Origin of the sequence: Rhizorhabdus argentea, from assembly GCF_037861105.1 — a bacterium.
GTDB classification, from domain to species: Bacteria; Pseudomonadota; Alphaproteobacteria; order Sphingomonadales; family Sphingomonadaceae; genus Rhizorhabdus; species Rhizorhabdus argentea.
Map to the genome: position 1 here is coordinate 170491 of NZ_JBANFK010000006.1, position 55736 is coordinate 226226.

The window sequence follows — 55736 nt, forward strand, 5'->3', positions numbered from 1 at the left end:
AGCCGCCGCGAATTCTTCCAAAGGTGCGCGCGCTTGTCCTGCGCATGCATCAGCTTGCGGATCGAAGCAGCCGCTGTCGCGACCACGGACGGCGGCAGCGAGGCGGTGAACACATAGGGCCGGCAGACGAGGCGCAGCACTTCGAACTTCGGATGATTGGACACGCAGAAGCCGCCGACGGTGCCGACCGATTTCGAGAAGGTTCCAACGACGAAATCGATGTCGTCGGAGACGCCAGCTTCCTCGAACACGCCGCGGCCATGTTCGCCGAAAAAGCCCATACCGTGCGCTTCGTCGCACAGGATCATCGCGCCATGCTTCTTGGAAACCGCGACCATCTCCTTGAGCGGAGCGATGTCGCCCATCATCGAATAGACGCCTTCGAGCACCACGAGCTTGCCGGCCTCGGGCGGAAGCCGGCCGAGCCGCTTGTCGAGATCCTCGACCGAATTATGGCGGAAGCGAACCACTTCGGCCTTGCCCAGGGCGCAGCCGTCATAGATCGACGCATGGCTGTCGGCATCGAGGATGATGTAGTCGCCCTTGCCTGCGAGCGTCGAGATCATGCCGAGATTGGCCTGGTAGCCGGTCGAAAACACGATCGCGTGCTCGGTCCCGTAGAATTCCTTGAGCGCTTCCTCGCACTCCTTGTGGGTCTGGTAGGTGCCGTTCAGGACGCGGCTGCCCGTGGTTCCCGATCCGAAGGCGTCGAGCGCGGCCTTGCCGGCCGCGATCACGTCGGCATCGAAGGTCATGCCCATATAGTTGTAGGTGCCGAGCAGGATCGTACGCTTGCCGTTGATCATCGCCTCGGTGGGCGACAGCACCTTGTCCATCACGATGCCGTAGGGATCGCGCACGCCGGTATCGAGCAGCGCCTCGCGCTCCGCGATCAGCGGATCGAATTTCGAAAAAAGATCGCTCACCGCTGCTCAGCCCTGTAATTTGGCGACGGCGTCGACAAGCTGGCCGACTGTCTCGATCTCGGCCTGCATGTTCATCGTGATGGTGATGTCGAACTCGTCCTCGACCGCAGCGACGAAGTCCATCACCGTGAGGCTGTCCCATTCCAGATCGCTGGCGAAGCTGGTGCCGTCGGCAAGGTCGACGCCCTTCTTGTTGAAAGGCTCGATCTGTTCGGCCACGCGGGTGAAGATATCGTCTCTATCGCTCATGATGCGTCCTTAAAGTCGTTGTGCCGCGCATGACAAGCGATTGCGGCGGCTTCACGGCAGCGGCTTGGCGGCGATCCGATAGCATGTCATGAATATGACAGGGAAAAGGGGATGCCATGCCAGCAGACGAGACGAGAGCACCGCCGCGGGGCCAGTTCGCACCCGATGCCGTCCATCTCCTGCGTACCGCCCAGCAAATCCAGTACCAGCTCAGCCAGATGGCCGACCAGAAGGCCAGTCTGCTGATGGGTGCTACCTTCGTGATCTTCACCATCACGGTCGGCCAGATCAAATCCGGCGGCGGCGCGCCGACCGCACTGCTGATCCTCGGCGCGACAGCCTTCCTCTCGGCATTGCTCGCGGTGATGGCGGTGTTGCCCTCGACCAGCGTTCCCCCGCAGGCGCATGGCCCATCGAACATGCTGTTCTTCGGATCTTTCACCCAGATGCCCGAGGAGGATTTCGTCCAGCTCGTGCTCAACACGGTCACCGACAGCGACGCCGTTTATGCGGCCTTCGCGCATGACATCTACCAGAATGGCCGAGTGCTCGCGCGCAAGAAGTACCGGCTGATCGGCTATGCCTATAAGGTGATGGTGGTGGGGCTGGTGCTCAGTTTCATCAGCTTCGTGCTGCACTTCGCTGCCGGCATCGGCTGAGGGTCGACGTCAAAGCCAGCCCGCCGCCCGATACCAGTCCGCGGTCGCCTTGAGCCCTTGCTCGGGTCCGACCGCCGGCTCCCACACCGCTGCGGGTGGCCGCTTCTGCGCGACCCAGTCGGGATGACAGAAATAGCGCACCCGATCGGGCGTCAGCTTGGCGCGATCACCCAGCCGCAGCCGCTCGGCGGTTGCGGCAAGACGCAGCACGAAGCGCGGCACAGCTACCGAAACGACCCGAGATCGGCCAACGGCGCGGCCGAGCAGCGCTCCGAACTCGCGATGGCTATAGCCCTCGATCCGGCCGTCGTCCGGCTCATAGATCTGCCTGATCGCCTCGCTACGCTGGAGCAAGTCGACCAGCAGCCTGGCGAGATCGCCGGCCTCAATCAGCGACAGCCGTCCCGCCGGCGGCAGCGGCACCACGCCTTTGCGCTTGGCGATGCGGAACAGCTCGAGCATTTCGCGATCGCCGGCGCCATAGATGGCCGGCGGCCGCACGATCGTCCAGTCGAGCGGCGACTGGAGCAGGAGCGCTTCCGAGGCCGCCTTCGACCAGCCATAATCGGAAAGATCGGGCTCGCGCGCCGACAGCGACGATATATGGATGAAGCGCTTGATCCCGGCCGCCTCCGTCGCAGTCAACAGCGAGGCGGTGCCGGTGACATTGGCGGCAATGAAACCCGCGAGCGCGGGCGCGTTGATCGCGCCGGCGATGTGGATCACCGCATCGGCGCCATCGACCAGTGCGGCGAGGCTCTGATAATCGTCGAGCGTTCCCGGCACCCAATCGACATTCGGGCGAGGCAGCTGCGCGCTACGGGCCAGCGCCTTTATCCTATGGCCTTGGGCCGCGGCCTCACGCAGCACATGTCCACCGAGGAAGCCCGTCCCGCCGGTGATCGCCAGAATCACAGCACCACCATATGGTCGCGGTGGACCAATGCCGAGCGCGGCACATAACCAAGGATCGCCTCGAGCGTATCGCTGCGCCGCCCGACGATCCTGGCGGCGTCGGCGGCATCATATTCGACGAGGCCCCGCGCCACCGCATGGCCATCGGGGCCGACGATATCGACGACATCGCCGCGCGCAAACCGTCCATCGACCGAGATCGCCCCGGCGGCTAGCAGGCTGCGGCCCTCGGTCAATGCCCTGGCGGCGCCGGCATCGATCACCACCCTCCCCTTTGCAGTGAGCCGCCCCGCCAGCCACGCCTTCCGCGCGTTGCCGGCCTTTTCGCCGACGAACACGGTGCCATGGCCATCGGCGTCGAACGCCGCGAGGGGATGCTCGCGCTTGCCCGAAATGATCGCGAGATGGGTTCCCGAACGCTGGGCGATCCGCGCCGCCTCCAGCTTCGAGATCATGCCGCCGGATCCCATGCCCGACGCCGATCCGCCATCGGCCATCGCCTTGATGCGGGCGTCGATGCGGCGGACCTCGGGCACCAGCCGCGCGGCCGGATCGCGCTGGGGATTGGCGGTATAGAGCCCATCGATGTCCGAGAGGAGAATAACCCCCTGCGCATCCGCCGCCTGACCGATTCGAGCGGCGAGCCGATCATTGTCGCCGAAACGAATCTCCTCGGTGGCGACCGAATCATTCTCGTTGATGACCGGCACGACACCGAGGCTCAGCAGCCGGTCGAGCGTCGAGGCGGCGTTGAGGTAGCGACGGCGATCCTCGAGATCGTCGAGCGTCACCAGCATCTGTGCGGCCACAAGGCGCTGCTGGTGGAGGAGTTCGGCCCAGCAATGCGACAAGGCGATCTGCCCCGTCGCAGCAGCAGCCTGCGCATCTTCCAGACTGGCGCGCCCGCCCTTTGCAAGTCCCAGCCGCCGCGCGCCGAGCGCGATCGCACCCGACGAAACGACGGCGATCTTCTGGCCCGCCTGGTGCCGCGCGGCGATGTCGGCGACGACGCCGGCAAGCCAGTCCCGCCGCACCCGACCCTCGGGATCGACGAGCAGCGCCGAGCCGATCTTTACGATCAGGCGCGGGCAATTGGCCGGACTGAAGCGGACGGACATGCGGCTAAAGCGCTATCAGATAGGCGACCAAGGCTCCGCCCCCTCGTCGTCATTCGCCGCGACCTTCTCCGGCATCGGCCCCAATATCTCGATGATCCGATCGAGCACCGGCTCGAGCCCCTCGCCGGTGGCGCCCGACAGACGCATCACCTCGACCCCGCTCTTCTTGGCGAGCTTCTTCGCCAGCTTGTCGGCCAGTTTGGCATCGATCGCGTCGATCTTGTTGAGCGCGACGATCTGCGGCTTGTCGGCCAGGCCTGCGCCATAAGCGTCGAGTTCCCCTTGGACGATCTCATAGGCATCGGCAGGATCCTCGCCGCTCGCATCGACCAGATGGAGCAACACCCGACAGCGCTCGATATGGCCGAGGAAGCGGTCGCCGATGCCGGCGCCTTCGGCCGCGCCTTCGATCAGGCCGGGGATGTCCGCGACTACGAACTCGCGGCCCTTGTGGCTGGCGACGCCCAGCTGCGGGCGGACCGTCGTGAACGGATAGTCGCCCACCTTCGCCTTCGCGTTGGACACCGCGTTGATGAAGGTCGACTTGCCGGCATTGGGCAGGCCGACCAGGCCGCAATCGGCGAGCAGCTTGAGCCGCAGCCACACCCACATCTCCTCGGCGGGCCAGCCGGTGCCATGCTGCCGCGGAGCCCGATTGGTCGAGGTCTTGTAGCTGGCGTTGCCGCGCCCGCCGTCGCCACCGCGCAGGAACACCTCGCGCTGGCCGGGGACGGTGAAATCGGCGAGCACCTCATCCTTGTCCTCCGACAGAACCTGGGTGCCGACGGGCACGCGGATGACGAGATCGTCGCCGCCTGCGCCCGTGCGGTTCGAGCCCGCCCCGCCCTTGCCGCGCGGCGCCCGGAAATGCTGGGTATAGCGGAAGTCGATCAACGTGTTGAGGCCTGGCACGGCTTCGAAGATGATGTCGCCGCCCTTGCCGCCATTGCCGCCATCGGGACCGCCATATTCGACGAATTTCTCACGTCGAAAGCTGACCGCCCCCGGCCCGCCAGCGCCCGAGCGTATGAATATCTTGGCTTGATCCAGAAAATGCATCGCGCGCCTTTATACGAATTGGCGGCGAAAAGAACCCTTACCAGCCGCGCATGATCCGCAACTGGTGCGCCAGGTTCGCCCGCGTCGTCTCGCGCGGCACTTCGAGCGCGGCGGCGATGGGCGCACCGATCATGCCGTCGCCCAGCGCCGCCAGCACCAGCATCTGGGTGATCTGGCGGACGGGAGCGCCGCGATATTCACCGAGTTCCTCGACGAGATTATGGACGGCGTCGAGGATCGGCGCCAGACCGTCGTGCTCGCCGGTCAGTATCATCCACGACATCAGCGCGGCCACGCCCTGCTTTTCGAAGGCGTCGAAGGTGATGTCGACAAGTTCGCGGATGTCACCTTCGGTCTGCCGCTGGCGTAACACCAACTCCCCGATCTCGCCGGTTATTCGGCCGATCATCATCTCGGCCATCGCTCGGCGCAGATCGCCGGCCGAGCCGAAGTGGTGGAGAATATTGGCATGGGTACGGTTGATCCGCTTGGCGACCGCCATCAACGTCACCGCCTGGGGACCCTCGTCGATCAGGATGGTGCGTGCTGCCTCAAGCGAAAGTCGGCGCATCTCGTCGGTTGACAGACGCGAACGTAAATGCGGCATGCAAAGCTTCTCACCGTGACAGCGGAGGGACTAACCGGAATCCTGCCGGCCGAAGTCCTGCGGGAACGACGGGAGCAGCGCTTCCGCCCCATCGGCGGGGCGCATAGCACCGAGCGCCCGCCGGGCCGCGCAGGATTTTCTGTCACCGTTACAAGCCGGGCTTGGCGTCATGTGTTACTCCCAAATGGGACACACGACCGGCCGATCGTGCCGCTCAGGCCGCCATCGCCTCCTCGCGATCATATCCGACGCCTGCCGTTGGACGCTCCCGTCCGACCGCGCCGGCAGTGCGAAGATAATCGACACAGGTTTTCGCCGAATCGCGGGCGCGGCAGGGCGCCATGCTGCACGCCTCGCTGGGCATGAAGCCGAGCTTGCGAAGCACCCGCGCGGCAGCGGGATTGTCGACGAAGTGGCTGGCGACCAGGCGCGGCAGGCGCAACCCCTTGTCGGCAAGCTCGACGACCGCCCGGCCCGCCTCGGTGGCGAAGCCGAGGCCCCAATAGGATCGCGCAATCCAGTAACCGAGCGCCGCGCCGACATCGCGCTGCTCCAGCCCGATGCCGCCGACGAGGCGCGGCGCACCATGGGTACGTGCGAAGATCAGGAAATTCGGCAGACATCCGTGATCGGCCTGAAGATAAGCCTCGGCATCTTCGATCCGATAGGGCCAGGGTGCGTGAACGAGCTTGCTGACCACGGCCAAATCGCCGATCGCAGCCGCCAGCGCGGGCGCATCTTCCTTCCAGCCAGGACGCAGCAACAGCCGCTGAGTACGAGCGAACATTGGTAATCTCCCTCTCCGCCGCCCCGAAAACGCCATTGAACCCAAAAGGTTACAGGGCCGCGACACTATGTTGAGGGAGACACGAAAAAGGGAGCCGGTGCTACCGTCTCCCCTCGCGATCCGGCTTGCCGGACCATCGGGTCGCCCTCTGGGCGACCCGGATATGGGCTCGCCCGTTACTCGGCCGCTGCGGCCATTGCATCGACGCTCACATATTTGCGGCCAAGCTTGCCGCTGTGGAATTCGACGCGTCCCTCGGTGAGGGCAAACAGCGTGTGATCCTTGCCCATGCCGACATTGCGGCCCGGATAGACCTTGGTGCCGCGCTGGCGGATGATGATGTTGCCGCCGATCACGACTTCGCCACCGAACTTCTTGACGCCGAGGCGACGGCCGGCTGAATCGCGACCGTTGCGCGAAGAGCCGCCTGCTTTCTTATGTGCCATCTCAAACTACTCCGTTGGCTCTTCGATCAGGCTTCAGCTGCCACAGGCGCATCGGCCTTGGCTTTGGCCGGAGCCTTCTTTGCCTTGGCTTCGCCACCGATCGACAGGATCTTGAGGATCGTGTGACGCTGACGGTGGCCGTTGCGGCGGCGATAATTGTGACGACGGCGCTTCTTGAAGACGATGACCTTATCGCCCTTAGCCTGCGCGATGATCTCGGCCGATACGATCATGCCGGCGACGTCCTGAAGCTCGGCACCTTCGCCGGCGAGCAGCACGTCGCCCAGCGACACCGTCGAACCTGCATCGCCGTCGATCTTCTCGACGACGATTTTGTCTCCTGCGGCAACGCGATACTGCTTGCCGCCCGTGCGCACGATAGCGAACATGGCCCTCATCACTTCTTCAAATCAGTTAGCGCAAACGCAATGGCACACGGCCATTAACCCCCGCGCGGGAAACAGGCCCGCTAAAGACAGTGCCCGCGAATGTCAACCGGGAAGGGTCGCGATCCGAACGGGCACAACGCCGCTTATACAGGGGAAATGCGCGCCGGTCGAACCGAAACAGAGGCGAAAGCCGTTTGGTCCCGATCGAATATTCCATAGGGCGGAATCAGCAGCGCTACGGGGGCCGCGATCGATTCGACCATCAAGCTGGATGGTAGCGGCTCGGTCAGCCGCGCAGTCGCAGACCTGACGTAAAGAGCACCGCTTCAGAGCGCCCCTAGTGCCGGTGCTCCCGCCGCAGGCGGTAGCGCCCGTCGGCATAGCTGTCGAACAGTCCGGCGATGGCGGGGTGGTCGATCATCTCGTCGCTGTCGTCGCGGACCAGGTTCTGCTGGCTGACATAGGCGATGTAGTTGCTGTCGCTGTTCTCGGCGAACAAATGATAGAAGGGCTGTTCCTTCGACGGACGGATATCCTCGGGAATCGCCTCATACCATTCCTCGCTGTTGGCGAAGACCGGGTCGACGTCGAAGATCACGCCGCGGAACTCGAACAGGCGGTGCCGCACGACATCGCCGATCGCAAAGCGGGCATGCGCCACCGATGGCGTACTGATCCCCTGGCGCGGAGCGCCGATGGCGGCGGGAATGGACATGTTTTTTGCAATCACCAACCTAATGTAGGGAAGTCTCACACACTTGCAAGCAGGCGCTTGGCAAGCACCAATCCTTCCGCTAATGCCCCGCCCCTATCGACTGGCGAGCGGCCCCACGGCCCCTTGCTTGCTCCTCTGCGGAGAGGTGCCGGAGTGGTCGATCGGGGCGGTCTCGAAAACCGTTGTGCCCGCAAGGGTACCGTGGGTTCGAATCCCACCCTCTCCGCCATTTTCGCTGTTCGCGCCCCTGAGCCGCAGGCACCCACCCTATTACGCCGGCTGACTATGTCGCTGATCGGCAGTGGTCGTAAATCCCGCCAGGCGCCCTGCAATCAAGCGTTCGGCATCCCCGACGATCGTGGTCACCAGATCGGCGACGGAGGGGATGTCGTGGATGAGGCCCTGCACCATTCCGGCAGTCCAGATGCCATGCTCGGGATCCCCGTTGATCAGCCCTTCGCGCCCACGCGCGCCCTTGACCAGATGCGAGATCGCCTCGAAGGGATTGCCCTCGCGTTCGATGCGGACCGCCTCCAGAGCGACGCCGTTCTTCGCGACGCGGGCCGTGTTGCGATAGCTGCGGAACAGCAGTTCGGTTGCCCGCTCGTCGTTGCTTACGATTGCCTGCTTGATGTTGTCGTGGATCGGCGCTTCCTTGGTGGCGCAGAACCGCGTCCCCATGTTGATGCCGTCGGCCCCGAGTGCAAGGGCGGCGACGAGACCGCGGCCGTCGGCGAATCCGCCCGACGCCAGCATGGGAATCTTGACCTTGTCGGCCGCCGCAGGGATCAGGATCAGCCCCGGAACATCGTCCTCACCGGGATGGCCGGCACATTCGAAGCCATCGATCGACACCGCGTCGACGCCCATGCGCTCGGCTGACAGCGCATAGCGCACTGCCGTACATTTATGGATCACTTTGATGCCATGTGCCCTGAAGGCGTCGACATGTTCCTGGGGCTTGTAGCCTGCGGTTTCGACCGCCTTGATTCCGCTCTCGATGATCGCGCGGCGATACTCGTCATAAGGGGGCGGATTTATCGATGGCAGGATAGTCAGATTCACCCCGAACGGCTTGTCGGTCATGTCGCGCGTTCGGGCAATCTCGCGCACCAGCGCCTCCGGTGTAGGCTGGGTCAGCGCCGTCAGAAAACCGAGTGCCCCGGCGTTCGCAACCGCGGAAACGAGTTCCGCCGTGCCGACCCATTGCATGCCGCCTTGCGCAATAGGATGCTCGACTCCGAACATCTCCGTAAACCGCGTCTTCATCATCGTCGCCACTCTTTCAAAAGCAGGCAGCACCCCGCCCGATCGTCCGACGACAGGGGGCTTCCGCGATTGCACCGGCGCCGTGCGGGCATACCAGGTCCTCAATGCGGAGATAAAAACCCTGGCTGTGCAATCAATGAGGTCGTCGGAATGAAAGGTCCAGCAGTGAAACTCGTCGCCGGCAGCTTCGACAGCCCGCGATCAGCCGAGGCTTAGGTTCTTCCCAGGCCGCCGGATCGAGCGGCCGCCGATGGTGCGCTCACCACCCCTGTCCGAACGGCGCGAATGCCGATGCCGTGCAGCGCAAGCTCTTGATCCGCCAGCCATCGGCTGTCCGGACGAACTCGTCCTCGTAAAAAGCGGTCGTCCACATCGAGCCGACTTCGCGCTTATTGAAGATGACCGCGGCATGCCACCGGCCTTTGCCGCTGTCGCCGCTCACTTCAATGTGGGGGTTGCCGAGCAGATGATAGGAATAGGGATAAAGCGTGTCATCATTGTACCGTTCCGTGATCGCGGCCGAGCCGATCAACGGCGGGGCACCGGTCGCGACGATGTGAAAGACCGCATCTTCGGTGAAAAGTGCGCCCATCTGCGGACCGTTATGCAGCTTGTCCGCGCTGCTGTCGGCCAGTTCGGTGTAGCGCGTCTTGAGGCGCGTGATCTCCTGGATGTCCTCCATGCGCTGCAGTCGGTCTTCGATGGTCATTAATCTCTCCTCCTTCGGGTGGACCCTGTCGTTACCCCAACCACGGACTGAGGGCCCCACCGGCTTGCACGATGCCGGGTGTGATCGATAGCCTACAGCGCGGTCAACCCATCCGCAAAGCCGCCACCCAGCTTGGTGTCGCGCAGTCACGGGTGAGGTTGCATGGCATTTTCCCTGTTCGACCGACACCAACCATCTCGACATATCTAGAGCATGGCTGAAGGCGGGTCGCTGAAGCATCGGGTCGAGCAGGTCTGACAAGGACCGGAAGATACTCACATGGGTAATTGCTGGCGCCTGGCGAATCACCTACTCGCAAGCTCTGAGCTGCCAAAGCAGCCAAAAGGAGAGATGATGCTAGACGACATGGACCGAGCCTACTTCTCGCAGAAGTTGAGGCATGCAACAGAGAAAGCCCAAGGGGCTCAGGATGAGAATACGGCTCGATCCTACAATGCATTGGCTGCCGAATATGAGCGCAGGTTGAAGGAATTGCCGGAGTCGAAATTCGCGTAACACGGCAAGATCGTCATTATGCGTTTGCCGGGGGGTTGTTACTTAACAGACCCCCCGTTGGCGTGGTCCGGTAATGCTTGCACGCAGTCTGCGGGAGCTGCACTCCGATCAGGTTCAGGCGCAAGCGCCTAACGCCCATCTTCCGCCGGAACTCATCCGGGTTGGCGCACCCGAAGCATCGGCACACTCGGGCCAGCCGTCATCAATATCAGAAAAATCGACGGCGCGGGTGGTGGAGCTGAGGGGAATCGAACCCCTGACCTCTGCAGTGCGATTGCAGCGCTCTCCCATCTGAGCTACAGCCCCGCACGCCGGGCGCCTCCTCTACCCGCAGCGCGGTCGCGATGCAACAGCACATGAGGGTACAGAGCCATCTCTCCTAGAGGTCAGCTGGTGCGGACACTGCGCTCGACGTCAACCGCAGCTTGCTCTTGATGCGCTGCAGCATCGGGCCCACAAGAGCGACATGGCCGATGCCGAAACCGTGAAGCGCGCCGCGACCGGCATGCCGCTGCCCGATGTGGTGGCGCTGGTGCTGCAGGGCGGCGGCGCCCTGGGCGCGTTCCAGGTCGGCGTATTCGAAGCGCTCGATTCGGCCCAGATCGAAATCGACTGGGTTGCGGGGATTTCGATCGGGGCGGTCAACGCGGCGATCATCGCGGGCAATCCCCCTGGCAGGCGGCTCGAGCGGCTGCATGCCTTCTGGGACCGGATCACCGGCGCGCTGCCGGCGCTGGGGATCCTCGACGGCGATTTTGGCCGCGAGGCGCTGCACCAGACGGCGGCGGCGATGGTGGCCATGTTCGGCGTGCCCGGCTTTTTCCGGCCGCGATGGCTGCCGCCGCTGCTGGCGCCACCGGGTTCGATCGAAGCGCTGAGTTTCTACGACAGCGCGCCGCTTGCCGCGACGCTCGACGAACTGGTCGACTGGGACCTTCTCAATGACGGACCGATGCGCCTTTCGGTCGGCGCGGTGGAGGTCGAGAGCGGCAATTTCCACTACTTCGACAACCGCTGCGAGCGCATCGACGCCCGCCACATCATGGCCTCGGGCGCGCTGCCGCCGGGTCTTCCGCCGGTCGAGATCGATGGCAAGCTCTGGTGGGACGGCGGCCTGGTATCGAACACGCCGCTCAGCCATATCGTCGATCATCAGCACGCCGACATGCTCATATTTCAGGTGGACCTGTTCTCCGCACAGGATGAACCACCCAGGACGATGCTCGACGTTCTGGCACGCGAAAAAGAGATTCGCTTTTCCAGCCGCACCCGCCAGATCTCGAACCAGCTCATCCGCGCCCGCCGTGAGAATCAGCGGGTTGCGAAGCTGCTCGACAAGTTACCCGCCGACATGGCCGACGACCCGGACGTGGTCGCGCTGCGGGCGGCGACGCGAGAGTCGAGCCTCAGCCTCGTCCAGCTCATCTACCGCGCCAACGCCTGGGAAGGCGGATCGCGCGACTATGAGTTCTCGCAACGCACGATGCGGGATCACATCGCCGCAGGCCGTGCTGCGATTGCCGAGACGATGACCAAGTCGGGCCTGATCGCCCGCAACATCTATGACGGCAAGACGGCCGCGTTCGATCTCATCTGACAATCAACTCGACGGAGAAAGACCCATGTTCCTGAAGGGCAAGACTGCGCTGATCACGGGTTCCACCTCGGGAATCGGCCTCGCTTACGCCAAGGCGATCGCGGGCGAAGGCGCGAATGTCGTTATCAACGGCTTCGGCGATGCGGCTGCCATCGAGGAGGAGCGCAAGGGGCTGGAGGTGCTGAGCGGCGCGCGCGCGCTCTACAGCGGGCATGATCTGTCGAAGACCGATCAGATCGAGGCGATGATGGCCGAGGCCGCCGCCGCGTTCGGCGGGGTGGACATCCTGATCAACAACGCCGGCGTCCAGCATGTCGCGCCGATCGAGGATTTTCCGGTCGACAAATGGGACCTGATCATCGCGCTGAACCTGACCAGCGCCTTCCACACCACGCGGCTCGCGCTGCCGTGGATGAAATCCAAGAAGTGGGGCCGGATCATCCAGACCGCCTCGGCCCATTCGCTCACCGCTTCCCCGTTCAAGTCGGCCTATGTCACCGCCAAGCACGGGCTTGCCGGCCTGACCAAGACGATCGCACTCGAGGCGGCGACCTTCGGCGTTACCGCCAACTGCATCAGCCCCGGCTATGTCTGGACGCCGCTGGTCGAAAAGCAGATCCCCGACACGATGAAGGCGCGCGGCATGACCAGGGAGCAGGTGATGAACGACGTCCTCCTCGCCGGCCAGCCCACCAAGCAGTTCGTCACGGTCGAGCAGGTCGCGGCGATGGCGCTCTATCTGTGTCGTGACGAAGCGGCGTCGATCACGGGAGCCAACATGTCGATCGATGGCGGCTGGACCGCGCAATAGGAAGCTAGACTAACTGCGGAATTCCGCGGCGCTTGCCAAGCGCGGCGGGCCGGGGCAGGCTGCGTTTCTTTGAGCGAGAGGAGACGATCGCTTGTTGCGTTCGAGAGTCGCCCCGGTGCTGTCCGTGTTGCTGATGCTGGCGGGCTGCGGCGGCAAATCGCTCGAGACCAAGGCGCCCAAGCCGCACCCCAATGACTGGCATGCGATTGTGACGCCGGCCGATCGGGAGCGGCTGGCGCGATGGCGCTCCGCCTGGATCACCGGTCTCGAAAAGGCGACAGCCGCGGGCAGAGGCGCGCAGATCGCGGCGCAGGGCGCGCTGCTCAAACCCGATTTCGCGCTCGACGATCCGGTGGCGCCCCCCGGCGATTATAACTGCCGCGTCGTCAAGATGGGGGCACAGACGGAAGGCATGCTCGATTTCGTCGCCTATCCGCCATTCACCTGCCGGATAACGGCCGAGGATGGACGGATCCATCTCGCCAAGATCGACGGCTCGCAGCGTCCTGTCGGCGACATCTTCCCCGACGAAGGCGCGCGGATGATCTTCCTCGGCGCAATGACGCTGGGCGACGAGGCACGGCCGTTGCCCTACGGCCGCGATGCCGAACGCGACATGGCGGGCATCGTCGAGCGAGTCGGCCCGCGGCGCTGGAGGATCGCCTTCCCCTATCCTCGCTGGGAGTCGACGATCGACATCCTCGAACTCACCCCGAAGGGATAGCATGAAAGCGGTATTGCCCCTCCTCGCGCTGGCCGCCTCGCTTGCGGCAGCACCGGGTCGCGCCGATCCGCTCAGCCAGGCGGTGGCGGCGGATCTGCCGAGCCTGATCGCCATCTATCGCGATCTCCATGTCCATCCCGAGCTGAGCTTCAAGGAAGGGCGCAGTGCCGGGATCATGGCTGCCGAAGCGAAGAAGGCCGGTTTCACGGTCACGAGCGGCGTTGGCGGCACCGGCGTCGTCGCGGTGATGAAGAACGGCCCGGGACCGGTTCTGCTGCTGCGCGCGGACATGGACGCCCTGCCCGTCACCGAACAGACCGGCCTCCCCTATGCCAGCCAGACCACGGGAGTGATGCACGCGTGCGGCCACGATACCCACATGACCAGTTGGATCGGCATTGCCCGGCGTATGGCCGCGATGAAGGATCGCTGGTCGGGCACGCTGGTGATGATCGGCCAGCCAGCGGAGGAGATCGGCTCCGGCGCGCGCGCCATGCTCAAGGACGGGCTCTATAGCCGCTTTCCCAAGCCGGGCACGGTGATCGCCTTCCATGACTCGGCGTCGCTGCCGGCAGGGACGATCGGCTATGTCGATGGCTATGTCATGGCGAACGTTGACTCGGTCGACGTGCTGGTGAGGGGGGTCGGCGGACATGGCGGTTATCCGCATCTCGCAAAGGACCCGATCGTCACCGCGGCGCGGATCGTGACGACGCTGCAGACATTGATCTCGCGGGAGACCGATCCGCTCGAGTCGGGCGTGGTCACCGTCGGCAGCTTCCAGGCCGGCACCAAGCACAACATCATACCGCCCGAAGCCAAGCTCCAGATCACCGTGCGATCCTATAAGCCGGAGGTGCGCCAGCACCTGCTCGACGGCATAGCCCGCATCGCCAGGGGCGAGGCCATCGCCGCCGGCATGGCCGACGACCAGCTTCCGGTCGTCACGCTGCAGGACCAGCGTACGCAGGCCACGTTCAACACTCATGAGATCACCACCAGGATGGCCGAGATATTCACCGCGCGTTTCGGCAAGGATCGGGTGCAGCCGGTGCGCGCCCAGATGGGCGGCGAGGACTTCAGCGAGTTCTACCTGGCGGACACCTCGATACAGTCGATGCTGTTCTGGGTGGGCGGCGTGCGCAAGGACAAGTGGGAAGCCGCGGGCGGCGACATCAGCAGGCTACCGTCGATTCACAGCCCGTTCTGGGCCCCCGACGCCGAAGCGGTGATCTCGACCGCCGTCGAGGCGATGACCACCGCCGCGCTGACGGTGCTGGCGAAGACTTGACGCCGCCGCTCCCGCTATTGTGGAAACCTGCCGCGGGTCATGCCTGCAGCGTTTGGGCGATCATCGAGGCAAGCTGCTCGATCCGGTAAGGCTTGGATATCACCGGCGCGTCTGCGAAACCGCTGCCGGGGGGAAGTCCGTCATAGCCCGTGGCGAAGATGAAGCGCTTCCCATTGTCACGGAGGCGCTGAGCGACCGGCAGGCTGTTCTCGTCACGCAGGTTGAGATCGAGCAGCGCAATGTCGAACTCGGTGTCGTCGGCGCGCGCCAGCGCTTCGGCAACGGTTCCCGCCACCGCGGCGGTCTTGCAGCCGACTTCGTCAAGCATGTCTTCCGCCGTCATGGCGATGATCGTATCATCTTCCACGATCAGGACCCGTGTGCCCGTGGGGGGGTGGCTCACATGCATATCCTCGTCAACGTCCCCGATGGTCCCTGATGGCGCAGAATTGCGGTGGGCGCAATTGCGCGTTCGTGCGGAGCGGCGCTGCGCGAATTACCGGCATATCCGGTAAGACAAGACGCCCGCCAGGCCAGGCCTGACGGGCGTTTTCTCTTCCTCCCCAGGAAAAGAACGGATCTGGCTTACAAGCGTCGGCGGCCGGTACTGCCATCATGAATTCGCTTCCCCTTCATCTAAGGCGGAAATTTGAAGCCATGCCAGCAGCTGAAACCGTATTTTCATGTCCACATGTCTCGCAATTTGGCAATGTGCGTGTAACATTGTAAACATCTTACGGATTGGGCGGGGCGTTGCCATGGCTAAACAAGGGATATTGGCGGGTCCGCGCATCAAGCGGCTGCGCCGGGACCAGGGGCTTACCCAGCAGGGCATGGCCGAGATGCTGGGCATTTCCGACAGCTATCTCGCCCTGATCGAGGGCAATAGGCGGCCGCTTACCGCCGGCCTGATCGTCCGCCTTGCGGAGCTGTTCGACTTCGACATCCGCAGCTTGAGTCAGGAGGAGCCGGGCGGCGGCTCCGCCGCGATGCGACGCCGGCTGTCGGACCCGTTGTTTGCCGACCTGTCGATCGACCGCACCGAGCTGGAGGCTTGGATCGACAATGCTCCTGCCGCCGCCGAAGCCTTTGCCCGACTGTTCGACCGCTGGCGCGAAGGCGGCGGCGGGGAGCAGCAGGGCCCAGGGCCGGTCGGCGCGGTGCGGCGTGAGATCGAGCGGTGGCGCAACCATTTCGCCGATCTCGACGCCCATGCGGAGGCGCTGGCCGACGAACTGCGCATCGGCGCAGGCGACCTCTACGGCGCCATTGCCGAGCGGCTGCGGGTCAAGCATCAGCTCACCATTCGCATATTGCCGTTCGACGTGATGCCCGACCGGCTGCGCCGGCTCGACCTGCATGCCCGGCAGCTACAGCTCTCCGAACTGCTCGATCCTGCCGCGCGCAGCTTCCAGGCCGCGTTCCAGCTCGCCCAGATCGAGGCGAAGGCGGAGATCGAGGCGCTGGTGGTCGGTGCCGCCTTCGGCGACCGGCCGGCCGAACGGCTCTATCGGCGGCATGTCAGCGCCTATTTCGCCGCCGCGCTGATGATGCCCTACGGCCGCTTTCTGCGGGCTTGCGAAACCACCGGCTATGATATCCAGCTGCTGCAGCGGCGCTTCGGCGCAGGCTATGAGCAGGTCGCCCACCGCCTGACGACGCTGCAGCGCGTCGGCGCGCGCGGGCTACCCTTCTTCATGCTGCGGATCGACCGCGCCGGCCAGCTATCCAAGGGCTATGCTGGCGCCAGCGGATCGTCGCTGATCGACGCGGTCCACCGCTGTCCGCTCTGGGCAATCCATCATGCCTTCGACCAGCCCGGCCGGCTGATCCGCCAGATCGCCGAACTTGAGGACGGCTCGCGCTGGTTCACGATCGCACGCAGCGTGCGCCATCACGGCGGCGCCGCCGATGTTCCGGCCGCGGAGCATGTCGTCGCCCTGGGTTTGGGCGCCGAGCATGCAAATGCCCTGGCCCTCGCCCGCGGAATAGATTTGTCGGGCCCGGCGGAGCGGATCGGGCTCGGCTGCACCCACTGCCAGCGCGTCGAATGTGTCCAGCGTGCCGCGCCGCCGATCGGCCGCACGCTCACCATCAACGAGCGCGAACGCGGAATCACGCCCTTCTCCTTCATCGCAGATTAGGCTTCGGCTAGAACGGCGTGTCGAGCGTCTCATGGCCCCTGGCCTTGAGTTCTTCCACGATGCGCTTGACGTCCTGGCTCGATCCGCGCGGCAGGATCATCACCGCATCGCGGGTCGCAACGACGATGAGATCCTCGACACCGACCATCGTCACCACCGGTCCTTCGCTGCGGACCAGGCAATCGCGGCTGTCGATCGTCACGACGTCGCCGTGGACGACATTGCCCTGCTCGTCGCCCAGGCCGAGCGCATGCAACGCGTCCCAGCTGCCGACATCCGACCAGCCCATTTCGACCGGCACCACCGCAACCTGCTCGGCCTTCTCCATCACCGCATAGTCGATCGATTCGGACGCACAGCCCAGAAAGGCGTCGCGCGCGGGTGAGATGAACACGCCGTCTCGTGCCGCACCGGCAAGCGAAGCCCCGACCGCATCGACCATCGCCGGTTGATATTGCCGAAGCGCTGCCAGATAGGCATCGGCCCGGAACAGGAAGATGCCGCCATTCCAGCTATAATCGCCCTCCGCCAGATAGGTGGTCGCACGGGCCAGGTCGGGCTTCTCGACGAAGGCAGAGACCTTGTGCACTCCGGGTGCAACCGGTGCGCCGCGACGGATATAGCCATAGCCGGTTTCCGGCTTGTCCGGCGTGATGCCGAAGGTGACGAGCCAGCCCTGCTGGACCAGCGGCATCGCCGCATCGATTGCGGCATGGAAGGCGGGCACGTCATCGATCACATGGTCGCTGGGCATTACCAGCAGCGCTGCATCGGGCGCAGCCTCCAGCGCGGCAAGCGCGATCGCCGGCGCGGTGTTGCGGCCGGCGGGCTCTAGGATGATCGCGGACGGCATGCAGTCGTGCATCTGCGCGGCGATCTCCTCGCCGTGGAGCGTGTTCGTGACGACGATCGTCTTGCCGAAGCGGCCCGCATCGGGACACCGCGCCACGGTCATCTGCAGCATGGTGCGGTCGCCGGTCAGGGCGAGCAGCTGTTTCGGTTTCCGGGAGCGTGATAGCGGCCACAACCGCGTACCCGAGCCACCCGAGAGGATAACCGGTGTTATTAAGGTGGTAGAAATGACGGGCTCCATGGTCCAGAAGGATAATGCCGTTATCGGATGAGTAATATACGGGCGGCAAGGGGGTTTCATGTTCGGGGGTATGAAACCGGTTGTGGTGCGGCGTCGGCGATGATCAGGCTATTCAAACATTACATAGCCTATCCCGTACTGGTGCTATGTTTCGTCGATCTTGCGGTCCTGCTGCTAGTGGCAGAGGCGGGGTGGGTGCTCCGGTTGCGCCAGATCGGTATCGATCCGGGCCCGTTTGCGAACCATATTCCGCAATTGCTGACCTTCGCCTTCTCGGTACAGGCGGCGATGATCGGCGTGGGCGTCTATGCGGCGGACTCGCTGCAGACCTTCCGCTTCGCCGCAGCGCGGCTGCTGGTCGCGATATCGCTCGGCGTGATCCTGATTTCGGTGCTCCACTTCATCGCCCCAGGCATGACGCTGTGGCGCTCCAATTCGGTCTACGCGATGGTGCTGGCGGTCGTCCTGCTGCTGGCGGTCCGCGTCCTGCTCGGCGGCTTCGTCAGCGGCGACATGTTCAAGCGCCGCGTACTTCTGCTCGGCGCGGGCCGGAACGCCAAGCGGCTCGCCGATATGGAACGACGCGCTGGCGCGGCCTTCGTGATCGTCGGCTGCGTGGACATGAAGGACGCACCGGCCCAGATCGAAGCCGCCATCTCGCGCACCGACATCGAGAGCCTGGCCGACCTGGTCGAGAAGACCGCGGCCAACGAAGTCGTCCTCGCCCTGGACGAACGCCGCAATACCGTGCCGGTCGATGCGTTGCTGCGACTGAAGACCACGGGCGTCCATGTCACCGACATAGCCGACTTTCTCGAGCGCGAAACCGGTCGCATCGACCTCGACACGGTGCGGCCGTCCTGGCTCATTTTCTCCGATGGTTTTTCGTCGGGGCGGCAACTGTCGCTGATCCTCAAGCGCGGCTTCGATCTTGCGGTGAGCGCGCTGCTGCTCGCGATTACCGCGCCGGTCATCCTGGCGACGGCGATGCTGATCAAGCTGGATAGCCCGGGGCCGGCCTTCTACCGGCAGAGCCGGGTCGGGCGCTATGGCGAAATCTTCGAGATATTGAAGCTGCGCTCGATGCGGCAGGATGCAGAGAGCGGCGGTTCCGCCATCTGGGCGCAGAAGGGCGACGCGCGGGTCACCAGGATCGGCCGTATCATCCGGCTGATCCGCGTCGACGAGCTGCCGCAGATGTGGACGGTGCTGAAGGGCGACATGAGTTTCGTCGGCCCCCGCCCCGAACGTCCGGAGTTCGTCGCGGAGCTGGAAAAGCAGATCCCCTTCTATGCCGAGCGGCACATGATCAAGCCGGGCATCACCGGCTGGGCCCAGATCAACTATCCCTATGGCGCCAACCTCGACGATGCCCGGCACAAGCTCGAATATGACCTTTATTACACGAAGAACTACAGTCCGTTCCTAGACGTGCTGATCATACTTCAGACGCTGCGCGTGCTGCTCTGGGCCGAAGGGGCTCGATAGCCGAATGGCACGGGGACTCGAAGCCGCCATGCTGGCCAACCAGGTCGAGCTTGCTCCCGTCTATACCACTGCCCTGCCCGAGCCGATCATCCAGGCCGCAACGATGTGGAGCCACGCGCTGGCGGCGTTCATGTTCGCGGCCCTGGTCGGCTGGCTGGCGACTGTCAGGACGGGCGGACCGCGCCGGATCGCGCTGACCCTGGCCTGTGGGCTGACGGCCCTCTGGTGTGCGCTGGTTGCCACCAGTGGTGCGGGCGGCGTGGCGTCGAGCGTGGCCAAGAGCCTGGCCGATGCAGCCTGGGTCGGTTTCCTGTTCGCGCTCCAGCCGACGCTGGGCGCGGGCAAGCGGCGACCGGCGATCCTTGCGCTCTACATGCTACTCGCCTCGCTGATCCTGGCGGCGGTGGTGATCAAGCTGTTGCCGCTGCTATTCTCCGGCAGCCCGCGAATTCAGGAAGGGCTCTTCCTGTCGGGGCAGGCGATGCGCATCGCAATCGCCATCGGCGCGTTGTGCCTGCTGCACAATCTCTACACTGCGGCATCGCCGGAGGCGCGGTGGGGGCTGGGCTCGCCGATGCTGGCGCTCGCCGTGATGTGGGCCTTCGACCTCAACCTGGCGACCGTAGCCTATCTGATCGACAGCTGGCCCAAGGGGCTGTTCGCGCTGCGCGGCCTCATGATGGTGCTGATCGCGCCGTTGCTGGTGACGGTCAGCCGACTCGCCACCCTCAATCGCATGCGGACTTCGCGTAGCGCCGGCTTCCAGACCATGACCTTGGTGGTCAGCGGCGGCTATCTGGCCGCGATGGTGCTGTTCGCGCGGCTGCTTGCCGTGGGCGGGCATATCGAGCGGCTGCCCCAGCTCACCATTGCATTTGCATTCTCGGCCTTTGCGCTGTCGCTATTCCCCTCCACCCGGTTTCGCGAGCGGTTCAAGAAGGAGGTGGCCCGCCACCTTTTCCAGCACCGCTATGACTATCGCCTGGAATGGCGCCGCTTTACGGAAACCATCGGCCAACCCGGCGAGGCGGCGCCTGCACTGGCGGAACGAACGGTCAAGGCGATCGCCGATATCTTCGACTGTCCCGGCGGCTTGTTGATGTTGCGGAGTCACGATGGCGGGCTGGAAACGTCAGCGCGATGGAACTGGCAGTCGCTCGATGCACCGCAGGTGGCGGCCGGCGCGGACCTCGCCGCGCATCTCGAAGCCGAGGGCGAGGTGATCGAGCTCGAACAGATGCGCTCCGGGGAAACCGCGGTCGCGCTCCCGCTGGTGCCCGAGTGGATGGTGGCGGAGGAGCAGGGCTGGACGCTGGTACCGCTGATCCATTTCGACCGCTTGGTCGGCGCGGCCCTGCTCGAGCGCCCGCTCGAACCGCGGCTGCTGGACGACGAGGACCATGATCTGCTGAGGGTGGCGGGGCGGCAGGTTGCGAGCTATCTAGCCGAGGCCCGCGGACAGGAGGCGCTTTCCGATGCCCGGCGTTTCGACGAATTCAACCGGCGCTTTGCGTTCATCATGCATGATATCAAGAACCTGGTGAGCCAGCTGAGCCTGCTCGCGCGCAATGCCGAGCGCCATGCCGACAAGCCGGAATTCCGGGCCGACATGATCGACACACTGAAGAACTCGGTCGGCAAGATGAACGATCTGCTTGCGCGGCTGTCGCAGCACCACCGGCCGCAACCAGACGAACCGGCACCCTGGTCGCTGCGCGAACTGGCCGAGGAGCTGCTGCGCGAGCGCACCAACGCTTATCCCGTGCGGATCAGCGCACGCGACGAGGTGATGGCGGTGGTCGATCCGGATCGCTTCGAGCAGGCGCTCAGCCATCTTCTCCAGAATGCGATCGACGCGAGCCTGGGGGGTGAGCCGATCGACCTGATCATCGCGCGGCGCGGGCTGGAGGCAATAGTCGAGGTCATCGATCGCGGCTGCGGTATGTCGGCGGAGTTCATCCGGTCGCGGCTGTTCCACCCCTTTTCGTCGACCAAGCAGGACGGCTTCGGCATCGGCGCCTTCGAGGCGCGCTCCATCATTGCCGGCATGGGCGGACGGCTTGAGGTGCAAAGCCGCGAGGGCCAGGGCAGCCGTTTCACCATCGTCCTCCCGCTGGCGGCGCTGTTCGGCGGCAAGATCGGTGCGACGGCATGAGCACCGGCGCAAAGCCCCACCTGCTGATCGTCGAGGACGATGAAGGCCTGCAGAAGCAACTGCGCTGGGCCTATGAGGATTATGACGTGATCTCGGCCACCAGCCGGGCGGCGGCAATCGAAGCGTTACGCCATTATGAGCCGGCGGTGGTGACTCTTGATCTCGGCCTGCCGCCCGACCCCAACGGCACTACCGAAGGCTTCGCGACGCTCGACGCGATCCTTGCGCTCAAACCCGATACCAAGGTGATCGTCGCTTCCGGCCATGGCGCACGCGAAGGCGCGCTGCGCGCCGTGGCCGCCGGGGCTTATGATTATTATCATAAGCCGGTCGATATCGACGAACTCGGCCTTATCGTCGCGCGCGCCTTCCAGCTGCATGAGCTCGAGCAGGAAAATGCCCGGCTACAGGCGCAGGGCGACGGCGCGGCTCTGGACGGCGGCCTGATCACCAACGACCCGGCGATGCTGAAAGTCGCCCGAACGATCGAGCGAGTCGCGACCAGCGATGTCTCGGTCATGCTGCTCGGTGCAAGCGGCACCGGCAAGGAAGTGCTGGCGCGAGGCCTGCATCGCGCCAGCAAGCGCCGCGAAGGCAGTTTCGTCGCGATCAACTGCGCTGCCATCCCCGAAAACCTGCTCGAAGCCGAGCTGTTCGGCTACGAAAAGGGCGCCTTCACCGGCGCGATCAAGACCACTGAGGGCAAGATCGAGCAGGCGCAGGGCGGCACCCTGTTCCTCGACGAGGTCGGCGACATCCCGCTGCCGCTCCAGGTGAAGCTGCTGCGCTTCCTGCAAGAGCGGGTGATCGAGCGGATCGGCAGCCGCAAGACGATTCCCGTCGACACGCGGATCGTCTGCGCGACCCATCAGAATCTCGACGCGATGATCGCCGAGACGCGCTTCCGCGAGGATCTCTATTATCGGCTTGCCGAGATCGTGGTGCGGATCCCTTCGCTCGCCGAGCGCCCCGGCGACGCGCTGCTGATCGCACGCGTGCTGGTCAAGAAGCTCGCGCGCGACATGGGTTCGCCGGTTCGCGGCTTCGCACCCGATGCGCTGGCGGCGATCGACGGCTGGCTCTGGCCGGGCAATGTCCGCGAGTTGGAGAACAAGCTAAAGCGCGCGGTGATCATGGCCGACGGCAAGCTGATCACCGCCGAGGATCTCGACCTGCTGCCCGAGCGGGAGGATGGGGGCTTCCTGAACCTGAAGGCGGTTCGCGAGGTCGCCGACCGCACCGCGATCACGCGCGCTCTGGCGCGGAGCGAGGGTAACATCTCAAGTGCCGCGAAGATGTTGGGAATCAGCCGGCCGACTCTCTACGATCTGCTCAAGCAATATGGGATCGAGGCGTAACCCTTCCTATCGATCAGGCGGGTGCGGCTCGCGGCGTCACCGCGAGGCCGGGGTCTCGTTCGTCGGGGACGGAGTTGAGGTCGCGAACCTCTTTCGAGATCCCGGCCTCCGCCGGATGACGGAATGAGGTGAGTGGGGAACGTCGCAAAACCTGCCGCGGGGTGGCATGACGAGGAGTGTTGGATTATCCACCCGCGATGACCGACCCCACCCTCACCCGCATCGCCGACGCGCTCGATCGAATTGCGCCACTGCCCGCACCGCATGCCGATCCCGCCGCCCATGCCGCCTATGTATGGCGCGACGGCGGCCTTGCAGCGGCGCGCGCCTTCGCGCCGCTGCCGCTCGACCTGCTGACCGGCATCGACGCGCAGAAGTCGGCACTGGTTGACAATGCACGGCGGCTTGCCAGGGGCGCGGCGGCGCATGACGTGCTGCTCTGGGGTGCGCGCGGATCCGGCAAGTCGGCGCTCGTCAAATCCGCGGTCGCAGCCCTGCGCACCGAGGGGCACGATATCGCGCTCATCGAAGTGGCAGGCGAGAAGGTCGAGATGCTGCCCCGCCTGTTCGCGACGATCGCCGACGTGCCGCGCGCCTTTATCCTGTTCCTGGACGACCTCGGCTTCGACGATGCGGCCGGCGGCCAAGGGCCACGGCTGCTGCGCTCGATGCTCGAAGGTGGCGCCGAGGCGCGACCGGGCAACGCCAGGCTCCATGTCACCGCGAATCGCCGCCATATCGTCTCGCGCGATCTGAAGGAGCAGGACAGCCCGATCAATCCGCGGGACGTGATCGACGACAAGCTCGCGCTCGCGGACCGCTTCGGCCTGTCGCTCGGCTTCCATGTCTGCGACCAGGACACCTATGTCGCGATGGTGGCCGGCTATGCCGCCCGCTTCGGGCTGGACTTCCAGCCGCTCGATGCGATCGCCTGGGCGACGCAGCGGGGGAGCCGCTCGGGCCGGGTCGCATGGCAATATGTGGTGGAACTCGCGGGGCGGGCTGGAAAGACGGTTTAGCCGATGTCTCTCCTTCGCTCCAGAACACCGTCATCCCGGACCTGATCCGGGATCCCGCTGCCTTTGCCCGGCGATCAAACGATCGACGAAGAAAAGAAGCGAGATCCCGGATCAGGTCCGGGATGACGAAAATTCCAACGATCAAGTCTAAATGCCATAGCCCAACCCTCCAGGGAGGGTCTTATGCCGTCAGCTTGCCGCCGGCAGTCGCACCCGCACCAGTAGCCCGCCGAGATCCTCGCTCTCCTCGAGGCCAATCGTCCCGCCATAGATGCCGATCACGTCCCGGACGATAGCGAGGCCGAGGCCGGTGCCGGGCTTGCCGGTGTCCAGCCGCGCGCCGCGTTCGAACAGCTTGCCGCGCTCGGCGGGCGGGATGCCGGGGCCGTCATCCTCGATCAGGATCTCGACGAAGTCGATCTTGCGCGACACCGCGACGTTGGAGATTTCGCGGACCACGGTAACGAAGACGCGGCCCTGGCCATATTTGGCGGCATTCTCGATAAGGTTGCCCAGGATTTCGTCGAGATCCTGCCGCTCGACATGCACCACAGCCTTCTGGTCACCGATCATGTCGACCGTGACATGGCGATGCATCCGCGCCATCGCGCGCTCGACCGCCTTCAGCGATGGCCACACCTCGGCGCGGGCCTGCGCATTGGCGCGACGGCCTACCGCGCGGGCCCGCGCAAGATGGTGGTCGACCTGGCGGCGCATATCGGCGGTGGTCCGCACCACCGTCTCCACCAGTTCGGCGCTGCCGGCGGTCGCCTCGTTCATCAGCACGGTCAGCGGCGTCTTGAGCGCATGGGCGAGGTTGCCGGCATGGCGGCGCGCCTCCTCCGCCTGCCGCTCGTTATGCGCAAGCAGCTCGTTCAGCTCCTCAACCAAGGGGCGAACCTCGTTGGGAAGCTTGGCGTCGATCCGGGCGCTGGCACCCGAACCGACCGCCGCCACTGCCCGGCGCAGGCTGCGCAGTGGCCACAGGCCATAGGTCGCCTGCAGCGCCGCCAGGATGATCAGTCCGAGCCCGAGAATCGCGAAGGAGCGCACCAGTGTCCGCCTGAGCACCGTAATCTGGTCGTTGAGGCTGGCGCGACTGGCGGCGACCTGGAAGCGCCATTCGGTCGATGAGCCGGGAAGCCGCACCTCGCGGTCCAGCACGCGCAGCGGCTCGCCGTCAAACTCGTCGCTGTCGGCGACGTGAAGCTGCTGACCGGCGTGATCGCGCTGCTGGAGCAGGGCGCGATCCCAGAGCGACCTCGAGCGGAAGGGTTCATGGGCAGGGCCGGACACCTGCCAGTATAGGCCGGAATAGGGTTCCAGAAAGCGCTGGTCGCCCAGCGGGCGGTTGAACCGGACCTCGCCATCGGGGCCGATCTCGGCCGATGCGATCATCGCATTGAGGACATATTCGAGCTGGGCATCGAAATTGCGCGTAATCGCCTCGCTCAGCACCCGATCGAGCGCGAAGCCGCCGGCGAGCAGCAGCACGCTGATCCACAGCGCGGCAATCGAAATCATCCGCCCGGTCAGCGAGCCGGTCGAGTGGGTCTCGTTATGGCGCCGCCTGAAGAACCAGCTGCGCGCCGTGGCGAGCTGGCGTCTAAGCGTCATGGCCAGGCTTATGCCGGGTCATCCAGCGAATAGCCCAGGCCGCGGATCGTGGTTATAACATCCTGGCCGAGCTTCTTGCGGATGCGGGTGACGAACACCTCGATAGTGTTCGAATCGCGATCGAAATCCTGGTCGTAGATATGCTCGATCAGTTCGGTGCGGCTGACCACCTTGCCCTTGTGATGGAGCAGATAGCTGAGCAGCTTATATTCCTGCGCCGTCAGCTTCACCGGCTCGCCTGCCAGCGTTACCTTGCCGCTGCGCGTGTCGAGGCGGACGTCGCCCGCAATCAGTTCCGAAGATGCGTTGCCCGACGCGCGGCGGATCAGCGCCCGCAGCCGTGCGATCAACTCTTCGGTCTGGAACGGCTTGGCAAGATAATCGTCGGCGCCGGCATCGAGACCGGCGACCTTGTCCGACCAGCTGTCGCGCGCGGTCAGCACCAATACCGGCGTGTCCCTGCCTTCGCGCCGCCATCGGTCCAGCACCGTCAGCCCGTCGACCTCGGGCAAGCCGAGATCGAGGATGATCGCGTCGTAATTCTCGGTCGAGCCGAGAAAATGCCCGTCCTCGCCGTCGGTGGCGAGATCGATCGCATAGCCGGCGCCCTCGAGCGTGGCCCGCAATTGCCGGCCGAGATTCGGTTCATCCTCGACGATCAGGACGCGCATGTATTCCCCTTTTCAGATGCCCTCTCCGGGCATCGCTTATTGACCGACGCGGCCCAGTTCGCGCCCGGTGCGGCCGTCCATGTCCATCCATATCACCGATCCGCCCCGCTGAAACTTGAAACGGTAGCGCCCTGTTCCCGGATCGAACTCGGAACCGATCATTTGGCCGTCGACCCGGCCCTGCGCGCGTGCGCGCATCTCCTGATAAGGCAGGAACTCGCCAGAGCGCACACCGTTGCGCAAAGCATCCTGTTCGGGCGCGCGATTGCGATCCGCCGAGACCGGCGCGCTGGCGAGAAAGAAGATCGCCAGACACATGGCGGCAAGGGGGTTACGCATTGACATGGGGTATTGGCATAGGGTCTGGGGCTTGAATAGGGCATGAATGTTCGTGCTTTAGCGAAAACCGGCAACCTGTTGCCGATCGAAGACACCCCAGAACAGGCCCCCGACGGCTATGCCCGCACCTATACTCGCCTATCAGAATCTCGGCCTCGTGCAGGGCAGCGGCTGGCTGTTTCGCGGGCTCGACCTCTATGTCGCGCCGCGTGACCGGCTCGCACTGATCGGCCGCAACGGCGCCGGCAAGACGACCTTGCTCAAACTGCTGGCCGGGACGATCGATGCCGACGAGGGGCTGCGCACCATCGTGCCCGGCTCGCGCGTGGTGCTGCTCGAGCAGGAACCATCGATGGCCGGCCACGCGACCTTGCGCGACTTCGCCATGGCGGGCCCCGACGCGCCGGCGCTGCACGAGGTCGAGGCGATTGCCGATCAGATCGGCATCGACCTGTCGCGCGAGGCCGCAAGCGCCAGCGGTGGCGAACGCCGTCGCGCCGCGATTGCGCGCGCACTGGCGATGGAGCCGGACGTGCTGCTGCTCGACGAGCCGACCAATCATCTCGACCTCTTCGCGATAGAATGGCTGGAGGGCTGGCTCGGCCGCTTTACCGGTGCGTTCATCGCGATCAGCCATGACCGGACCTTCCTGACGCGGCTGACCCGCCAGACCCTTTGGCTCGATCGCGGTGCGATCCGCCGCCACGAGGTCGGCTTCGGCGGATTCGAGGCGTGGACCGAACGGGTCTATGAGGAGGAGGCGCGCAACGCCGAACGGCTCGACGCCAAGCTCAAGATCGAGGAGCATTGGAAACTGCGCGGGGTTACGGCGCGGCGCCGGCGTAACCAGGGGCGGCTTACCAAGCTCTACGAGATGCGCGAGCAGCGCAAGGCGATGCTCGGCCCGCCCGGGACCGCCCGGCTCGCCATCGCCGTCGATGACGTGAAGACCAAGGTCGTGATCGATGCCGAGCATGTCACCAAGCGTTTCGAACAGCGCACCATCATCAAGGATTTCAGCTTCCGCGTGACGCGCGGCGACCGGATCGGCGTGGTCGGCGCGAACGGCACCGGCAAATCGACCCTGCTCAAGCTGCTGACCGGGGAGCTGATACCGGACGAAGGGCGGGTCAAGCTGTCGAAGACCCTCAACGGCATCGTCATCGATCAGCAGCGCAAACTGATGGCGCCCGAAAAGCGGGTCCGCGACGTGCTCGCCGACGGCGGCGACTGGATCGATGTCCAGGGCGTCCGGAAACACGTCCATGGCTATCTCAAGGAGTTCCTGTTCGAGCCCGCCATCGCCGAAGCGAAGATCGGAACGCTGTCCGGCGGCGAACGATCGCGCGTCCTGCTGGCCCGCGAGTTCGCCCGGCCATCGAACCTTCTGGTGCTTGACGAGCCGACCAACGATCTCGACCTTGAGACGCTCGATCTGCTCCAGGAGGTGATCTCGGATTATGAAGGCACCGTCCTGATCGTCAGCCACGATCGCGACTTCCTTGACAGGACGGTGACGGTAACGCTCGGCCTCGATGGCTCGGGCAAGGTCGACATCGTCGCTGGCGGCTATGAGGACTGGGAGCGACAGCGAACCAGCCGTAGCGAACCGAAGCGCGCCGCCGCACCGAAGGCGGAGCCGTCTGCTCCGGCGAAGGCGAGGACGAAGCTGAGCTACAAGGATCAACGCGACCTGGAACTGCTGCCGGTGGAGATCGAAAAGCTGGAAGCGGCGATCACGCGCGACGAGGCGGCGCTGGCCGATCCGGACCTCTACGCGAACAACCCGAAGAAGTTCGATACGCTGATGCAGGCGATCGAAGCATCGCGGGCGAAAAAGGAAGAAGCAGAGCTGCGCTGGCTGGAATTGGCGGAAATGGCTGAGGGGCTAAACTAGGATCCTCCCCGCGCCGGGGGAGGATGGAGGAAAAGATCACCCTCCCGCTTTCGCCTGCCGATGGTGGTGGATCACTTCGTCGATGATGAAGCGCAGGAATTTCTCGGAGAAATCCGGATCCAGATTGGCGCTGTTGGCCAGCGTACGCAGCCTCTCGATCTGGGTTTTTTCGCGGGCGGGATCGGCGGGAGGCAAGCCGGTCGTGGCCTTATACTCGCCCACCGCCTTGGTGACCTTGAACCGTTCAGCAAGCATGAAGATCAGCGCGGCATCGATGTTGTCGATGCTTTCGCGGTAGCGACTCAGGATATCATCTGTCATGCCGCCACCCTCACCGTTGCTTGCAACTCGCCTAATGTTGATCGCTGCCGGGCTTGGCAAGTCTGATTTCGATCGAGAACGGCCGGACGGCGCTCTTCATATCGGTGCCGTATTGCGTTTCGCGCGATCGGGGCTCATGGGCGTGCCCATGACAGCCACCGTCACTCCGATCCGCCGCGCGCCGACGCCCTCGCTCGATCCCATCATGGCGTTGGTCGCCTCGGACATGAATGCGGTCAACAGCGTGATCCTGGCGCGGATGCAATCGGACGTGCCGCTCATCCCTGAACTGGCCGGCCATCTGATAGCTGGCGGCGGCAAGCGGATGCGGCCGATGCTTACGCTCGCTTGCGCGAAGCTGCTCGATTATAGCGGCGAGCGTCACCACAGGCTGGCCGCCACCGTCGAGTTCATCCACACCGCCACCCTGCTGCACGACGATGTCGTCGACCAGTCAGGCCTGCGCCGCGGGCGCAGCACCGCCAATATGATCTGGGGCAATGCCGCCAGCGTCCTGGTCGGGGACTTCCTGTTCAGTAGATCATTCGAGCTGATGGTCGAGGATGGGTCGCTCAGGGTGCTGCGCATCCTCTCCAATGCCTCGGCGGTTATCGCCGAGGGTGAGGTCAACCAGCTGACTGCGCAGCGTCGGATCGACACGAGCGAAGAACGTTATCTTGAAATCATCACCGCCAAGACCGCCATCCTGTTCGCCGCCGCCTGCCGCATCGCCGCAGTAGTGGCCGAACGCGAGCCTGCGATTGAGGAGGCACTCGATCAATATGGCCGCTATCTCGGCATCGCCTTCCAGCTGGTCGACGACGTCATCGACTATGTCTCGGACGGGGCGACGATGGGCAAGGACGCAGGTGACGACTTTCGCGACGGCAAGGTTACGCTGCCGGTGATCCTGGCCTTCGCCCGTGCCGACCCTGCGGAGCGCGAATTCCTGCGCGAGGCCATCGAGGGCCTGCGCAACGAGGACGACGACCTGGTCCGGGCGACCGCAATCCTCCGTGAAACCGGCGCGCTCGCCGACACAGCAGCACGCGCCCGCCACTATTCGCAGCGGGCTATCGATGCGCTGGCCCGCTTTCCCAACGGCTTGGCCAAGTCCGCCCTGATCGAAGCCGCCCAGTTCGCGGTGTCCCGGGCCTATTGAGATCGCGGAAACCCTGCACACTCCATGCCGTCATCGGCGCGGAAGTAGGTTGTGATGCAGAAAGCCACATCGATCCCGGACGAGCTGGAGTACAGTGATTGCACATGCTGGAATCCCTGGACTCTTCGGCCAGGAGATTCGCCACAGCCTCCGGCGAGGGATCGATAATCTGGCGGGAATGGGGCAACGGCCCCCCGTTGGTGTTGATCCACGGCGGTTTTGGATCGTGGCGGCATTGGGTGCGAAATATCCCTTCCCTGGCGGAACGTTTCCTGGTGTTGGCGCCCGATCTGCCGGGCATGGGCGACTCCGACCCGGTTACAGAAAGGGATACGCCAGGTGAGATCGTTACAGCGCTGAGTAGCGGACTGGTTCAAATCCTGGGAGCCAACCGCCATTATAATCTGGCAGGGTTCTCATTCGGCGGCATGATCGCGGGAGCCTTGGCTCAAGCTGATCGCGAACGCGTTCTATCGCTTGCGCTGGTGGCGCCGATTTGTCTGGCCACTGGCAGGCCGAGGCCGGAGGTAATGGGCCTGCGCGGACTGGTTGGTACGGAAAGGAGGGCGGCGCACAGGTGCAATCTGATGAGCACGATGTTTGCCGATCCCCGATCTGCGGACGATCTAGCCCTGGAAGTTCAGGAACAGAATCACCTTAGAGTTCGCGCAACAAGCTTCGCGCTCACGCGGCGCCCCTTTCTGCGCGACATGCTACCGGGAATTTCGCCGGTGCCTCATTTCATTTGGGGCGGTCGCGATAATTTCAGCGCAGATTATATGGACGAAAACGTCGCCATCGTTCGCGCCGCCCGGCCAGACGCGACGGTAGAGATCGTGCCGCACGCGGGTCACTGGCTTCCATATGAGAGGGCGGAGAGCGTTACCGCCTTCTTATGCCGATATAGCGAGTGAATGGTTGTTCGGGGTCTCGGTCGCATCGACTTGGAGCGTAGCGTAACGTGCCCCACAGGCCGGCATATTCCGTTCCGGCCGCCAGTTCGCCGGCGGCGCGACCGCTGTCGTCCGCTACACGCAACGCAACCGATCTGCCTCGGTTGAGGAATCTAGCTGCTGACATGTACATCGTTGCTGTCACGCGCGTAGTGAAGCTAAGGAGATGGCGCGGTCGACATGACGCGGTGAAAACCGAGGGAAAATGACGGAATCAAAGGCGGGTCAGGGTCGGAAATCCATCGACGCGCGCTCGCGCCCGACGCCGGCGCGAGGGATCGCGACGATCGAGGCGATCGTCGAAGCGGCCGAGCGGCTATGGGGTGCGCATGGTATAGAGGGTGCGTCGTTGCGCGAAATCAGCAACGCCGCGGGATCTGCCAACAAATCTTCCATCGGCTATCACTTTGGCGACAAGCACGGCCTGATCGGCGCGATCTTCAGATCGCGCATACCGGTGCTAGAAAAACGCCGCCAGCCACTTCTCGCCGCTGCGAAGGCGGAAGGGACATTGGGAGATCCGCTGACATTGTTCAGGATCACGTTCAAGCCGGTCTTTGACGAAGTCGACCGCTATGGCCGCCATAGCTTTGCCGCATTCCTGCGCGCCGTTAACCGCTTCCCTCAATGGGACGCCAGGGCGGGGACCCAAGAACTCGCACCCATCGCCTTTTTCGTAATGGGAGTTTTGAGAGAGCAGGTCAGCCATCTGCCGCAGACCCTGTTCGATGCCAGGGTCCGGTTGATCAACGAAATCTGCTACGGCGCGATCACCGATCAGGATGATGTTCATCAGGCTGCCGGCGCCGATGCCGATCTGCCCAACAAGATATTCGAAGACGCATTGAGTGCGTCCGCCCACCTTCTGTTTCTGGATAACTGACATAAGTCAGCGGCACGCTCTGTTATCAGCTGCTCCTTGGCCACCTCACTCCATATTCTGACATGATCGGAACTGCTCCGCCTGGCGCTTCGGAGGAGCGCGAGGCGGATGATGGCACTGCGTGGTTCGCGATTAATCAGCCGCGGGCCAGATCAGCCTCGGCTTTGGCCTTGGCCGCGTTGAGATGATCGAACAGGAAATTGGTCGCGTTGGTGGGCCGATGCAGCGTGAGTCCACCATCGACGGGGAGCGCAATTCCGGTGATGAACCCGGCCTCGTCGGAGGCGAGGAAGGTTGCCGCATAGGCGATGTCGATCGGCTTGCCGGGCTGCGGGAGCGGCTGCCACGCGGCCATCAGTTCATCCATGTAAAGCGGCATCCGTTCGGCAACCTCGGGAGAAGCCCCCACCAGATCGCCGTAGATCGGCGTCGCAAAGCCGCCGGGTATGATGACGTTGACGCGTATGTTGTGCGCGGCGAATTCCAGGGCCCCCAGCCGGCCCAGCGTGATGACGCCGCTTTTCGCCACCGAATAGGCGGGCGTGCCGGGCCGCAAATTGGTCGCGCCGACCGAGGATGTCAGAATGATCGAGCCCTTGCCGCGCTGCTTCATCGGCGGGATCGCATGCTTGATGCAAAGCGCGGAGCTTCGCAGCAGCATCGCCTGGGTGTCGTCCCAGCCGGCGACGGTCATCGTCTCCAGGCCCTCCTTCGCACCCGCCGCTCCAGCGTTGTGATACATGATATCGAGACCGCCAAAATCCTGCACGGCGCGCTCGACCGTGGCGGCAATCTCGTCTTCGTTCCTGATGTCGCACATCTGGAACCGCACATTTTCGGGGTAGCGCGCTTCCAGAAGCCTGCCCTTTTCAGCCTTGATGTCAGCGACGACCACCTTGGCGCCCTCCCCGACGAACATCTCGACGGCGGCCAACCCCATGCCCGAGGAGCCGCCGGTGATTACCGCCACCTTGTTCCGCAACCGCGCCATATGCATCCTCTCCAAGTCGAGGGACTTATTACAAACTGCGTTAGATAAAACAAGCGTCGACGACTGGGCCTTCTGCGCCGCTTCGCCACATTGCGAGCATCGGGAATTGGAGGCGAACTCCGCCTGTTGGCAAAGGATCGCGTCGATTCAGAGCGGGCGATCCCGCTGGTGAAGGCAGCTTGTCCGGTGCAGCAGACCAGGGAACGAAACCAACATTGCCGAAAAGACTTTCTTCGGCACTTCATTCTCAGGCCGCCGTCCTACGAAGCAGTGGGTGAGCGCAGAGGATCTCCTCCGAAGTCACGCCACATCGCAGGACAGTGTCATTTGCCTAAAGGTTCATCTCCCAAGGCTGCACGTATTGTCTGATGGAGGTGATGAATGGCGATCTCGTTACGTCCGACGGTAAAATGATCCTGAGCACCGGAGAGCAGTGTCGATTGGGTACTTTGGACGACCGGGTAATCTTCCTTGCGGACGGTCTCATGGGTCATCGTTGACCAGTGCCGCGTTTCTTCCTCCATTGGTGTCCCGATGAAGTCCTCACTGACCACGGTGCGAGAGATGGTTATCGACGTTTCCGGACTGTCCCCCGGCAGAACCTGGTTAATGAAAATTCGCTCTACCGGCTCCGCGCCGGATTCCTTTGCGGCGGAGAAAGCAGTATCGCTGGCGAATGCGAAGAAAGTCGTTGGGAAACAGGTGAAGGCAAGCTGTACGTAACGTTTTAGATCCTCCGTAGATGAAGGATCACACCGCTCTTTAATACCTAGAACCGGCGTCAGAAACTGAGTGTGGGTATGCAGGCGATCAAATTTCAGGACATTGGGAATAACGAAGCTGCCAAAACTCTTGGCGTGTAAGCTGATGAAATGATAGGATTCGCAATAGCCTTCAAACGCTAGTTTCCAGTTCGCGGCGGGCAGTTCGATCTGGTTGACCACCTTGAACCGATCGAGACGGCATTTCGTCAACAGATCTGCCATCTCCGGCCCAAGATACTCGTCGAGACCAAGCGGTTTGCCCGGGGTGAGCATGCCCCAGATCAGCCCCGCGCGCTCTTCCACCGCAAGCTCGGTGAGGCCATAATCGCACTTGTCGACATCGCCGAAGAGCCGGTTCTCTGGCAAGGCGAGGAGTTTGCCGTCCAGCCCATATGTCCAGGCATGATAGATGCAGGTGAAGCGCGGTTGTTTGCCCTTTCCTTCCTCGACCACCTTGGCGCCGCGATGTCGGCAGGCATTGATGAACAGCCGCACCTCGCCCGATTTGAGGCGCGTTAGGATCATCGGCACGCCGACACGGGTCATCGCCCAATAGCTGCCCGGCTCGGGCAGTTCGCTCGACAATGCTAGCATCATCGGGGTGTTCCGGAGTAGCTTGACTTCGCGCTCCCAGCGGTCGCGATCCGTGTAATCCGTCACGGGAACTTTCAGGATGCTGGGCGCCAGCGTCGGCTCCTTGCGCGCAACAAGCCCCATGAGATCATCATATTGGGAACGCAGTTCCGCGTGCTCAAAACCGCTCATCCTGTACACCTCTTTAAAAGCTTCAACACGGCACCAAAGGCAGACGCAACCGATTTCCGCGCTTGCGTAGCACTGGAAATAGCAGCCATGCGGGCAAAGGTCAATAAAATAGAGTGATTGATCACTCTCTACTTTTTATGCCCGAAGTGAGGGGATTTTCCGGTTCCCCGCGGATCCGAAGGCGATGAGGCACGGCCATGATGGCTGCACCGGCAGCAGCCAGCAAAACTCACCACGCCATGAAAATCCCGCGACAGCATTGGCCTTTCGCTGGGACGACGTTGCTATAGACTCCCCTCATGCTGCCTATCGACGCCGTACTGCCCGATTTGATCGCCGCCCTGGCAGCCGGAGCCAATGCGGTGTTGGTCGCCCCGCCGGGTGCGGGCAAGACCACGGCGGTGGCGCCGGCGTTGGCCGGTCAGGGCTGGTGCGACGGGCAGATCCTGCTGCTGTCTCCCCGCCGCCTTGCCGCCCGCGCCGCGGCCGAGCGGATGGCTGAGCTCGCGGGCGAGCCAGTCGGCAAGTCGATCGGCTACGCCACCCGGCTCGACAGCAAGCAGTCTGCGGCGACTCGGATCCTGGTCGTCACGGAGGGGATTTTCGTCAACCGGATCCAGGCCGATCCCGATCTGCCCGGCGTGTCGGCGGTGCTGTTCGATGAAGTCCACGAGCGGAGTCTCGACAGCGATTTCGGCTTGGCGCTGGCGCTGGATGCGCAGGCGGCGTTGCGGCCCGACCTCCGCATCGTCGCGATGTCGGCGACGCTCGATGGCGGGCGATTCGCCGACCTTCTCGGCGGCGCGCCGCTGATCGAGAGCGAAGGCCGGGCTTTCCCGATCGAACTCCGCCATGTCGCCCGCTCGGCCGAGAAGCGGATCGAGGACGACATGGCGGCGGTGATCCGCCGTGCGTTGGCCGAGGAGAAGGGAAGCCTGCTGGCCTTTCTGCCGGGTGTGGCCGAAATCGAGCGCACGGCCGAACGGCTGAGCGGCCTCCCCGAAGACGTGATTCTCCACCGTCTCCACGGATCGCTCGATCCGGCCGAGCAGCGCGCAGCGATTGCGCCCTCGGCCGGGGGCACCCGCAAGCTCGTGCTCGCCACCTCCATCGCGGAGACGAGCATCACCATCGACGGGCTGCGAATCGTCGTAGACTCGGGACTTGCCCGGCGTCCACGCTACGATCGCGCCGCCGGGATGACCCGGCTGGTCACCGAGCGTGCCAGCCAGGCCTCCGTGACGCAGCGCGCCGGCCGCGCCGGCCGCCAGCAGCCGGGCGTGGTCTACAGGCTGTGGGAGGCGGCGGCGACGGCCGGCCTGCCCCGCTTCGATCCGCCCGAGATACTGGAAACCGACCTGTCGGCGCTGACGCTCGATTGTGCACTGTGGGGCGTCTCGGATCCGGCGATGCTGCGCTGGCTCGATCCGCCGCCCCCCGCCGCGGTCGGCGAGGCGCGCGAGCGGCTGGCCCGGCTCGACGCAATCGATGCCGATGGCCGCCCTACCCCGCACGGCAAGGCGATAGCGGGCCTGCCGCTACCGCCCCGGCTCGGCCATATGATGATCCGGGCCGGCGAGCAGGGCTTTGCCGAGACGGCGGCGGAGGTGGCGGTATTGCTGTCCGAACGCGGCCTCGGCGGCCAGGATGCCGACCTCGAGCTGCGGCTGCGACGCTGGCGCAGCGAGCGCGGTAAGCGCGGCGAGGGTGCGCGGCAGCTGGCGGGACGCTGGGCGCGGCTCGTGGGCCAGCGCGGTCGCGACGACTCGATGATCGCCGCGGCGGTAGCTCTCGCCTATCCGGATCGCGTCGCCAAGCGCCGCTCCGCGTCGGGGGAAGACTGGGTATCCAGCGGGGGGCGCGGCTTCCGGCTCGATCCGACATCGCCGCTGGCGCGTAACGACTGGCTGGCGGTAGCCGAGATCCAGGGTGCGGCGTCGGGTGCAAGAATATTATCGGCGGTGCCAATCGCCGCGGCGGAGGTGGAGAAACTGTTTGCCGATCGCATCGAGATCCGCCGCACCGCGCGCTTCGATCCCGCAACGGGGGCGGTGGAGGCAAGGCGCGAGCGCCGCCTTGGCGCGATCGTGCTGGCGTCCGGCCGCGACGAAAGCGCCTCCCCCGCCATGATCAGCGCGGCCTTGCTCGATGCGGTGCGGACGCGCGGCCTCGATCTGCTCGCCTGGCCAGAGGGCGTGACGGCGCTACGCGCCAGGGCGGCATTCGCGGCCGAGCTTGGCGGCGCAATACCCGACCTGTCAGACGCCACCCTGATCCTGACGCTCGACGATTGGCTGGCGCCGCTGGTCGAGGGCAAGCGGCGGCTTTCGGACATTTCCGTCGCCAGCCTGTCGCACGCGCTCCACGATCTGCTCGGCTGGGACGGGCGGCAAGCGCTCGACCGGCTCGCGCCCGAGCATCTTTTGTCGCCGGCCGGCAGCCGCCATCCGATCGACTATGCGGCGGAAGGAGGGCCGGCGGTCGAGATCCGCCCCCAGGCGCTGTTCGGCCTGTCGTCGCACCCGATGGTGGGCGGCGGACGGGTGCCGCTGACCTTGCGGCTCACATCGCCTGCCGGCCGACCGATCCAGACCACCAAGGACCTTCCCGGCTTCTGGTCGGGTAGCTGGGCCGCCATCGCCAAGGAGATGCGCGGCCGCTATCCGCGGCACCCCTGGCCGGACGACCCGGCGGGCGCCGATCCGACGCTCCGGACGAAGAAGGCGATGCAGCGGTCTTGACGAGCGTCGCCGCGCTGCGGCAAGGCTCTCTCACCTACATCAACGCCGTCCGGGACAGTCCATATGGCGCATGCGCGCATCTACCAGCTCACCAAGAATGCGATGCAGTCGGGCCGCGCGCGCACCGACAGCTGGGTGCTCGAATATGAACCGACCGAAGCCAAGCGCGCCGATCCGCTGACCGGCTGGACCGGCTCCGGCGACACGCGCGGACAGGTTAAGCTGGGCTTCCCGACATTGGACGCGGCGCGCGCTTATGCCGAACGCGAGGGCCTGACCGCACATGTCGTCGCCGGCGCGGCGCGGACGCTCAAGCTGCAGGCCTATGCCGACAATTTCCAGGTCGGGCCGATCAACCTTTAAGGATCCCGCCGCCCAACAGCAGCAGCAGCTTCACGTCCATCATCTTGCCCAGCCCACGCTGGCGCTCGAGAAAGTCCGCCACCTCGTCGAGAGCGACCCGGTGGACGATGATATTCTCGCCCTCGACGCCGCCGCCGTCATGAACCTTCTCCAGCCCGGTTGCGCGCACCAGCGTGAAGGTTTCCGAGACCATGCCGGGCGACGATGCGAACTCGCCGATCGCCTCGATTCGAGCGGGCCGGTAACCGGTCTCCTCCTCCAGCTCGCGTGCCGCAGCGATCTCCATCGCCTCGTCCGCGGTTTCGTCGCCGATCAGTCCGGCGGGAAGCTCGATGCAGTTCGCCTTGAGCGGGACCCGATATTGCTCGACCAGCAGGATGTGCCCGGCGTCGATGGCGACGATCACCGCGGCGCGGATACCGCGGGCGCGGCCGACATATTCCCACTGGCCTTCGCGCTTTGCGGTGATGAAGCGGCCCTGCCACATCGTCTCGACCGGGGTCGTCACAGATAGATCATCCGGTTCGGCATCTCGTCGGGGTCGTTGCCGCTATGCGGGAAATGCTCGGCCAGAACGCCGCCGATCGCGCTGACGGCGGCGGCCATTCCCTCGCCTGGCAAACCTTCCTTGAGATGATCGACCAGCAGCGCCATCGCCGCGCCCCAGGCTTCGGGCGCCACCTTCGCGACGATCGCCTCGTCGGCCACGATCTCGGCACGATGCTCGGCGATCGACAGATAGATCAGCACGCCGGTACGGCTGCGGGTGCGCCGCTCTGTCGAGGCTTTGAACAGCGCTATCGCCCGGTTGCGGACGCGCCGCGTCTTGGTCTTGCCCGGCGTGAAGACCATGCGCAGCGGCCACCAGCCGATGACGAAGCGGGTGAACAGGAACTTGATCGTCACGGCGAAGACCATCACGGTCAGCAGCTCGCGCGGCGTCCAGATATGCCAGCCCCCGCTCAACCGGTCGATCAGGCCGATATAGACATCGGGGAAGGCGGCATAGACGGCCAGCGCAAGCAACGCGACCAGCGCTGCCCAGATCAGCGGCACATCGTTATAGCTGTCCGAACGCTCGGCGACGATCGTCGCGATCTCGGCATCCGAACGGCTTTCCGCCTCGGTGACGGCCTGCGTGACGAGCTCGATGTCTTGTTCGTCGATGCTGATGATATTCTGCATCACCAGCTCCCCGACGATCCGCCGCCGCCGAACGAACCGCCGCCGCCCGAAAAGCCGCCACCGCCGCCCCAGCCACCGCCGGAACTCCCACCCCAGCCGCCGCCGCCTCCGCCGCCCCAGCCAGGACCCCATAGGATGACCGGGCCGCCGCCGCGGCGATAGCGACGACCGCCGCCGAAACGATTGGCGATGCTCGATCCGAAGATGAAGAGCAGCACTATGATCCAGAAGATCAGCGAGATCGGCGGGCCGCTTTCCTGCCGCTGGCGGTCGTCCGCGACGATCTTGGCCGCCTGCGCACGCGCCTGGTCGGGGGGAAGCTGGAGCAGGCCGATCAGCGCGTCGCTGCCGGCAATGATGCCGCCGGCCATGTCCTGGGCGCGAAACCTGGGCAGGATGTTGTGCTGGATGATCACGCTCGACAGCGCATCGGTGACGATCGGTTCCAGGCCATAGCCGACCTCGATCCGAACCTTGCGCTCGTTGGGCGCGACTAGGAGGAGCAGCCCGTCATTGGCCTTCTTGTCGCCGAGTCCCCATTTGCGGCCGAGCTGATAGCCATAATCCTCGATCGGATAGCCCTGCAGGTCCGGGATCGTCGCGACCACCATCTGCCGCCCGCTCTGCTGTTCCAGCTGCGCGAGCTTCGCATCGAGCGCGGCAGCCTGATCGGGTTGGAGAAGATGGGCGTTATCGACGACCCGGCCGGTGAGCGCGGGAAAGGTCTGCGCGAAGGCGGGCGCGGCGAGGACAGCGAGGAGCGCCACTAGCATCCAGACAATCCCCTTCCCCTTCAAGGGAAGGGGGAAAGAAGCTGCTCGCGCCACCGTCTCAGATCTCAAAAGCTGACAGTCGGCGCGTTGGCGGCACCGGCGCTGGCCTCGAATGGCTGCAGCGGCTGGGCGCCATGGAAGACCTTGGCGCCGATCGCGGTCGGGAAGGTGCGGATCAGCGTGTTATAGCTGCGCACCGCTTCGTTATAATCGCGGCGAGCGATCGAGATGCGGTTTTCCGTGCCTTCGATCTGGCTCTGCAGCGCCAGGAACTGATCGCTCGACTTGAGCTCGGGATAGGCCTCCGACACGGCGAGCAGCCGGCCCAGCGAGCCGCTGAGCTGTGCCTGGGCATCGGCGAAAGCCTTCACCTTGGCTGGATCCTGCAAATCGGCGCCCGACAGCTGGATGCTGGTCGCTCGGGCGCGGGCGTTGGTGACGTCGGTGAGCACCGACTTCTCCTGCGCCGCATAGCCCTTCACTGTGTTGACGAGGTTGGGGATGAGATCGGCGCGGCGCTGATATTGGGTCTGGACATCGGCCCACTTCGCCTTCGCTTCCTCCTGCGCGGCCGGCACGCTGTTGATGCCGCAGCCGCTGACCGCAATCGCGGCGACCGGAGCAAGCAGGGCGGCGGAGAAACGACGATCGATGCTCATCTGCTGGTCTTCCCTGAACCGACTATATCAGCGAGCTACGTATTGCCGACGCGGAGGAGTTCAATGCCCGGCTTGACCTTTATTGCACGAGGGTGATGATCGCATCACGGCCAAGCTGCCTCAAAACGCATAAGGAGAGCCTGACATGCTCAACGATTTCAAGGCCTTCATCAACAAGGGCAATGTCGTCGACCTGGCGGTGGCGGTCATCATCGGCGCGGCGTTCGGACGCATCATCACCTCGCTGACCGACGACCTCATCATGCCGGTGATCGGCTATCTCACCGGCGGCCTCGATTTTTCCAGCCATTTCATCCGGCTCGGCGCGATCCCCGCCGGTTTCGCGGGTTCTCTCACCAGCTATGCGGATCTCAAGAAAGCCGGCGTACCGCTGCTCGGCTTCGGCCAGTTCATCACCGTTACCGTCAACTTCCTGATCGTGGCGTTCATCGTGTTCCTGGCGGTGCGCGCCGTGCAACGGCTCCAGCGGAAGCAGGAGGAGGCACCCGCGGCGCCCGCTGAGGATGTGGTGCTTTTGCGGGAGATATTGGCGGAACTGAAAAGGAAGGGCTGATCCGCGCACGGGAAGGCTTCAAATATCCGCGACACGCCCCTATATGGGTGCTGCCGGGTTCGCCCGGCTATGGTGATAAACGATGTCGCGAAATAGATGCAGCGGACCCGGGGGCGGTACCCGGCGGCTCCACCAGAAGGCCCGGCAACGGGGTTCCTGACGGGGCCGAACTAGGATCGACGTGTATTCAAAGGCGATGTTTTTGCCCGGCCTGAATGAGCCGTTAAACCGTTCGAACCTACAAGTGCTAACGATAACGAGGCACTCGCGATCGCCGCGTAACCTAGTCCTCACGGACAAAGTTACTAAGGCTTAGCGCGGTTCGGTCCGCACCGGGCAACAGAAGCGGAATCCAGCGGTTCGGGGAGCACCGGGCAACAGAAGCTCCCCACTTCGTTAGATTTTTGCCCTCAAACGCCGGGCGCGAGGCATCCGCCTCGCTTGGCTTCCTCGCAATAAGCTCGGGCGGCCTTTGGCCTTGCGGAGCCCTGCGGGGCTCTGACGCTGGTCTGCTTGGCGCATTCGCGAGATTCGAAGAGACAAGCGCGTGCAGCGCGTCCGAGCGATAGCGAGGAAGCCAAGCAGGACGGATGTCCTGCGCCCGGCGTTTGAGGGCCTAAAAACAACTGTGTATTCCGTATAATACAGTCTTGCGCCGTTGAAATCTGCGGATAATCTCCCGGCCATGGCCCGTTCGGGAGATAATCTTCATGGATAGACGTCAATTTATCGGCTCGGCCGGTCTGGCCCTGCTTGCCGGCGCGGTGCCGAGGCTCGTCGAGGCTGCCGCGATTTCGGGCAATGCCGCCGACCAGAAGCTCTCCGCACTCGCCGCTGCGCTGTGGGAGCAGAAGCTCGACCATGATCCCGAACTGGCGACCGGCCTCGGCCTCGACAAGGGTGCGCGCGCTGCCGCCAAGAGCAAGCTCGACGGCTATAGCAAGGCCACCGAAGCCAGCAGCCTCGCCCGCAACAAGGCCGCACTGGCCCAGCTCCGCAGCCTGGACCGCGCCGCGCTGTCGTCCAAGGCGCAGCTCAATTACGACGTCATCGTCTACATCTACGAGCAGATCACCAAGGGCGGCAGCAAATATGCCTTTGGCAGCACCGAAGGCTATTATGAGCCTTATGCGATCAGCCAGCTGACCGGCCCCTACTCGCAGGTCCCCGATTTCCTCGACTCTCAGCATGTGATCGAAACCAGGCCCGATGCTGACGCCTATGTCGCGCGGCTTCGCGAGTTCGCTCGGGTGCTCGACGAGAATACGCGCTTCCAGCAGGAGGATGTCCGCTACGGTGCTTTCGCGCCGGACTTTGCCCTCGACCTGACCATGGCACAGCTCAAGGCGCTGCGCGATACGCCCGCCGCGAACACCGTGATGGTCGAGTCGGTTGTCCGCCGGACGAAGCAGAAGAACATCGCCGGCGACTATGGTGCGATGGCCGAGAAGATCGTGGTCAGCGAGGTGTTTCCGGCACTCGACCGCCAGATCGCGCTCGTCGCCGGGCTGCGCAAGGCGGCTACGCATGACGCCGGAGTTTGGCGGCTGCCGAAGGGCGACGAATATTATGCCGACGCGCTGATGAATGCGACGACGACCAAGCTGACACCCGAGGAAGTCCATGCTCTCGGCCGCGAGCAGGTCGCGGACATCTCGTCGCAGATCGATGCGATCCTGAAGAGCCAGGGCATGACCAAGGGTTCGATCGGCGAACGGCTGACCGCGCTCAACCATGATCCGAAGCAGCTCTTCCCCAACACCGACGCCGGTCGCACCGCGTTGATCGACTATATCAACGGGCTGGTGAAGGTGATCGAGGCCAAGCTGCCCCAGGCTTTCGCAACGCTTCCGCAAGCCAAGCTAGAGGTGAAGCGGGTGCCGCCGTTCATCCAGGACGGCGCGCCCAACGGCTATTACAACTCGGCGGCGCTCGATGGCTCGCGCGGCGCGATCTACTATATCAACCTCAAGGATACCGCCGACTGGCCTCGCTACGGCCTGCCGAGCCTGACCTATCATGAGGGCGTTCCCGGCCATCACCTCCAGATCAGCCTGGCGCAGGAGGCGAAGGACCTGCCGATGCTGCGCAAGGACGCGCCGTTCGGCGCCTATGTCGAGGGCTGGGCGCTCTATTCGGAGCAGCTCGCCGACGAATTGGGCGTCTATGAGGGCGATCCGATCGGCCGCGCCGGCTTCCTCCAGAGCTTCCTGTTCCGTGCTGTGCGGCTCGTCACCGACACCGGCATTCACTTCAAGCGCTGGAGCCGCGAGCAGGCCACCGACTATATGGTCGAGGCGACCGGCTTCGCCCGCCCGCGCACCCAGCGCGAGGTCGACCGCTATTGCGTCTGGCCGGGCCAGGCCTGCAGCTACAAGATCGGCCATATGAGCTGGGTCAAGGCGCGCGAGCGGGCCAAGGCGATCCAGGGCGCGAAGTTCGATATTCGCGAGTTCCACCAGGTGCTGCTCGAAGGCGCGTTGCCGCTGACGATCCTGGAGAATGTCGTCGAGGCGCGCGCGCTGGCGCGTGCGTAGGGTCGCGCTAGCAACTCTTTCCCCTGCGGGGAGAGGGGCTCTCCTCCGAAAACAACGTCATTCCCGGACTTGATCCGGGATCTCGCTTCTCTTCCCGCCCGGCAGCTATCGAGGCACGCGAAGGCAGCGGGATCCCGGATCAAGTCCGCGATGACGAACAAAAGGGGGGCGGGAATGGCGTAGCCCCCCACGGGGAGAGGGTTTTCGCTTGACTCTTCCTTTGCACGTACCGATCTGTAACATCAGTTCGGGACGAGGAGCAGCAGGATGATCGATCTCTATTATTGGGGGACGCCCAATGGGCACAAGATCACCCTCTTCCTCGAGGAGGCGGGGCTCGATTACCGGGCGCATCCGATCGACATCTCCAAGGGCGAGCAGTTCGCTCCCGACTTCCTGAAAATCTCTCCGAACAATCGTATTCCGGCGATCGTCGACGACGACCCGGCAGGCGGCGGGGCCCCGCTGTCGCTGTTCGAATCGGGTGCGATCCTGCTCTATCTTGCCGAGAAGACGGGGCGTTTCCTGCCCGCCGACCTCGCTGGCCGCGCCGAGGTGCTGCAATGGCTGTTCTGGCAGGTGGGCGGGCTCGGCCCGATGGCCGGGCAGAATCATCACTTCGGCACCTTCGCCCCCGAGAAGATTCCCTATGCTATCGAGCGCTATGTGAAGGAGACGGCGCGTCTCTATGGAGTGCTCGACAAGCGGCTCGCCGATCGCGCCTTCGTGGCCGGCGAGGCGTATTCGATCGCCGACATGGCGATCTATCCCTGGATCGTGCCCCATGAGCGGCAGAACCAGGACCTCGACGACTTCCCCCATCTCAAGCGCTGGTTCGAAGCCATCGCCACCCGCCCCGCGACGACACGCGCCTATGCGGTGTTCGATCGGATCAAGGACGCAGCTTAGACCCGGATCGAGTGGCTTGATCCACACCCTTCGCTGGTTTTCCCCGCTCGCCTGCCAGCATCCGCCGATTCACGCGATCTTTACCACCACCGCCTATGCGGGGCCGGATGAGCACCAGGTCTTGGTTCCGACAGATGCCGGGCAAGCTTCGCCCCAGCACCTTGATGTGCTGGCTGCGTTCGGTGCGCCTCGACCAGCGCGGCAATGTCTTGATTCTCACCGCGCTGGCGCTGCCCACGATGTTGGGGTTGGGGGGTTTGGCCTTCGAAGGCGCCAACTGGTATCAGACCAAACGCGCGATGCAGAACGCGGCGGATGCGGCGGTGGTCGCGGCCGCGTCGAACGCCACGGCTGGCTACGCCACCGAAGCGAAGGCGGTTACCGCCCAATATGGCTTTCAGGATGGCGTCGCCGACACTGTCGTCACCGCCAGCAACAGCGCGAGCTGCCCGAGCGGGGGCACCGGCTGCTACAGCGTGACGATCACCCGGAAGCTTCCGCTCATGCTGGCGCAGGTCGTCGGCTTCCAGGGCAATGCTACCGTCAACGGCAGCCAGCTGGCGCAGCAGCTGCAGGCCGTCGCGGTCGCCTCCCAGGCCACCAGCCCCCGAAGCTATTGCGTACTCGCCCTGGCATCGAGCGGCACGAGCCCTGGCATCCGCGCAAATGGCGCGCCGAAGGCCGACCTCACCGGCTGCAGCGTCATGTCCAACACGGACCTTCTCTGCAACGGTCACGACCTCAACGCCGATTATGGCGACGCGCACGGATCGAGCTCGGGCTGCGGCAACGCGCAGACCGCCAACGTGCCGACGGCAAGCGACCCTTATAGCGGGTTGAGCTCGAACATCCCGCCGAACCCCAGCGCATGCGCACCACCCGTGCCTACCAAGAAGAGTGGGCCCGACAATACGATCTCGGCCGGGAACAAGTCTTGGACCTTGCAGCGCTTTTGTGGCTCGACGCAGCTCTTGGGCGACGTGACGCTTACCGGCGCGAATACCGTGATCATCATCGAGAATGGCGACCTCGACACCAACGGCAACACGATCAAGACCGCCAGCGGCGCCAGCGCGACCATCATTTTCACCGGCACCAATAGCTACAGCCACGCGCCAACCGGAGGCGGTACGATCGACATCACCGCGCCGACCTCGGGGGTCTGGTCCGGCATAGCGATCTACCAGGACCCGAAACTCACCTCCGGTGTCGACATCTCGGCCGCAGGCAACAGCCCGACGTGGGATATTACCGGCCTGGTCTACCTGCCGCATTCCAGCGTGACCTTCAGCGGGGCGGTCAACAAGTCGTCCAATGGCAAATCCTGCTTTGTGCTGGTGGTCGACAATCTGCTGATCAACGGCACCGGCAGCATCCTGTCGCGGGGCGAGTGCAGCACCGCCGGGCTGACCATGCCTACGAGCAACCTGCCGTCGCGCGGCAAGCTCGTGTCATGACGACGCTCGCGCGCGACGAGCGCGGAGTCGCCGCGATCGAGTTCGCGCTGGTCGCGGGGACGCTGATGTTCGTGATGCTCAATTGCACCGATGTGGCGAGATTCTATGTCCAGCGCATGCAGATGGAGAATGCCGCCCGCATGGGCGCACAGGCAGCATGGAACAGCTGTGACGTCAGCAAGCTCCCGGCAACCACGAACTGTCCGACGCTGACGACAGACGTCACTACGGCGGTGCAATCGACATCACTGGGAACCGCCGTGACCCTGCAAAGCGGATCGCCTTCCGAAGGCTATTATTGCGTGAACAGCAGCGGCGTTCTGGCGCTGGTGAGCGCGGTCTCCACCAAGCCCGCCAATTGCTCGTCGGTCGGCAGCCCCACCGACCAGCCTGGAGATTATGTGAAGGTCATCGCCAAATTCACCTTCACTCCGCTATTCGGGGGCATCAGCGTCGCCAGCACCTTGCCGACATCGATCACGTCGACGGCGATGATGAGGTTGCAATGATCAGGATTGTGCAAGTGCTGCGCAGGCTTCGCCACAACCGGAGCGGCGCGACCATCGTGGAGACCGCGCTGGTGCTTCCGGCATTCCTGATGCTGATCATCGGCGGGATATATCTGGCGCTGCTCGGCTTCACCGTCGCGGGCATGCATTATGCGGTCGAGGCGGGGGCGCGCTGTTCGGCGCTGGGGCTCAGCGCGTGCAGTGACGACACGAAGACCGCCGCCTACACGCGTACCCAGTTCATGGGGGCCTCGACGCCCGCGCCGACCTTCACCGCGAGCACTGCCGCGTGCGGGCATGTCGTCACCGGATCGCTGACCTTCGTGATGAGCACCGGCGTCCAGGCGATCAACGTGCCATTGACGTCGACCGCCTGCTTTCCCTGAGACCACTTCGGCCGGCCGTCAGCTAAGCCGCCCCTCGTGCAGCCGCACCACCCGGTCCATCCGCGCTGCCAGCCGCTCGTTATGCGTCGCCACCAGTGCCGCCGAACCCTCATGGCGGACGAGGCGCAGGAACTCGGCGAACACCACATCGGCGGTCGCCTCGTCGAGATTGCCGGTGGGCTCGTCGGCGAGCACCAGCGCCGGCCGGTTGGCCAGCGCCCGCGCCACCGCGACGCGCTGCTGCTCGCCGCCCGACAGCTGCGACGGACGATGGGTCAGCCGCCTGGCGAGACCGAGCGATGACAGCAGGCTCTCGGCCCGGTCGCGCGCCGGGTGCATTTCCACGCCGTGGATAAGCTGCGGCAGCACGACATTCTCGACCGCGGTGAAGTCCGGCAGCAGATGGTGAAACTGGTAGACGAAACCAAGCCGGTCGCGGCGGATGCGGGTGCGGCCGGCCGCGTCGGCCTTGGCGGCTTCCTCGCCCGCAATACGGATCGACCCCTCGAAACCGCCTTCGAGCAGCCCCACGGCCTGGAGCAGCGTCGACTTGCCCGAACCCGAGGGACCGAGAAGCGCCACGATCTCGCCGGGCGCAATCGACAGATCGACCTGCCGCAGCACCTCGATGGCGACATCGGCCTGGTGGAAGGTGCGGGTGAGGCCAGTTACCTCGAGCACGTCACTCATAGCGCAGCACCTCGACCGGATCGGTGCTCGCCGCCTTCCACGCCGGATAGAGCGTCGACAGGAAGCTGAAGCCCAGCGCCATGACGATGATCGCACCTACCTCGACCGGATCGCTCTTGGCGGGCAGCTCGGTCAGGAAGCGGATCGACGGGTCCCACAGATTCTGGCCGGTCAGCAGCTGCACGAAATTGACCACGGCCTGGCGATAGAACAGGAATACCGAGCCGAGGATGATGCCGGTGCCGGTGCCGAGTACGCCGATCACGATACCGACCGTCATGAAGATCTTCATCAGCGCGGCGCGCGATGCGCCCATCGTCCGCAGGATCGCGATGTCGCGCCGCTTGGCGCGCACCAGCATGATCAGCGACGACAATATGTTGAACACCGCGACCAGGATGATCAGTGACAGCACCACGAACATGGTGACGCGCTCCACCGCCAGCGCCTCGAACAGCGAGGCGTTGAGATCGCGCCAGTCGCGGATCTCGCCCTGCATCGCAATCTCCGGCTTGAGCGGCGCGATGATCTCGCCGACCCTGTCCGCATCGACGGTCTGGATCTCGACCATACCCACCGCATCGCCGAGCATCAGCAGGGTCTGCGCGTCGGACATCGGCATCACCACGAAGGCCTTGTCATAGTCATAGACGCCGACCTCGAAGATCGCCGCGACCTGATAGGAGACGATGCGCGGCACCGTACCGAACGGCGTGGTCTGCCCCTGTGGGCTGATCAGGCTGATCTGGCTGCCGAGATCGGCGCCGAGCTGCTCGGCAAGCCGCGCCCCGATCGCGATCTTGCTCGATCCGGGTTCCAGCGCGTTGAGCGAGCCGCGCACCACCTTGCCCTGCATCACCTTATTGCGGCGGATATCCTCGACCGTCATGCCGCGGACCAGCACGCCCTCGACGCGGCCCGAATAGGTCGCCATCAGCGGCTGCTCGATCAGCGGCGTCGCCGAGGTGACGCCGGGAAGCTTGCGCGCATCCGCAGCGATGCGGCGCCAATCGGGCAGCTTGCCGTCATAGCCCTGGATCACCGCATGGCCGTTGAGCCCGACGATCTTGTCGAACAGCTCGGCGCGGAAGCCGTTCATCACGCTCATCACGATGATCAGCGCCGCGACGCCGAGCGCCACGGCGACCAGGCTGATCGACGCCACCAGGAAGATGAATGCCTCGCCGCGCCCCGGCAGCAGGTAGCGCCGGGCGATCATGCGCTCGTAGCGGTTGAGGATCATGACGACCCCGACAGGTCGTCATCCCAGCGGACGCTGGGATCTCGTGCGGCAGGGACGGACTGGATGTCGCGAACCTCGCCTGAGACCCCAGCCTTCGCTGGGGTGACGAATATTGCCAGCCTCAACCCGCCACCCTCGCCAGTGCGTCCTCGACCGACAGCTCGACCTTCTCGCCGGTAGCGCGGCGCTTGAGCTCGACGACGCCCTTGTCGAGCCCCTTGGGTCCGATCACGATCTGCCAGGGCAGGCCGATGAGGTCTATCGTCGCAAACTTGGCGCCGCCACGCTCGTCGCGGTCGTCGTAGAGCGTTTCGACCCCCGCCGCCTGCAGCCTGGCATAGAGATCGTCGGCCGCCGCCGTGCAGCGGGCATCGTCGGCGCGCATATTGATGAGTCCGACCGCGTAGGGCGCGACCGAATCGGGCCAGATGATTCCGGCGTCGTCATGGTTGGCTTCGATGATCGCGCCCACCAGCCGCGATACGCCGATGCCATAGCTGCCCATTTGCGGCACGACGGGTACGCCATCGGGGCCCTGGACGCTCAATCCCATCGCCGCCGAATATTTGGTGCCGAAAAAGAAGATATGGCCGACCTCGATGCCGCGCGATTGCTTGAGCGCCGCACCGGCCTCGGCTTCGCGCGGCAGATCCCGCTTCTCGTCGGTCGCGGCATAGTCTGCGGTGAGGCCGCCGACGAACGCCTGCAGCGCCTGCGCGTCATCGGCATCGACATCGAGCGAGCGCTCCGCCTCCCAGTTGCTATGATAAAAAACTTCGCTCTCGCCGGTCGGCGCGAGGACGATGAACTCATGGCTGAGATCGCCGCCGATCGGGCCAGTATCGGCCTGCATCGGGATCGCCGCCAGGCCCATGCGCTTATAGGTACGCAGATAGGCGACGAACATCCGGTTATAGCTGTGGCGCGCGCCGTCGATGTCGAGATCGAACGAGTAGGCGTCCTTCATCAGGAACTCACGACCGCGCATCACCCCGAAACGCGGGCGGACCTCGTCGCGAAACTTCCACTGTATGTTGTAGAGCGTGCGCGGCAGATCCCGATAGCTTTTGGCGGCATCGCGGAAGATCGCGGTGATCACCTCCTCGGCGGTCGGCCCGAACAATATGTCGCGCTCGTGCCGATCCTTGATGCGCAGCATTTCCGCACCATAATCGTCGTAGCGGCCCGACTGGCGCCACAGGTCGGCGGACTGGATCGTCGGCATCAGCAGCTCGATCGCGCCGGCGCGGTCCTGCTCCTCGCGGACGATCTGCTCGATCTTGCGCAGCACGCGATGGCCGAGCGGCAGCCATGCATAGATGCCCGCCGCAGTCTGGCGGACCATGCCCGCGCGCAGCATCAGCTTATGGCTGACGATCTGCGCGTCGGCGGGCGATTCCTTCATCACGGGGAGGAAGTGGCGGGACAGGCGCATGAAACTGGGTACTCGCTAGGATCAGGTTGGGGGCTGTCTATGCGGAGGCGTCCGCGCGGGCAACATATTCGGTTCCACCCTTTCGCGGTGGTACCGCTCAGTCCCTGTTGCCGATTAAACACACCCGCCGTCTTTCGAGACCACCGCCCTTGAAAGCAAATGACAAGGTCGGGGGGCGGATGTAGGAGAAGCGACACGGAACATAAGGCAACAAAATGGCCATGGTTCGGGGAAAAAATCGAGGCTCCGCCGCCATTTAAAGGGGTGGCAGTGTAGAGCCCGAAATTGGGGGTTGGCGAATAATCGTCACGCGGCGCCGGGATCGGAAACGATCCCGGCGCTTGCCGTTTCAGGCCACCATATCTGCGCCATGGCGGTCCGCCCCCACGTTGAACTTGTTTCAGCGCAGCGGATAGCGGCAGCAATCGGTGCGTTCTCCTACCGAAGGAGTACCCCCATGGCCAGCCAGCCCCCCTCGCCCGAAGAATTTCCGGTAGACACGCCGATCGATATCCCGGTGCCCTCGCCGGCCGATCCCGATCCAGGCGCACCGAGCGACCCGGTGATGCCGGAGTTGCCGGGATAGGCAGACGCGAGCGCCACCATGAGCCTCAACTCTCATCGCACCCCTCCTCTTCGTCATCCTCGCGAATGCGGGGATCCATATTCTCTGACGCCCCAACCTCTTGAGGTTCGGAGGTTATGGATTCCCGCGTCCGCGGGAATGACGAACTGAGGCTGAAGTTTTCTAGACCAACCGGCTCTGCTTGACCGCCGCTTCGATGAAGCTGCGGAACAAGGGGTGCGGATCGAACGGTTTGCTTTTGAGCTCCGGGTGGAACTGCACGCCGACAAACCAAGGATGGTCGGGCCGTTCGATCACCTCCGGCAGTTCGCCATCCGGCGACATGCCGGAGAATACCAGGCCACCCTTTTCGAGCGACTCCTTATAATGGGCATTCACTTCGTACCGATGGCGATGCCGCTCGGAAATCGCTGTGGCACCATAGATCGATGCGGCATGGCTGTTGCCGGACAGCACCGCGTCATAGGCGCCGAGCCGCATCGTGCCGCCCATATCACCGCCTTCCTCGCGCTTCTGGAGTCCGGCTTCACTCATCCATTCGGTGATCAGGCCGACGACGGGCTCCGTGGTCGAGCCGAACTCGGTGGTCGATGCGTCCGGGATGCCTGCGGTATTGCGGGCGCTCTCGATGCACGCCATCTGCATGCCGAGGCAGATGCCGAAATAGGGCACCTTGCGCTCACGTGCGAAGCGGACCGCCGCGATCTTGCCCTCCGAACCCCGCTCCCCGAAACCGCCGGGCACGAGGATGGCGTTCATCGGCTCGAGGTGGCCGGCGATCTCGCCGCTATTCTGCTCGAACAGTTCGGCGTCGATCCAGCGGATATTGACCTTCACGCGATTGGCGATGCCGCCGTGGACCAGCGCCTCGTGCAGCGACTTATAGGCGTCGAGCAGACCGACATATTTGCCGACCACGCCGATGGTGACTTCGCCCTCCGGGTTTTCGAGGCGGTCGAGAATCTCCGTCCAGCGGCTCAGTTCGGGCTCGCCCTGTGTTTCGATCCCGAACGCTGCCAACACGGCGTCGTCGAGGCCTTCGGCATGATATTGCAGCGGCACGCCATAGATGCTGGCCGCGTCGAGCGCGGGAATCACCGCTTCCTTGGCGACATTACAGAACAGCGCGATCTTGGCGCGCTCGCTCTCGGGCAGCGGGCGATCGCAGCGGCACACCAGCACGTCGGGCTGGATGCCCAGCGAGGTGAGATCGCGGACGCTGTGCTGAGTCGGCTTGGTCTTCAGCTCGCCCGCCGCCGCGATATAGGGCACCAGCGTCAGGTGAACGAAGATCGAGTTGCCGCGGCCGAGATCGTTCCGCAGCTGGCGGATTGCCTCCATGAACGGCAGTGACTCGATGTCGCCCACCGTACCGCCGATCTCGCACAGCACGAAATCGAGATCCTCGACATCGGTGCGCGCGAACTCCTTGATCGCGTCGGTCACGTGCGGGATCACCTGGACGGTGGCGCCGAGATAGTCGCCGCGCCGCTCCTTCTGGATGATCGTCTGGTAGATCCGGCCCGAGGTGACATTGTCCGACTGGCGGCTCGGCACGCCGGTGAAGCGTTCGTAATGACCGAGATCGAGATCGGTCTCCGCACCATCGTCGGTAACGTAGACCTCGCCATGCTGGTAGGGCGACATCGTGCCCGGATCGACGTTCAGATAGGGATCGAATTTGCGGATGCGGACCTTGTAGCCGCGCGCCTGGAGGAGCGCAGCGAGGCTTGCCGCCATAAGGCCCTTGCCAAGCGAGGAGACCACGCCGCCGGTGATGAAAATGAACCGCGCCATGGGAATGTGGTTTTAGCGCTGCGAAAGGGCGAAGGGCAAGGTGGGGAACTCCATCTTTTTTCGATCATAGTGCGGACGAACAACGGGAAAGGCGCCCCGCGATCCGCAGGGGCCTTTCCGATAACATTGATATCAGGCGATTATTGCGGAGCAGCGCCGTTGGCAGGAGCGCCGCCGCCCTGCGCCGCAGCCGCCGCAAGCGGATCATCGCTGGCGGGTGCCGGCGCGGGGCTGGTCGTCGCGGTCTTGCCGACCAGCGAGGTGTCGATCTTGGCCGGCGCGCGCTCGACCGTCGCCAGCGCTGCGAGCGCGATGCTGAGCACGACGAAGATCGTCGCCAGGATCGCCGTCATCCGCGTCAGGAAATCGGCAGCTCCCCGCGCGCTCATCAGCCCGCCCGGATTGCCGCTCGACGCGAGCCCGCCGCCTTCCGATCGCTGCATCAGGATAACGGCGACAAGCGCCGCCGCGACGATGATGTGGACGACGAGAAGAAAGGTGAACATCGGACGCTTTCGATTTCAAGGTTGCGGCGCATCTAGTCGATCGGGGAACAAGGTTCAACCTGCCTGCTCCCGCTCCGTCTCCGCGGGCGCAACAAGATCAGGACGCCGCCGCCGCGCCTTCGATGATCGGCACGAACTGTTCCGCGGTCAGGCTCGCGCCACCCACCAGCGCGCCGTCGACATCGGCCACCGCCAGCAGCTCCCGGGCATTGTCGGGCTTCACCGATCCGCCATAGAGGATCCGCACCTTCGCGCCCTCGTGGCCGAGCAGCAGCTCCAGGCGGCGCCGAATCGCAGCGTGCATCTCGGCAACGTCTCCGGTCGAGGGGGTGCGTCCGGTGCCGATCGCCCAGACCGGTTCATAGGCCACGACGAGTGTGATCCCGGTGCCCTCGCGTGGAATCGAGCCATCGAGCTGGCCTTCGACGACCGCAATGGCGCGGCCGGCATCGCGCTCGGCCTCGGTTTCGCCGACGCAGACGATTGCGAGCAGCCCGGCGGCGATGGCCGCTTTTGCCTTGGCCTGCACCTCGGCATCGGTTTCCTGTTGGTCGGCACGGCGCTCGCTATGGCCGACGATGACAAGTTTCGCCCCCGCCTCGACAAGCATGGCAGCGCTGATACAGCCGGTGTGCGCACCCTTGGCAGCGCTGTGGCAATCCTGCGCCCCGACGGCAAGCGCGGGAGCCCGCGCGACTGCCGCTGCGATCAGCGTGAACGGCGGGCACACCGCGACATCGACCGAGGGCTGCGCCGCGGCCGCGGCGGCGATCGCATCTAGCTCGACGAGGCTGCCGAGCGAGCCGTTCATCTTCCAGTTTCCCGCCACCAGCTTGCGCAATGCCATAGTCGTTCCTCGATCAGCTTTCGGCGCGGGCTTAGATTTACCATTCGATTCCCGCAACCGCCCCGGACGTTGCGGTCACCGGCTTTGGACCCTATGGCAGCGCAATCGCTATCTGATCCCAGACGGAACGCTTGATGATCTCCTTTTTCCGCCGCGCGCTTTCCTCCTGGATCGTCCTCGGTCTGCTCGCGCTGATCCTGGTCGCCTTCATCATCACCGGCGTCAGCACGCCCGGTTCGCTGGGTGGGGCCGGGCCTACGGCAACCATCGCCGAGGTGGGCGGCGCCAAGATCAAGTCCGACGAGTTGCTGCGCCGTGTCCAGAACCAGTTCGATAACGCCCGCCGCGAACAGCCCGGCATCGACCAGAAGGCCTTCGTGGCCGGCGGCGGGTTCGAGGGTGTCACCGACGCGCTGATCAGCATACGCGCCCTCGAAAGCTGGGGCCGCGAGCAAGGTTTCGCAATCGGCAAGCGGCTGATCGACGCCGAGCTGGCGGGTAATCCGGCATTTCGAGACGTCACCGGCCAATTTGACGAGAACACGATGCGGCGCGTGCTCGCGCAGGCGCGGATCAGCGAGAAAGATCTGCGCATCGACATCGCCAGCGATCTGATGCGCGGCCAGATCCTCGCGCCGGTCGCCGCAGCGGCGCCTGCGCCAGCGTCGGTCGCCAGGCCCTATGCAGCTGTGCTGCTCGAGCAGCGGATCGGCACGGTCGGCATCATCCCCTTTGCCGCGGTGGTCGATCCGCGCCAGCCGAGCGATGCCGAGATTGCAGCCGCCTATCGCGCCAACATCGCCGCCTATACAACGCCAGAGGCGCGCGTGCTGCGCTATGCCCTGTTCGGCCCGGCACAGGTGGTGACGCAGGCGACCCCGACCGAAGGGGAGATCGCCACCTATTACCAGGAAAACTCCGCAAACTACGCGGCCCATGAGAATCGCACCCTCGGCCAGGTCATCGCGCCCAACGAAGCGGTTGCGCGGACGATCGCAGCCGCGGCGAAAGCCGGAACGCCATTGGCCGCAGCTGCCGCGAAGTCGGGCCTGGAAGCTTCTACGCTGAACAACCAGAGCCGCGCCGATTATGCCGGTGCGTCGAGCACGGCGATCGCGGCTGCGGCTTTCTCCGCGGCGAAGGGCGACACCGTCGGCCCGCTGAAAGGTGCCTTCGGCTGGTATGTGGTCCGGGTCGAGACAATCAGCGGAAGCCCGGCTCGCTCGCTCCAGGAGGTCCGGCCGGAAATCGTGGCGCTGCTGACAAAGCAGAAGACTCAGGAGGCGCTGTCGGAGCTGGGCGGCAAGATCGAAGATGCGGTGGCCGATGGCGCGAGCTTCGCGGAGGTCGTCGCCAACAACAAGCTCGTGGCGGTCGATACGCCGCCGGTCCTGGCCAATGGCCAGCCGCTCGGCCAGCCTGGCTGGAAGGCGCCGCCGGAACTGGGGCCGCTGCTTAAGACGGGGTTCGAAGCTGCGGCCGAGGATCGCCCGACCGTGGAGACCATTGTTCGCGACCAGCAATATGCACTGCTCAGCGTTGCCCGGGTAATCCCGCCTGCGCCGCTGCCTCTCGCCAAGGTACACGATGCGGTGGCGCGTGATATCATCGTCAAGCGTGCCGCCCGGCGCGCGAGCGCGATCGGCGAACGAGTCGCTGCTGCGGTCAACAGCGGCGTGCCGCTGGCCAAGGCGTTCGCCGATACCGGCGTCAAGCTTCCACCGCTCCAGCCCGCCCGCGCCAGCCAAGTCGACCTTGCCCGCGCACAGGCGAACGGCGCCGAGATTCCGGCGCCGGTGCGGTCCCTGTTCACGCTGCAGAAGGGCAAGGCCAAGCTGTCGGCCGGCGACAAGGGCGGCGGCGCGCTGTTCGTGACGGTGCTCGACGAGGTGATCCCCGGCAACCTCTCGGCGGCGCCCGGCCTGCTCGACAATACCCGGCAGGATCTCGCCCGCTCCTATACGCCCGAACTGGGCGAGCAGTTCATGCGGGCCGTCGAGCAGGACGTGAAGGTCAAGCGCCACCCCGATGTGATCGCCGCCGCCAAGCGCCAGTTCGCCGGCGCGCAATAGGACCGCAGAGATGGGGGAAACGCACGACCAGTCGGCGCTCGAGGCGCTCGCACGCGGCGA

Annotated in this window: 55 protein-coding genes, 2 tRNA genes and 1 other RNA gene (2 of these 58 only partly in view); 27 read left to right on the plus strand and 31 right to left on the minus strand. The window is 64.7% G+C overall.

The window, feature by feature from the left end; all coding sequences use genetic code 11:
• On the minus strand, window positions 1–926 hold the 5' portion of the coding sequence (spt, locus tag AAC645_RS07975; RefSeq protein ID WP_340315104.1) for a serine palmitoyltransferase. It extends 277 nt beyond the left edge of the window; only the first 926 of its 1203 coding nucleotides appear in the window; the start codon lies at window positions 924–926; its stop codon lies off the left edge, out of view.
• A 6-nt stretch (window positions 927–932) separates the two neighbouring features.
• Window positions 933–1175: an acyl carrier protein gene (locus tag AAC645_RS07980; protein WP_340315105.1), complete on the minus strand. Its 243-nt coding sequence runs from the start codon at window positions 1173–1175 to the stop codon at window positions 933–935.
• A 116-nt stretch (window positions 1176–1291) separates the two neighbouring features.
• Between AAC645_RS07980 and AAC645_RS07985 the strand changes: the two genes are divergently transcribed.
• Window positions 1292–1834 (plus strand): Pycsar system effector family protein, encoded by a 543-nt coding sequence (locus AAC645_RS07985; RefSeq protein WP_340315106.1) that lies wholly within the window; start codon window positions 1292–1294, stop codon window positions 1832–1834.
• 9 nt (window positions 1835–1843) lie between these two features.
• Here AAC645_RS07985 and AAC645_RS07990 read toward each other — a convergent pair whose 3' ends face one another.
• From AAC645_RS07990 to hspQ, 8 genes are all read right to left on the minus strand, one after another.
• Window positions 1844–2749: an NAD-dependent epimerase/dehydratase family protein gene (locus tag AAC645_RS07990; protein WP_340315107.1), complete on the minus strand. Its 906-nt coding sequence runs from the start codon at window positions 2747–2749 to the stop codon at window positions 1844–1846.
• On the minus strand, window positions 2746–3867 hold the full coding sequence (gene proB, locus AAC645_RS07995; RefSeq protein ID WP_340315108.1) for a glutamate 5-kinase: 1122 nt from the start codon (window positions 3865–3867) through the stop codon (window positions 2746–2748). Before proB ends, AAC645_RS07990 begins: the two co-directional genes overlap by 4 nt.
• A gap of 15 nt (window positions 3868–3882) precedes the next feature.
• A complete protein-coding gene (gene obgE / locus AAC645_RS08000) occupies window positions 3883–4926 on the minus strand; it encodes a GTPase ObgE (protein WP_340315109.1) in 1044 nt (347 codons plus the stop codon).
• Window positions 4927–4963: 37 nt separating this feature from the next.
• Window positions 4964–5533 carry a helix-turn-helix domain-containing protein gene (locus AAC645_RS08005; protein ID WP_340315110.1) on the minus strand — a complete coding sequence of 190 codons (570 nt, stop codon included), beginning with the start codon at window positions 5531–5533 and terminating at the stop codon, window positions 4964–4966.
• Between the two features lie 214 nt (window positions 5534–5747).
• Entirely contained in the window at window positions 5748–6320 is a 573-nt protein-coding gene (locus AAC645_RS08010) for a GNAT family N-acetyltransferase (protein WP_340315111.1), read from the minus strand.
• A gap of 176 nt (window positions 6321–6496) precedes the next feature.
• The gene (rpmA, locus tag AAC645_RS08015) at window positions 6497–6766 is read right to left on the minus strand and encodes a 50S ribosomal protein L27 (RefSeq protein WP_340315112.1); all 270 of its coding nucleotides are present in this window, start codon (window positions 6764–6766) and stop codon (window positions 6497–6499) included.
• A 26-nt stretch (window positions 6767–6792) separates the two neighbouring features.
• Window positions 6793–7155: a 50S ribosomal protein L21 gene (rplU, locus tag AAC645_RS08020; protein WP_340315113.1), complete on the minus strand. Its 363-nt coding sequence runs from the start codon at window positions 7153–7155 to the stop codon at window positions 6793–6795.
• Window positions 7156–7492: 337 nt separating this feature from the next.
• Entirely contained in the window at window positions 7493–7870 is a 378-nt protein-coding gene (gene hspQ / locus AAC645_RS08025) for a heat shock protein HspQ (RefSeq protein WP_340315115.1), read from the minus strand.
• A gap of 139 nt (window positions 7871–8009) precedes the next feature.
• Here hspQ and AAC645_RS08030 point away from each other — a divergent pair.
• A tRNA-Ser gene (locus tag AAC645_RS08030) sits at window positions 8010–8099 on the plus strand.
• A gap of 41 nt (window positions 8100–8140) precedes the next feature.
• Here AAC645_RS08030 and AAC645_RS08035 read toward each other — a convergent pair.
• From AAC645_RS08035 to AAC645_RS08045, 3 genes are all read right to left on the minus strand, one after another.
• Window positions 8141–9142 (minus strand): NAD(P)H-dependent flavin oxidoreductase, encoded by a 1002-nt coding sequence (locus AAC645_RS08035; RefSeq protein ID WP_340315116.1) that lies wholly within the window; start codon window positions 9140–9142, stop codon window positions 8141–8143.
• Between the two features lie 256 nt (window positions 9143–9398).
• The gene (locus AAC645_RS08040) at window positions 9399–9848 is read right to left on the minus strand and encodes a nuclear transport factor 2 family protein (protein WP_340315117.1); all 450 of its coding nucleotides are present in this window, start codon (window positions 9846–9848) and stop codon (window positions 9399–9401) included.
• A gap of 746 nt (window positions 9849–10594) precedes the next feature.
• A tRNA-Ala gene (locus AAC645_RS08045) sits at window positions 10595–10670 on the minus strand.
• Between the two features lie 160 nt (window positions 10671–10830).
• Here AAC645_RS08045 and AAC645_RS08050 point away from each other — a divergent pair.
• From AAC645_RS08050 to AAC645_RS08065, 4 genes are all read left to right on the plus strand, one after another.
• Window positions 10831–11961 carry a patatin-like phospholipase family protein gene (locus AAC645_RS08050; protein WP_340315118.1) on the plus strand — a complete coding sequence of 377 codons (1131 nt, stop codon included), beginning with the start codon at window positions 10831–10833 and terminating at the stop codon, window positions 11959–11961.
• 25 nt (window positions 11962–11986) lie between these two features.
• Complete coding sequence (locus AAC645_RS08055; RefSeq protein WP_340315119.1) at window positions 11987–12772, plus strand: 3-hydroxybutyrate dehydrogenase; 786 nt, start codon at window positions 11987–11989, stop codon at window positions 12770–12772.
• Between the two features lie 91 nt (window positions 12773–12863).
• The gene (locus tag AAC645_RS08060) at window positions 12864–13496 is read left to right on the plus strand and encodes a DUF4893 domain-containing protein (protein WP_340315120.1); all 633 of its coding nucleotides are present in this window, start codon (window positions 12864–12866) and stop codon (window positions 13494–13496) included.
• 1 nt (window position 13497) lies between these two features.
• The gene (locus AAC645_RS08065; RefSeq protein WP_340315122.1) at window positions 13498–14787 is read left to right on the plus strand and encodes an amidohydrolase; all 1290 of its coding nucleotides are present in this window, start codon (window positions 13498–13500) and stop codon (window positions 14785–14787) included.
• A 37-nt stretch (window positions 14788–14824) separates the two neighbouring features.
• Here AAC645_RS08065 and AAC645_RS08070 read toward each other — a convergent pair whose 3' ends face one another.
• Window positions 14825–15190, minus strand: a complete 366-nt coding sequence (locus AAC645_RS08070; protein ID WP_340315124.1) for a response regulator — start codon at window positions 15188–15190, stop codon at window positions 14825–14827.
• A 355-nt stretch (window positions 15191–15545) separates the two neighbouring features.
• Here AAC645_RS08070 and AAC645_RS08075 point away from each other — a divergent pair, with 355 nt between their 5' ends.
• Window positions 15546–16931, plus strand: coding sequence for a helix-turn-helix domain-containing protein (locus tag AAC645_RS08075; RefSeq protein ID WP_340315126.1), 1386 nt, complete (start codon window positions 15546–15548; stop codon window positions 16929–16931).
• Window positions 16932–16938: 7 nt separating this feature from the next.
• Here AAC645_RS08075 and AAC645_RS08080 read toward each other — a convergent pair whose 3' ends face one another.
• On the minus strand, window positions 16939–18024 hold the full coding sequence (locus AAC645_RS08080; protein ID WP_340315128.1) for a mannose-1-phosphate guanylyltransferase/mannose-6-phosphate isomerase: 1086 nt from the start codon (window positions 18022–18024) through the stop codon (window positions 16939–16941).
• Window positions 18025–18123: 99 nt separating this feature from the next.
• On the opposite strand from AAC645_RS08080, the gene AAC645_RS08085 reads away from it, so the two are divergent.
• From AAC645_RS08085 to AAC645_RS08100, 4 genes are all read left to right on the plus strand, one after another.
• Window positions 18124–19512, plus strand: coding sequence for a TIGR03013 family XrtA/PEP-CTERM system glycosyltransferase (locus tag AAC645_RS08085; protein WP_340315129.1), 1389 nt, complete (start codon window positions 18124–18126; stop codon window positions 19510–19512).
• 4 nt (window positions 19513–19516) lie between these two features.
• Entirely contained in the window at window positions 19517–21667 is a 2151-nt protein-coding gene (gene prsK, locus AAC645_RS08090) for an XrtA/PEP-CTERM system histidine kinase PrsK (RefSeq protein WP_340315131.1), read from the plus strand.
• Window positions 21664–23025 carry a PEP-CTERM-box response regulator transcription factor gene (gene prsR / locus AAC645_RS08095; RefSeq protein WP_340315133.1) on the plus strand — a complete coding sequence of 454 codons (1362 nt, stop codon included), beginning with the start codon at window positions 21664–21666 and terminating at the stop codon, window positions 23023–23025. Before prsK ends, prsR begins: the two co-directional genes overlap by 4 nt.
• A gap of 197 nt (window positions 23026–23222) precedes the next feature.
• Complete coding sequence (locus AAC645_RS08100; protein ID WP_340315135.1) at window positions 23223–24044, plus strand: ATP-binding protein; 822 nt, start codon at window positions 23223–23225, stop codon at window positions 24042–24044.
• Between the two features lie 189 nt (window positions 24045–24233).
• Here the strand turns inward: AAC645_RS08100 and AAC645_RS08105 are convergent, their stop codons facing one another.
• The 3 genes from AAC645_RS08105 to AAC645_RS08115 form a co-directional block, all read right to left on the minus strand.
• Complete coding sequence (locus AAC645_RS08105) at window positions 24234–25568, minus strand: sensor histidine kinase (RefSeq protein WP_340315196.1); 1335 nt, start codon at window positions 25566–25568, stop codon at window positions 24234–24236.
• Window positions 25569–25669: 101 nt separating this feature from the next.
• Window positions 25670–26332, minus strand: coding sequence for a response regulator transcription factor (locus AAC645_RS08110; protein WP_340315137.1), 663 nt, complete (start codon window positions 26330–26332; stop codon window positions 25670–25672).
• Between the two features lie 36 nt (window positions 26333–26368).
• Entirely contained in the window at window positions 26369–26677 is a 309-nt protein-coding gene (locus AAC645_RS08115) for a PepSY domain-containing protein (RefSeq protein WP_340315138.1), read from the minus strand.
• Between the two features lie 112 nt (window positions 26678–26789).
• Between AAC645_RS08115 and AAC645_RS08120 the strand changes: the two genes are divergently transcribed.
• The gene (locus tag AAC645_RS08120; protein WP_340315140.1) at window positions 26790–28568 is read left to right on the plus strand and encodes an ATP-binding cassette domain-containing protein; all 1779 of its coding nucleotides are present in this window, start codon (window positions 26790–26792) and stop codon (window positions 28566–28568) included.
• Between the two features lie 36 nt (window positions 28569–28604).
• Here the strand turns inward: AAC645_RS08120 and AAC645_RS08125 are convergent, their stop codons facing one another.
• Window positions 28605–28889 (minus strand): chorismate mutase, encoded by a 285-nt coding sequence (locus AAC645_RS08125; RefSeq protein ID WP_340315141.1) that lies wholly within the window; start codon window positions 28887–28889, stop codon window positions 28605–28607.
• 148 nt (window positions 28890–29037) lie between these two features.
• Between AAC645_RS08125 and AAC645_RS08130 the strand changes: the two genes are divergently transcribed.
• From AAC645_RS08130 to AAC645_RS08140, 3 genes are all read left to right on the plus strand, one after another.
• Entirely contained in the window at window positions 29038–30051 is a 1014-nt protein-coding gene (locus AAC645_RS08130; protein ID WP_422785809.1) for a polyprenyl synthetase family protein, read from the plus strand.
• A 104-nt stretch (window positions 30052–30155) separates the two neighbouring features.
• Window positions 30156–30965 (plus strand): alpha/beta fold hydrolase, encoded by an 810-nt coding sequence (locus tag AAC645_RS08135; RefSeq protein ID WP_340315199.1) that lies wholly within the window; start codon window positions 30156–30158, stop codon window positions 30963–30965.
• Window positions 30966–31209: 244 nt separating this feature from the next.
• Window positions 31210–31887: a TetR/AcrR family transcriptional regulator gene (locus AAC645_RS08140; RefSeq protein WP_340315142.1), complete on the plus strand. Its 678-nt coding sequence runs from the start codon at window positions 31210–31212 to the stop codon at window positions 31885–31887.
• 136 nt (window positions 31888–32023) lie between these two features.
• Here the strand turns inward: AAC645_RS08140 and AAC645_RS08145 are convergent, their stop codons facing one another.
• Together AAC645_RS08145 and AAC645_RS08150 are read right to left on the minus strand one after the other, a co-directional pair.
• Window positions 32024–32878, minus strand: a complete 855-nt coding sequence (locus AAC645_RS08145; protein ID WP_340315143.1) for an SDR family NAD(P)-dependent oxidoreductase — start codon at window positions 32876–32878, stop codon at window positions 32024–32026.
• A 323-nt stretch (window positions 32879–33201) separates the two neighbouring features.
• On the minus strand, window positions 33202–34407 hold the full coding sequence (locus AAC645_RS08150; RefSeq protein WP_340315144.1) for an aromatic ring-hydroxylating oxygenase subunit alpha: 1206 nt from the start codon (window positions 34405–34407) through the stop codon (window positions 33202–33204).
• Window positions 34408–34706: 299 nt separating this feature from the next.
• Between AAC645_RS08150 and hrpB the strand changes: the two genes are divergently transcribed.
• Both hrpB and AAC645_RS08160 read left to right on the plus strand, forming a co-directional pair.
• A complete protein-coding gene (hrpB, locus tag AAC645_RS08155; protein WP_340315145.1) occupies window positions 34707–37148 on the plus strand; it encodes an ATP-dependent helicase HrpB in 2442 nt (813 codons plus the stop codon).
• A 63-nt stretch (window positions 37149–37211) separates the two neighbouring features.
• Window positions 37212–37511 (plus strand): ETC complex I subunit, encoded by a 300-nt coding sequence (locus AAC645_RS08160; protein WP_340315146.1) that lies wholly within the window; start codon window positions 37212–37214, stop codon window positions 37509–37511.
• Here AAC645_RS08160 and AAC645_RS08165 read toward each other — a convergent pair.
• From AAC645_RS08165 to AAC645_RS08180, 4 genes are all read right to left on the minus strand, one after another.
• The gene (locus AAC645_RS08165; RefSeq protein WP_340315201.1) at window positions 37501–37998 is read right to left on the minus strand and encodes an NUDIX hydrolase; all 498 of its coding nucleotides are present in this window, start codon (window positions 37996–37998) and stop codon (window positions 37501–37503) included. The two genes, AAC645_RS08160 and AAC645_RS08165, sit on opposite strands and share 11 nt — an antisense overlap.
• Window positions 37999–38015: 17 nt before the next feature.
• On the minus strand, window positions 38016–38696 hold the full coding sequence (locus AAC645_RS08170; protein ID WP_340315147.1) for a TPM domain-containing protein: 681 nt from the start codon (window positions 38694–38696) through the stop codon (window positions 38016–38018).
• Window positions 38696–39469 (minus strand): TPM domain-containing protein, encoded by a 774-nt coding sequence (locus AAC645_RS08175; protein ID WP_340315148.1) that lies wholly within the window; start codon window positions 39467–39469, stop codon window positions 38696–38698. The genes AAC645_RS08170 and AAC645_RS08175 overlap by 1 nt, the downstream gene beginning before the upstream one ends.
• A 65-nt stretch (window positions 39470–39534) precedes the next feature.
• Window positions 39535–40128 (minus strand): LemA family protein, encoded by a 594-nt coding sequence (locus AAC645_RS08180; protein ID WP_340315150.1) that lies wholly within the window; start codon window positions 40126–40128, stop codon window positions 39535–39537.
• A 145-nt stretch (window positions 40129–40273) separates the two neighbouring features.
• Between AAC645_RS08180 and mscL the strand changes: the two genes are divergently transcribed.
• The 7 genes from mscL (at window position 40274) to AAC645_RS08215 (ending at window position 46500) form a co-directional block, all read left to right on the plus strand.
• Window positions 40274–40702: a large conductance mechanosensitive channel protein MscL gene (gene mscL / locus AAC645_RS08185; RefSeq protein WP_340315151.1), complete on the plus strand. Its 429-nt coding sequence runs from the start codon at window positions 40274–40276 to the stop codon at window positions 40700–40702.
• A gap of 13 nt (window positions 40703–40715) precedes the next feature.
• Window positions 40716–41056: a transfer-messenger RNA gene (gene ssrA / locus AAC645_RS08190) on the plus strand.
• A gap of 356 nt (window positions 41057–41412) precedes the next feature.
• Complete coding sequence (locus AAC645_RS08195) at window positions 41413–43239, plus strand: DUF885 domain-containing protein (RefSeq protein ID WP_340315152.1); 1827 nt, start codon at window positions 41413–41415, stop codon at window positions 43237–43239.
• Window positions 43240–43506: 267 nt separating this feature from the next.
• The gene (locus AAC645_RS08200) at window positions 43507–44148 is read left to right on the plus strand and encodes a glutathione binding-like protein (RefSeq protein WP_340315154.1); all 642 of its coding nucleotides are present in this window, start codon (window positions 43507–43509) and stop codon (window positions 44146–44148) included.
• 107 nt (window positions 44149–44255) lie between these two features.
• Window positions 44256–45605 carry a pilus assembly protein TadG-related protein gene (locus AAC645_RS08205; protein WP_340315156.1) on the plus strand — a complete coding sequence of 450 codons (1350 nt, stop codon included), beginning with the start codon at window positions 44256–44258 and terminating at the stop codon, window positions 45603–45605.
• Window positions 45602–46114 (plus strand): TadE/TadG family type IV pilus assembly protein, encoded by a 513-nt coding sequence (locus tag AAC645_RS08210; protein WP_340315158.1) that lies wholly within the window; start codon window positions 45602–45604, stop codon window positions 46112–46114. Before AAC645_RS08205 ends, AAC645_RS08210 begins: the two co-directional genes overlap by 4 nt.
• Window positions 46111–46500 (plus strand): TadE/TadG family type IV pilus assembly protein, encoded by a 390-nt coding sequence (locus AAC645_RS08215; protein ID WP_340315159.1) that lies wholly within the window; start codon window positions 46111–46113, stop codon window positions 46498–46500. The genes AAC645_RS08210 and AAC645_RS08215 overlap by 4 nt, the downstream gene beginning before the upstream one ends.
• An 18-nt stretch (window positions 46501–46518) precedes the next feature.
• Here AAC645_RS08215 and AAC645_RS08220 read toward each other — a convergent pair whose 3' ends face one another.
• The 3 genes from AAC645_RS08220 to proS form a co-directional block, all read right to left on the minus strand.
• Window positions 46519–47190: an ABC transporter ATP-binding protein gene (locus AAC645_RS08220; RefSeq protein ID WP_340315161.1), complete on the minus strand. Its 672-nt coding sequence runs from the start codon at window positions 47188–47190 to the stop codon at window positions 46519–46521.
• Complete coding sequence (locus AAC645_RS08225; protein WP_340315162.1) at window positions 47183–48433, minus strand: lipoprotein-releasing ABC transporter permease subunit; 1251 nt, start codon at window positions 48431–48433, stop codon at window positions 47183–47185. Before AAC645_RS08225 ends, AAC645_RS08220 begins: the two co-directional genes overlap by 8 nt.
• Before the next feature lie 121 nt (window positions 48434–48554).
• Window positions 48555–49868 (minus strand): proline--tRNA ligase, encoded by a 1314-nt coding sequence (gene proS / locus AAC645_RS08230; protein WP_340315164.1) that lies wholly within the window; start codon window positions 49866–49868, stop codon window positions 48555–48557.
• Between the two features lie 457 nt (window positions 49869–50325).
• Here proS and AAC645_RS08235 point away from each other — a divergent pair, with 457 nt between their 5' ends.
• The gene (locus tag AAC645_RS08235) at window positions 50326–50454 is read left to right on the plus strand and encodes a hypothetical protein (protein WP_340315165.1); all 129 of its coding nucleotides are present in this window, start codon (window positions 50326–50328) and stop codon (window positions 50452–50454) included.
• A gap of 162 nt (window positions 50455–50616) precedes the next feature.
• Here the strand turns inward: AAC645_RS08235 and AAC645_RS08240 are convergent, their stop codons facing one another.
• The 3 genes from AAC645_RS08240 to tpiA form a co-directional block, all read right to left on the minus strand.
• Window positions 50617–52251, minus strand: coding sequence for a CTP synthase (locus tag AAC645_RS08240; protein ID WP_340315166.1), 1635 nt, complete (start codon window positions 52249–52251; stop codon window positions 50617–50619).
• 140 nt (window positions 52252–52391) lie between these two features.
• Window positions 52392–52757: a preprotein translocase subunit SecG gene (gene secG, locus AAC645_RS08245; RefSeq protein WP_340315167.1), complete on the minus strand. Its 366-nt coding sequence runs from the start codon at window positions 52755–52757 to the stop codon at window positions 52392–52394.
• 97 nt (window positions 52758–52854) lie between these two features.
• Window positions 52855–53604, minus strand: a complete 750-nt coding sequence (gene tpiA / locus AAC645_RS08250; protein ID WP_340315168.1) for a triose-phosphate isomerase — start codon at window positions 53602–53604, stop codon at window positions 52855–52857.
• Between the two features lie 134 nt (window positions 53605–53738).
• Here tpiA and AAC645_RS08255 point away from each other — a divergent pair, with 134 nt between their 5' ends.
• Entirely contained in the window at window positions 53739–55676 is a 1938-nt protein-coding gene (locus AAC645_RS08255) for a peptidylprolyl isomerase (RefSeq protein WP_340315169.1), read from the plus strand.
• 10 nt (window positions 55677–55686) lie between these two features.
• A protein-coding gene (locus AAC645_RS08260; protein ID WP_340315171.1) for an anthranilate synthase component I family protein crosses the window boundary here: on the plus strand, window positions 55687–55736 show its 5' portion. The gene runs 1462 nt beyond the window's last position; 50 of the gene's 1512 nt are visible here — the first part of the coding sequence; its start codon is at window positions 55687–55689; the stop codon falls past the right edge of the window.

Coding starts and splice junctions, on each gene's coding strand:
- AAC645_RS08125 (WP_340315141.1), bottom strand. CDS start 28,889: ATGACAGATGATATCCTGAGTCGCTACCGCGAAAGCATCGACAACATC.
- AAC645_RS08145 (WP_340315143.1), bottom strand. CDS start 32,878: ATGGCGCGGTTGCGGAACAAGGTGGCGGTAATCACCGGCGGCTCCTCG.
- AAC645_RS08085 (WP_340315129.1), top strand. CDS start 18,124: ATGATCAGGCTATTCAAACATTACATAGCCTATCCCGTACTGGTGCTA.
- AAC645_RS08120 (WP_340315140.1), top strand. CDS start 26,790: ATGCCCGCACCTATACTCGCCTATCAGAATCTCGGCCTCGTGCAGGGC.
- AAC645_RS08225 (WP_340315162.1), bottom strand. CDS start 48,433: ATGATCCTCAACCGCTACGAGCGCATGATCGCCCGGCGCTACCTGCTG.
- proB (WP_340315108.1), bottom strand. CDS start 3,867: ATGTCCGTCCGCTTCAGTCCGGCCAATTGCCCGCGCCTGATCGTAAAG.
- AAC645_RS08135 (WP_340315199.1), top strand. CDS start 30,156: ATGCTGGAATCCCTGGACTCTTCGGCCAGGAGATTCGCCACAGCCTCC.
- AAC645_RS08235 (WP_340315165.1), top strand. CDS start 50,326: ATGGCCAGCCAGCCCCCCTCGCCCGAAGAATTTCCGGTAGACACGCCG.
- AAC645_RS08140 (WP_340315142.1), top strand. CDS start 31,210: ATGACGGAATCAAAGGCGGGTCAGGGTCGGAAATCCATCGACGCGCGC.
- hspQ (WP_340315115.1), bottom strand. CDS start 7,870: ATGTCCATTCCCGCCGCCATCGGCGCTCCGCGCCAGGGGATCAGTACG.
- hrpB (WP_340315145.1), top strand. CDS start 34,707: ATGCTGCCTATCGACGCCGTACTGCCCGATTTGATCGCCGCCCTGGCA.
- AAC645_RS08220 (WP_340315161.1), bottom strand. CDS start 47,190: ATGAGTGACGTGCTCGAGGTAACTGGCCTCACCCGCACCTTCCACCAG.
- AAC645_RS08110 (WP_340315137.1), bottom strand. CDS start 26,332: ATGCGCGTCCTGATCGTCGAGGATGAACCGAATCTCGGCCGGCAATTG.
- AAC645_RS08175 (WP_340315148.1), bottom strand. CDS start 39,469: ATGCTAGTGGCGCTCCTCGCTGTCCTCGCCGCGCCCGCCTTCGCGCAG.
- rplU (WP_340315113.1), bottom strand. CDS start 7,155: ATGTTCGCTATCGTGCGCACGGGCGGCAAGCAGTATCGCGTTGCCGCA.
- AAC645_RS08200 (WP_340315154.1), top strand. CDS start 43,507: ATGATCGATCTCTATTATTGGGGGACGCCCAATGGGCACAAGATCACC.
- AAC645_RS08195 (WP_340315152.1), top strand. CDS start 41,413: ATGGATAGACGTCAATTTATCGGCTCGGCCGGTCTGGCCCTGCTTGCC.
- AAC645_RS08160 (WP_340315146.1), top strand. CDS start 37,212: ATGGCGCATGCGCGCATCTACCAGCTCACCAAGAATGCGATGCAGTCG.
- prsR (WP_340315133.1), top strand. CDS start 21,664: ATGAGCACCGGCGCAAAGCCCCACCTGCTGATCGTCGAGGACGATGAA.
- AAC645_RS08080 (WP_340315128.1), bottom strand. CDS start 18,024: ATGGAGCCCGTCATTTCTACCACCTTAATAACACCGGTTATCCTCTCG.
- AAC645_RS08150 (WP_340315144.1), bottom strand. CDS start 34,407: ATGAGCGGTTTTGAGCACGCGGAACTGCGTTCCCAATATGATGATCTC.
- AAC645_RS07985 (WP_340315106.1), top strand. CDS start 1,292: ATGCCAGCAGACGAGACGAGAGCACCGCCGCGGGGCCAGTTCGCACCC.
- AAC645_RS08005 (WP_340315110.1), bottom strand. CDS start 5,533: ATGCCGCATTTACGTTCGCGTCTGTCAACCGACGAGATGCGCCGACTT.
- mscL (WP_340315151.1), top strand. CDS start 40,274: ATGCTCAACGATTTCAAGGCCTTCATCAACAAGGGCAATGTCGTCGAC.
- AAC645_RS08040 (WP_340315117.1), bottom strand. CDS start 9,848: ATGACCATCGAAGACCGACTGCAGCGCATGGAGGACATCCAGGAGATC.
- prsK (WP_340315131.1), top strand. CDS start 19,517: ATGGCACGGGGACTCGAAGCCGCCATGCTGGCCAACCAGGTCGAGCTT.
- AAC645_RS07980 (WP_340315105.1), bottom strand. CDS start 1,175: ATGAGCGATAGAGACGATATCTTCACCCGCGTGGCCGAACAGATCGAG.
- AAC645_RS08050 (WP_340315118.1), top strand. CDS start 10,831: ATGGCCGATGCCGAAACCGTGAAGCGCGCCGCGACCGGCATGCCGCTG.
- secG (WP_340315167.1), bottom strand. CDS start 52,757: ATGTTCACCTTTCTTCTCGTCGTCCACATCATCGTCGCGGCGGCGCTT.
- proS (WP_340315164.1), bottom strand. CDS start 49,868: ATGCGCCTGTCCCGCCACTTCCTCCCCGTGATGAAGGAATCGCCCGCC.
- AAC645_RS08205 (WP_340315156.1), top strand. CDS start 44,256: ATGAGCACCAGGTCTTGGTTCCGACAGATGCCGGGCAAGCTTCGCCCC.
- AAC645_RS08210 (WP_340315158.1), top strand. CDS start 45,602: ATGACGACGCTCGCGCGCGACGAGCGCGGAGTCGCCGCGATCGAGTTC.
- tpiA (WP_340315168.1), bottom strand. CDS start 53,604: ATGGCATTGCGCAAGCTGGTGGCGGGAAACTGGAAGATGAACGGCTCG.
- AAC645_RS08055 (WP_340315119.1), top strand. CDS start 11,987: ATGTTCCTGAAGGGCAAGACTGCGCTGATCACGGGTTCCACCTCGGGA.
- AAC645_RS08240 (WP_340315166.1), bottom strand. CDS start 52,251: ATGGCGCGGTTCATTTTCATCACCGGCGGCGTGGTCTCCTCGCTTGGC.
- AAC645_RS08010 (WP_340315111.1), bottom strand. CDS start 6,320: ATGTTCGCTCGTACTCAGCGGCTGTTGCTGCGTCCTGGCTGGAAGGAA.
- AAC645_RS08065 (WP_340315122.1), top strand. CDS start 13,498: ATGAAAGCGGTATTGCCCCTCCTCGCGCTGGCCGCCTCGCTTGCGGCA.
- AAC645_RS08215 (WP_340315159.1), top strand. CDS start 46,111: ATGATCAGGATTGTGCAAGTGCTGCGCAGGCTTCGCCACAACCGGAGC.
- obgE (WP_340315109.1), bottom strand. CDS start 4,926: ATGCATTTTCTGGATCAAGCCAAGATATTCATACGCTCGGGCGCTGGC.
- AAC645_RS08180 (WP_340315150.1), bottom strand. CDS start 40,128: ATGAGCATCGATCGTCGTTTCTCCGCCGCCCTGCTTGCTCCGGTCGCC.
- AAC645_RS08100 (WP_340315135.1), top strand. CDS start 23,223: ATGACCGACCCCACCCTCACCCGCATCGCCGACGCGCTCGATCGAATT.
- AAC645_RS08130 (WP_422785809.1), top strand. CDS start 29,038: ATGACAGCCACCGTCACTCCGATCCGCCGCGCGCCGACGCCCTCGCTC.
- AAC645_RS08165 (WP_340315201.1), bottom strand. CDS start 37,998: ATGTGGCAGGGCCGCTTCATCACCGCAAAGCGCGAAGGCCAGTGGGAA.
- AAC645_RS08075 (WP_340315126.1), top strand. CDS start 15,546: ATGGCTAAACAAGGGATATTGGCGGGTCCGCGCATCAAGCGGCTGCGC.
- AAC645_RS08255 (WP_340315169.1), top strand. CDS start 53,739: ATGATCTCCTTTTTCCGCCGCGCGCTTTCCTCCTGGATCGTCCTCGGT.
- rpmA (WP_340315112.1), bottom strand. CDS start 6,766: ATGGCACATAAGAAAGCAGGCGGCTCTTCGCGCAACGGTCGCGATTCA.
- AAC645_RS08105 (WP_340315196.1), bottom strand. CDS start 25,568: ATGATTTCGATTGCCGCGCTGTGGATCAGCGTGCTGCTGCTCGCCGGC.
- AAC645_RS08115 (WP_340315138.1), bottom strand. CDS start 26,677: ATGTCAATGCGTAACCCCCTTGCCGCCATGTGTCTGGCGATCTTCTTT.
- AAC645_RS08035 (WP_340315116.1), bottom strand. CDS start 9,142: ATGATGAAGACGCGGTTTACGGAGATGTTCGGAGTCGAGCATCCTATT.
- AAC645_RS08170 (WP_340315147.1), bottom strand. CDS start 38,696: ATGCAGAATATCATCAGCATCGACGAACAAGACATCGAGCTCGTCACG.